Annotated in this window: 50 protein-coding genes, 1 tRNA gene, 1 pseudogene and 1 riboswitch; of the genes and pseudogenes, 19 read left to right on the plus strand and 33 right to left on the minus strand. The window is 58.9% G+C overall.

Annotated elements, in window-relative coordinates; all coding sequences use genetic code 11:
- Positions 1–214 precede the first annotated feature (214 nt).
- Together leuS and ACVWXF_RS06230 are read right to left on the minus strand one after the other, a co-directional pair.
- Positions 215–2,863 carry a leucine--tRNA ligase gene (gene leuS, locus ACVWXF_RS06225; protein WP_457473938.1) on the minus strand — a complete coding sequence of 883 codons (2,649 nt, stop codon included), beginning with the start codon at positions 2,861–2,863 and terminating at the stop codon, positions 215–217.
- Positions 2,864–3,003: 140 nt separating this feature from the next.
- Positions 3,004–3,894, minus strand: a complete 891-nt coding sequence (locus ACVWXF_RS06230; RefSeq protein ID WP_011434421.1) for a ferredoxin reductase domain-containing protein — start codon at positions 3,892–3,894, stop codon at positions 3,004–3,006.
- 351 nt (positions 3,895–4,245) lie between these two features.
- Here ACVWXF_RS06230 and ACVWXF_RS06235 point away from each other — a divergent pair, with 351 nt between their 5' ends.
- Together ACVWXF_RS06235 and pgl are read left to right on the plus strand one after the other, a co-directional pair.
- Complete coding sequence (locus ACVWXF_RS06235; protein WP_414427861.1) at positions 4,246–5,253, plus strand: phosphoribulokinase; 1,008 nt, start codon at positions 4,246–4,248, stop codon at positions 5,251–5,253.
- An 86-nt stretch (positions 5,254–5,339) separates the two neighbouring features.
- The gene (gene pgl, locus ACVWXF_RS06240) at positions 5,340–6,071 is read left to right on the plus strand and encodes a 6-phosphogluconolactonase (RefSeq protein ID WP_457473939.1); all 732 of its coding nucleotides are present in this window, start codon (positions 5,340–5,342) and stop codon (positions 6,069–6,071) included.
- Positions 6,072–6,222: 151 nt separating this feature from the next.
- Here the strand turns inward: pgl and ACVWXF_RS06245 are convergent, their stop codons facing one another.
- The 4 genes from ACVWXF_RS06245 to rplS all read right to left on the minus strand — a co-directional run bounded on the left by ACVWXF_RS06245 (position 6,223) and on the right by rplS (position 8,461).
- Positions 6,223–6,645: a hypothetical protein gene (locus tag ACVWXF_RS06245; RefSeq protein WP_457473940.1), complete on the minus strand. Its 423-nt coding sequence runs from the start codon at positions 6,643–6,645 to the stop codon at positions 6,223–6,225.
- Positions 6,646–7,047: 402 nt separating this feature from the next.
- On the minus strand, positions 7,048–7,872 hold the full coding sequence (locus tag ACVWXF_RS06250) for a tetratricopeptide repeat protein (RefSeq protein WP_457473941.1): 825 nt from the start codon (positions 7,870–7,872) through the stop codon (positions 7,048–7,050).
- A 72-nt stretch (positions 7,873–7,944) separates the two neighbouring features.
- Positions 7,945–8,017, minus strand: a tRNA-Trp gene (locus ACVWXF_RS06255).
- 51 nt (positions 8,018–8,068) lie between these two features.
- A complete protein-coding gene (rplS, locus tag ACVWXF_RS06260; protein ID WP_414515783.1) occupies positions 8,069–8,461 on the minus strand; it encodes a 50S ribosomal protein L19 in 393 nt (130 codons plus the stop codon).
- Between the two features lie 165 nt (positions 8,462–8,626).
- On the opposite strand from rplS, the gene ACVWXF_RS06265 reads away from it, so the two are divergent.
- Entirely contained in the window at positions 8,627–10,000 is a 1,374-nt protein-coding gene (locus tag ACVWXF_RS06265) for an efflux RND transporter periplasmic adaptor subunit (RefSeq protein WP_457473942.1), read from the plus strand.
- Positions 9,997–11,208, plus strand: coding sequence for an ABC transporter permease (locus tag ACVWXF_RS06270; RefSeq protein ID WP_011434429.1), 1,212 nt, complete (start codon positions 9,997–9,999; stop codon positions 11,206–11,208). The genes ACVWXF_RS06265 and ACVWXF_RS06270 overlap by 4 nt, the downstream gene beginning before the upstream one ends.
- Here ACVWXF_RS06270 and ACVWXF_RS06275 read toward each other — a convergent pair.
- Positions 11,205–12,713 carry a UbiD family decarboxylase gene (locus ACVWXF_RS06275; RefSeq protein WP_457473943.1) on the minus strand — a complete coding sequence of 503 codons (1,509 nt, stop codon included), beginning with the start codon at positions 12,711–12,713 and terminating at the stop codon, positions 11,205–11,207. The two genes, ACVWXF_RS06270 and ACVWXF_RS06275, sit on opposite strands and share 4 nt — an antisense overlap.
- A gap of 18 nt (positions 12,714–12,731) precedes the next feature.
- Positions 12,732–13,628, minus strand: coding sequence for a carbohydrate ABC transporter permease (locus ACVWXF_RS06280; protein WP_457473944.1), 897 nt, complete (start codon positions 13,626–13,628; stop codon positions 12,732–12,734).
- Positions 13,629–13,848: 220 nt separating this feature from the next.
- Between ACVWXF_RS06280 and ACVWXF_RS06285 the strand changes: the two genes are divergently transcribed.
- Entirely contained in the window at positions 13,849–14,184 is a 336-nt protein-coding gene (locus ACVWXF_RS06285) for a YbaB/EbfC family nucleoid-associated protein (RefSeq protein ID WP_414344527.1), read from the plus strand.
- Positions 14,185–14,219: 35 nt separating this feature from the next.
- A complete protein-coding gene (recR, locus tag ACVWXF_RS06290; RefSeq protein ID WP_414374697.1) occupies positions 14,220–14,819 on the plus strand; it encodes a recombination mediator RecR in 600 nt (199 codons plus the stop codon).
- 13 nt (positions 14,820–14,832) lie between these two features.
- Here recR and ACVWXF_RS06295 read toward each other — a convergent pair whose 3' ends face one another.
- Positions 14,833–15,411, minus strand: a complete 579-nt coding sequence (locus tag ACVWXF_RS06295) for a hypothetical protein (RefSeq protein ID WP_457473945.1) — start codon at positions 15,409–15,411, stop codon at positions 14,833–14,835.
- Between the two features lie 247 nt (positions 15,412–15,658).
- Between ACVWXF_RS06295 and frr the strand changes: the two genes are divergently transcribed.
- Positions 15,659–16,207, plus strand: a complete 549-nt coding sequence (frr, locus tag ACVWXF_RS06300; protein WP_011429597.1) for a ribosome recycling factor — start codon at positions 15,659–15,661, stop codon at positions 16,205–16,207.
- Positions 16,208–16,442: 235 nt separating this feature from the next.
- A complete protein-coding gene (locus ACVWXF_RS06305; protein WP_457473965.1) occupies positions 16,443–19,148 on the plus strand; it encodes a CBS domain-containing protein in 2,706 nt (901 codons plus the stop codon).
- Positions 19,149–19,157: 9 nt separating this feature from the next.
- Here the strand turns inward: ACVWXF_RS06305 and ACVWXF_RS06310 are convergent, their stop codons facing one another.
- From ACVWXF_RS06310 to ACVWXF_RS06330, 5 genes are all read right to left on the minus strand, one after another.
- Positions 19,158–19,664 (minus strand): hypothetical protein, encoded by a 507-nt coding sequence (locus tag ACVWXF_RS06310; RefSeq protein WP_011434437.1) that lies wholly within the window; start codon positions 19,662–19,664, stop codon positions 19,158–19,160.
- A 92-nt stretch (positions 19,665–19,756) separates the two neighbouring features.
- Positions 19,757–20,698 carry a transglutaminase family protein gene (locus ACVWXF_RS06315; RefSeq protein ID WP_414408675.1) on the minus strand — a complete coding sequence of 314 codons (942 nt, stop codon included), beginning with the start codon at positions 20,696–20,698 and terminating at the stop codon, positions 19,757–19,759.
- Positions 20,699–20,823: 125 nt separating this feature from the next.
- Positions 20,824–21,861, minus strand: a complete 1,038-nt coding sequence (locus ACVWXF_RS06320; RefSeq protein ID WP_041438122.1) for an isopenicillin N synthase family dioxygenase — start codon at positions 21,859–21,861, stop codon at positions 20,824–20,826.
- Between the two features lie 116 nt (positions 21,862–21,977).
- Entirely contained in the window at positions 21,978–22,778 is an 801-nt protein-coding gene (mazG, locus tag ACVWXF_RS06325) for a nucleoside triphosphate pyrophosphohydrolase (RefSeq protein WP_457473966.1), read from the minus strand.
- Between the two features lie 262 nt (positions 22,779–23,040).
- Positions 23,041–23,262, minus strand: coding sequence for a DUF2949 domain-containing protein (locus ACVWXF_RS06330; protein ID WP_414399082.1), 222 nt, complete (start codon positions 23,260–23,262; stop codon positions 23,041–23,043).
- A gap of 510 nt (positions 23,263–23,772) precedes the next feature.
- Between ACVWXF_RS06330 and ACVWXF_RS06335 the strand changes: the two genes are divergently transcribed.
- The 3 genes from ACVWXF_RS06335 to lipA all read left to right on the plus strand — a co-directional run bounded on the left by ACVWXF_RS06335 (position 23,773) and on the right by lipA (position 26,045).
- Positions 23,773–24,009, plus strand: a complete 237-nt coding sequence (locus ACVWXF_RS06335; RefSeq protein WP_011429589.1) for a DUF3148 domain-containing protein — start codon at positions 23,773–23,775, stop codon at positions 24,007–24,009.
- Positions 24,010–24,474: 465 nt separating this feature from the next.
- Positions 24,475–24,969, plus strand: a complete 495-nt coding sequence (locus ACVWXF_RS06340) for a DUF4079 domain-containing protein (protein ID WP_011429588.1) — start codon at positions 24,475–24,477, stop codon at positions 24,967–24,969.
- 221 nt (positions 24,970–25,190) lie between these two features.
- Complete coding sequence (lipA, locus tag ACVWXF_RS06345) at positions 25,191–26,045, plus strand: lipoyl synthase (protein WP_457473946.1); 855 nt, start codon at positions 25,191–25,193, stop codon at positions 26,043–26,045.
- On the opposite strand, the gene ACVWXF_RS06350 is transcribed toward lipA, so the two are convergent.
- Positions 26,042–27,265, minus strand: a complete 1,224-nt coding sequence (locus ACVWXF_RS06350) for an Era-like GTP-binding protein (RefSeq protein WP_457473947.1) — start codon at positions 27,263–27,265, stop codon at positions 26,042–26,044. The genes lipA and ACVWXF_RS06350 overlap by 4 nt on opposite strands.
- A gap of 134 nt (positions 27,266–27,399) precedes the next feature.
- Between ACVWXF_RS06350 and ACVWXF_RS06355 the strand changes: the two genes are divergently transcribed.
- Positions 27,400–27,549 (plus strand): hypothetical protein, encoded by a 150-nt coding sequence (locus tag ACVWXF_RS06355; RefSeq protein WP_011429585.1) that lies wholly within the window; start codon positions 27,400–27,402, stop codon positions 27,547–27,549.
- A gap of 496 nt (positions 27,550–28,045) precedes the next feature.
- Positions 28,046–30,025: an acetate--CoA ligase family protein gene (locus ACVWXF_RS06360; RefSeq protein ID WP_457473948.1), complete on the plus strand. Its 1,980-nt coding sequence runs from the start codon at positions 28,046–28,048 to the stop codon at positions 30,023–30,025.
- On the opposite strand, the gene ACVWXF_RS06365 is transcribed toward ACVWXF_RS06360, so the two are convergent.
- Positions 29,997–31,190 carry an RNA-guided endonuclease InsQ/TnpB family protein gene (locus ACVWXF_RS06365; protein ID WP_457473949.1) on the minus strand — a complete coding sequence of 398 codons (1,194 nt, stop codon included), beginning with the start codon at positions 31,188–31,190 and terminating at the stop codon, positions 29,997–29,999. The two genes, ACVWXF_RS06360 and ACVWXF_RS06365, sit on opposite strands and share 29 nt — an antisense overlap.
- 207 nt (positions 31,191–31,397) lie before the next feature.
- On the opposite strand from ACVWXF_RS06365, the gene ACVWXF_RS06370 reads away from it, so the two are divergent.
- Entirely contained in the window at positions 31,398–32,492 is a 1,095-nt protein-coding gene (locus tag ACVWXF_RS06370) for a hypothetical protein (RefSeq protein ID WP_457473950.1), read from the plus strand.
- 422 nt (positions 32,493–32,914) lie between these two features.
- On the opposite strand, the gene ACVWXF_RS06375 is transcribed toward ACVWXF_RS06370, so the two are convergent.
- The 12 genes from ACVWXF_RS06375 to ACVWXF_RS06430 all read right to left on the minus strand — a co-directional run bounded on the left by ACVWXF_RS06375 (position 32,915) and on the right by ACVWXF_RS06430 (position 46,061).
- Positions 32,915–34,051 (minus strand): aminotransferase class V-fold PLP-dependent enzyme, encoded by a 1,137-nt coding sequence (locus tag ACVWXF_RS06375; RefSeq protein ID WP_457473967.1) that lies wholly within the window; start codon positions 34,049–34,051, stop codon positions 32,915–32,917.
- A 270-nt stretch (positions 34,052–34,321) separates the two neighbouring features.
- On the minus strand, positions 34,322–35,947 hold the full coding sequence (locus ACVWXF_RS06380) for a peptide chain release factor 3 (RefSeq protein ID WP_457406537.1): 1,626 nt from the start codon (positions 35,945–35,947) through the stop codon (positions 34,322–34,324).
- A 303-nt stretch (positions 35,948–36,250) separates the two neighbouring features.
- On the minus strand, positions 36,251–37,096 hold the full coding sequence (locus ACVWXF_RS06385; RefSeq protein ID WP_457473951.1) for a hypothetical protein: 846 nt from the start codon (positions 37,094–37,096) through the stop codon (positions 36,251–36,253).
- Between the two features lies 1 nt (position 37,097).
- Positions 37,098–37,898 carry a ParA family protein gene (locus tag ACVWXF_RS06390; protein WP_414351212.1) on the minus strand — a complete coding sequence of 267 codons (801 nt, stop codon included), beginning with the start codon at positions 37,896–37,898 and terminating at the stop codon, positions 37,098–37,100.
- Between the two features lie 158 nt (positions 37,899–38,056).
- Complete coding sequence (locus ACVWXF_RS06395; protein ID WP_457473952.1) at positions 38,057–39,238, minus strand: pyridoxal phosphate-dependent aminotransferase; 1,182 nt, start codon at positions 39,236–39,238, stop codon at positions 38,057–38,059.
- Between the two features lie 57 nt (positions 39,239–39,295).
- Positions 39,296–39,898, minus strand: coding sequence for a hypothetical protein (locus ACVWXF_RS06400; RefSeq protein ID WP_238376736.1), 603 nt, complete (start codon positions 39,896–39,898; stop codon positions 39,296–39,298).
- 61 nt (positions 39,899–39,959) lie between these two features.
- Positions 39,960–40,871: a cell division protein FtsX gene (locus tag ACVWXF_RS06405; protein WP_414351209.1), complete on the minus strand. Its 912-nt coding sequence runs from the start codon at positions 40,869–40,871 to the stop codon at positions 39,960–39,962.
- A 93-nt stretch (positions 40,872–40,964) separates the two neighbouring features.
- Positions 40,965–41,639 (minus strand): ABC transporter ATP-binding protein, encoded by a 675-nt coding sequence (locus ACVWXF_RS06410; protein ID WP_011433476.1) that lies wholly within the window; start codon positions 41,637–41,639, stop codon positions 40,965–40,967.
- Positions 41,626–42,555: an ABC transporter ATP-binding protein gene (locus tag ACVWXF_RS06415; RefSeq protein WP_457388008.1), complete on the minus strand. Its 930-nt coding sequence runs from the start codon at positions 42,553–42,555 to the stop codon at positions 41,626–41,628. The genes ACVWXF_RS06410 and ACVWXF_RS06415 overlap by 14 nt, the downstream gene beginning before the upstream one ends.
- A gap of 4 nt (positions 42,556–42,559) precedes the next feature.
- Positions 42,560–43,453 carry an ABC transporter permease gene (locus ACVWXF_RS06420; protein ID WP_011429071.1) on the minus strand — a complete coding sequence of 298 codons (894 nt, stop codon included), beginning with the start codon at positions 43,451–43,453 and terminating at the stop codon, positions 42,560–42,562.
- Entirely contained in the window at positions 43,450–44,451 is a 1,002-nt protein-coding gene (locus ACVWXF_RS06425; protein WP_457473953.1) for an ABC transporter permease, read from the minus strand. Before ACVWXF_RS06425 ends, ACVWXF_RS06420 begins: the two co-directional genes overlap by 4 nt.
- A complete protein-coding gene (locus ACVWXF_RS06430) occupies positions 44,436–46,061 on the minus strand; it encodes an ABC transporter substrate-binding protein (protein ID WP_457466966.1) in 1,626 nt (541 codons plus the stop codon). Before ACVWXF_RS06430 ends, ACVWXF_RS06425 begins: the two co-directional genes overlap by 16 nt.
- Before the next feature lie 248 nt (positions 46,062–46,309).
- Positions 46,310–46,514, plus strand: a riboswitch (cobalamin riboswitch).
- Positions 46,515–46,980: 466 nt separating this feature from the next.
- Between ACVWXF_RS06430 and metE the strand changes: the two genes are divergently transcribed.
- A complete protein-coding gene (gene metE / locus ACVWXF_RS06435; protein WP_457473954.1) occupies positions 46,981–49,245 on the plus strand; it encodes a 5-methyltetrahydropteroyltriglutamate--homocysteine S-methyltransferase in 2,265 nt (754 codons plus the stop codon).
- A gap of 176 nt (positions 49,246–49,421) precedes the next feature.
- Here metE and ACVWXF_RS06440 read toward each other — a convergent pair whose 3' ends face one another.
- On the minus strand, positions 49,422–50,108 hold the full coding sequence (locus tag ACVWXF_RS06440) for a cell division ATP-binding protein FtsE (RefSeq protein ID WP_011433482.1): 687 nt from the start codon (positions 50,106–50,108) through the stop codon (positions 49,422–49,424).
- Positions 50,109–50,303: 195 nt separating this feature from the next.
- The gene (locus ACVWXF_RS06445; protein WP_457473955.1) at positions 50,304–51,053 is read right to left on the minus strand and encodes a WecB/TagA/CpsF family glycosyltransferase; all 750 of its coding nucleotides are present in this window, start codon (positions 51,051–51,053) and stop codon (positions 50,304–50,306) included.
- A 136-nt stretch (positions 51,054–51,189) separates the two neighbouring features.
- Between ACVWXF_RS06445 and ACVWXF_RS06450 the strand changes: the two are divergent.
- The 4 genes and pseudogenes from ACVWXF_RS06450 to ACVWXF_RS06465 form a co-directional block, all read left to right on the plus strand.
- Positions 51,190–51,373, plus strand: a pseudogene (locus tag ACVWXF_RS06450) (hypothetical protein); the annotation flags it as partial.
- 206 nt (positions 51,374–51,579) lie between these two features.
- Complete coding sequence (locus tag ACVWXF_RS06455) at positions 51,580–52,245, plus strand: DUF4439 domain-containing protein (protein WP_457473956.1); 666 nt, start codon at positions 51,580–51,582, stop codon at positions 52,243–52,245.
- Positions 52,246–52,479: 234 nt separating this feature from the next.
- A complete protein-coding gene (locus ACVWXF_RS06460) occupies positions 52,480–52,866 on the plus strand; it encodes a plastocyanin/azurin family copper-binding protein (RefSeq protein WP_457473957.1) in 387 nt (128 codons plus the stop codon).
- A gap of 9 nt (positions 52,867–52,875) precedes the next feature.
- Positions 52,876–53,403 carry a hypothetical protein gene (locus ACVWXF_RS06465; protein WP_414399642.1) on the plus strand — a complete coding sequence of 176 codons (528 nt, stop codon included), beginning with the start codon at positions 52,876–52,878 and terminating at the stop codon, positions 53,401–53,403.
- 5 nt (positions 53,404–53,408) lie between these two features.
- On the opposite strand, the gene ACVWXF_RS06470 is transcribed toward ACVWXF_RS06465, so the two are convergent.
- The 3 genes from ACVWXF_RS06470 to ACVWXF_RS06480 form a co-directional block, all read right to left on the minus strand.
- Positions 53,409–53,660: an RNA-binding S4 domain-containing protein gene (locus tag ACVWXF_RS06470; RefSeq protein ID WP_049749586.1), complete on the minus strand. Its 252-nt coding sequence runs from the start codon at positions 53,658–53,660 to the stop codon at positions 53,409–53,411.
- Positions 53,660–55,066, minus strand: coding sequence for an NAD-dependent succinate-semialdehyde dehydrogenase (locus ACVWXF_RS06475; RefSeq protein ID WP_457473958.1), 1,407 nt, complete (start codon positions 55,064–55,066; stop codon positions 53,660–53,662). The genes ACVWXF_RS06470 and ACVWXF_RS06475 overlap by 1 nt, the downstream gene beginning before the upstream one ends.
- 129 nt (positions 55,067–55,195) lie before the next feature.
- Positions 55,196–56,296 (minus strand): serine hydrolase, encoded by a 1,101-nt coding sequence (locus tag ACVWXF_RS06480; protein WP_457473959.1) that lies wholly within the window; start codon positions 56,294–56,296, stop codon positions 55,196–55,198.
- Positions 56,297–56,796: the final 500 nt, after the last annotated feature.

The following is a 56,796-nucleotide window of genomic DNA, read 5'->3' on the forward strand; positions in this document are numbered from 1 at the left end:
TTGTGGGACTATCAGCTTGCAACGTACCGATATAGTCTGGCTCATGGGCTTATTGTAGTTTATCCAGACTTTTGACCAGCAAACCTATATGGAGGAGGGCTTTCCTCCCGACACCAAGCCTGCGGCTATGGTGCGGGCCTCCAGCCCGAAAATTTGGTGAAAGCCCCGATCCCGTTCGTGTCAGCAGTGCGGAACATTTTGGCCAGGCCCGCCGTTAGAGGACAAAGTTAACCAGCTTTTTCGGCACCACCACCACTTTTTTGGGTGTTGCCCCCTCCAGGTATTTCTGCGCTGCTTCTGACCGAAGGGCCAACTGTTCCTGCTCCTCCGGCGTTACCTCGGCAGGGGCCTCAAACGAGCCGCGCAATTTGCCGTTCACCTGAATCACAATGGTCACCGTGTCGGCCACCAGCGCTGCCGGGTCATAGCTGGGCCAAGACTGCCGATGCACCGAGTCTGCGCCCCCCAGCGCCTGCCACAGCTCCTCCGCAATATGGGGGGCAAAAGGCGCCATCAGCAACACCAGCGTGCGGATCCCCTCTGCATAAACCGGCGAATCCAGGATCCCGGCCTCCCCCAGAGCATTGCTCAGCTTCATCAGCTCGGCAATGGCAGTGTTGAATTGATAATCGTTTTCCAGATCTTCGCTGACTTCCTTGATGGCGGTGTGGATGGCCCGGCGCAGATCTTTTTCCGCCTTGGTCAGGGATCCCACCTCGACCTTGGCCGGCAACAGCTCTGAGACCCTGCCCCGCCAGGACTTCGTCCCGCCACCGCGAACGACAAACTCGTACACCTGCCGCCAGACGCGGTTGAGAAAGCGAAATTGCCCTTCCACGTCGGCATCGTCCCACTCCAGATCCTTCTCCGGCGGGGCCTTGAACAAGATAAACATGCGGGCCGTATCTGCCCCGTAGTGGGCCAGCACCTCCTCAGGATCCACGCCGTTGCCCTTGGACTTGGACATGGTAGCGTAGATAACTTGCAGGGGCTCGCCCGTTTCCGGATCCCGCGGGTCGTTGGGATCCTGCACCAGAGCTGCCGGGATCCAGCGATCCTTGCCGGACTTGTTGGGGTTGTAGTAAGTGCGCCCTTGCACCATCCCCTGGGTGAGCAGACGCAGGAACGGCTCGTCAAAATCCAGCAGCCCCCGATCCCGCAACACCTTGGTAAAAAAGCGGGAATAGAGCAGGTGCAGGATGGCGTGCTCGATGCCGCCCACATACTGATCCACCGGCAGCCAGGCGTTCACCCGGTCTTTGCGGAAGATCTCTCGGTCGTTGCGGGCATCGCTGAAGCGCAGGAAGTACCACGACGAGCAGATGAAGGTGTCCATGGTATCGGTTTCCCGGCGAGCCTCCGCGCCACAGGTGGGGCACTTCACCTTCACCCAGTCCTCCAACTGGGCCAACGGGGATCCCCCTCGCCCCGTCAGCTCCACATCCTCCGGCAAGAGCACCGGCAGATCCTTCTCCGGCACCGGCACAATGCCACAGTGGGGACAATGGATCACCGGGATGGGACAACCCCAGTAGCGCTGCCGCGAGATCAGCCAATCCCGCAGGCGGTAGTTGATCTGCTTTTCCCCCAGCCCCTGGGCTTCCAGCCAGGCGATGGCTCTTTCCACGCTTTGCCCTGGGCCTTTGCCCACCGGGATCCCGTCTAGGGGGCCAGAGTTGATCATCACCCCTTCCCCCGTCCAGGCAGCCTGCAGTTCTGAGGACTCCGTCCCGCTGGCGCGATCCGTCGAGGATAAGGAACCCTCCGGCGGCTGCACCACCCGCTTGATGGGCAGGCCGAACTTGCGGGCAAACTCGAAATCCCGCTGGTCGTGGGCGGGCACGGCCATGATGGCCCCCGTCCCGTAGCCCATCAACACATAGTCGGCAATCCAGATGGGGATCCGCTCTTGGTTAACGGGGTTGATGGCGTAGGATCCCGTCCAAACCCCTGTCTTTTCCCGGTCTTCAGCGCTGCGCTCGATCTCGCTGCGGGCAGCGGCCTGGGCTTGATAGGCTCTGACGGCCTGCAGTTGCTCGGCGGTGGTGAGCTTGTCCACCAAGGGGTGCTCCGGCGACATCACCATGAAGGTGGCCCCCCAGAGGGTATCGGGCCGGGTGGTGAACACTGCCAGCTCGTCCCCTGCCTCGGTTTTGAAAATCACCTTAGCCCCCACCGATTGGCCGATCCAGTTCTCCTGCATGGTGCGCACCCGCTCCGGCCAGCCGGAGAGCTTTTCCAGATCCGCCAGCAGTTGGTCGGCATAGGCGGTGATTTTGAAAAACCACTGCTTGAGCATGCGCTTTTCCACCAGGGCGCCGGATCTCCAGGAACGCCCCTCCGCATCCACCTGCTCGTTGGCCAACACCGTCTGATCCACCGGATCCCAGTTCACTGGCGCTTCCTTCTGGTAGGCCAGGCCGGCCTTGAAAAATTGCAGGAAGAGCCACTGCGTCCACTTGTAGTAGTCGGGGGCGCAGGTGGTGATCTCCCGCTCCCAGTCGTAGGACAGGCCCAACCGCTGCAACTGATCCCGCATCTGGGCAATGTTTTGGTAGGTCCACTTGGCCGGTGGGATCCCCCGGTCGATGGCGGCATTCTCCGCCGGCAGGCCAAAGGCATCCCAGCCCATCGGGTGCAACACCGCGTATCCCTGCATTCGTTTGTGGCGGGCAATTACATCGGTGATGGTGTAATTGCGCACATGCCCCATGTGCAGGTTGCCGCTGGGGTAGGGGAACATAGACAGGGCATAAAATTTGCGGCTCCCGTCCTTCAGCTCTGGGGTGCGATCCAGCCCGATTTCACGCCAGTGGGCCTGCCACTTGCTCTCAATGGCCTGGGGATTGTAGCGCGCGTCCACGGTTCGATGCTCCTGGGAAAAAAGCGCTCACGCTGGGAGATAGAAGCATTTTGACATACTCCCCACGCCAGTGCTCTCAAGCAAGGAACGGGATCCCTATTGGCGCTGACAAACCGACAAGCAGGGATCACAAGCAGGGATCAGTAGGTTTCTTCGTGCCACCTGTCTGCTTTCTTCAGTTCCTTCTGGAACTTGCTCCAATCCTGACCGGCTTGTTCCGCCAAAGGCCCCATGACGTTGTTGATCCCGTCCTCCATCCCCTTGAGGCCGCAGATGTAGGTGTAGGTGTTGGGCTGTTGCAGCATCTCCCACAGCTCGGCGCCGTACTCGGCCATGCGGTTTTGCACGTACATTTTCTTGCCATCGGGGGTCTGTTGCTCGCGGCTGATGGCGTAATCGACGCGGAAGCGATCCCCGTACTGGGCTTTCCAAGCCTCCAGATCCCCGTGGTAAAGCAAGGTGGAGGTGGTGGGCACCCCAAAGAACAGCCAGATCTTGCCCTGATAGTTGGGATCCTCCTCAAACAGGTGCTTGATGAAAGCGCGAAAAGGAGCAATGCCGGTGCCGGTGGCGATCAAGATCAGGTTGGCATTCTCATCTTCGGGCAGTAGGAAGGTTTTCCCCGATGGCCCCGTGATCATCACCTCGTCGCCTGCCTTCAAATCGGTGAGGAAGCCGGAGCAGACCCCCACCCCCGGCTGGCCTGTCTCTCTATCGACATATTCGGCCCGCTTCACGCTCAAAGAGACGGTGCGCCCCTCGCCATCATCGCCAAAGCGGGTGGAAGCAATCGAGTAGAGGCGGGGCTTGTGGGGCTTGCCCTTGGCATCTTCGCCAGGAGGGATAATGCCAACGCTTTGCCCTTCTAGGTAGCGGTAGTTGGGATCCGGCAAGCTGAGCACAATGTGCTTGGTCAGTCCGGGTGCCCCTTCGCCGACAATGGAGTAGGTCTCCACGCAGTGGCCGATCAAGGGGGCGTTGGGACGATACAGATTGACGACAACCTCTCGCTTTTCTGCGCTGGCAACCATACCTGCGATCTGCTCCTGGCACTGGGAGGAAATGAGTTTACATATAGCAAAATAGCAAACACCACAGCAGCCCGGCTGCTCAAATGGAACTTGTCAGAGGAGAAGCAGACGACCTTCGCCAGCCCCCCAGGCCGTCCTGAGAGCGGCAACCCCGGAAAAATAATCCCGGCCAAGCTCATCGGCCAAAAATATGGATTTTTTGTTAAATTGTTGCTTGTGGTGCCCACAGCTCTGGCCTGCCAGCGGCTTGTGATGTAACGGCTTTATTTGGTATCATGCAAGACCGTAACAGTTGGTAACTTTCTAGAGCCTTTTTCTCAGTTTTGCCCTGCCCGTCCCCAAGGAGTTCCCATGGCAAGCAGTCCTGATCGTGTTGTGATGATTGGTGTCGCCGGAGATTCTGGCTGTGGCAAGTCCACCTTTTTACGCCGGCTGGGGGATCTATTTGGCCGGGATCTGATTACCACCATCTGTCTGGATGACTATCACTCCTTGGATCGCTACCAGCGCAAAGAGAAGGGCATCACGGCGCTGGATCCCCGCGCCAACAACTTCGACCTGATGTACGAGCAGGCCAAGGCGCTCAAGAACGGCCAAAGCGTGATGAAGCCCATCTACAACCACGAGACGGGGCTGATTGACCCGCCGGAGCTGGTGGAGCCCAACCGCATCATCGTCCTAGAGGGGCTGCATCCCATGTATGACGAGCGGGTGCGCCAGCTGCTGGACTTTAAGGTGTACTTGGATCTGGCGCCGGAGATCAAGATTGCTTGGAAGGTGAAGCGGGACATGGCCGAGCGGGGCCACACCTACGAAGATGTGTTGCGCTCAATCGAGGCTCGCCGCCCGGACTTTGAAGCCTATGTCGATGTGCAGAAGCAGTACGCCGATGCCGTCATTGAGGTTTTGCCTACCCAGTTGTTGCCGGAGCTGGATCCAGAGCACAAAGTACTGCGGGTGCGGCTGATCCAGCGGGAAGGGGTGAAGTACTTCGACCATGTTTATCTCTTTGACGAAGGCTCCACCATTGATTGGATCCCCTGCGGCAAAAAGCTGACTTGTTCCTATCCAGGGATCCGCCTCCACTATGGCCCTTCCACCTACTTCGATCACCCAGTCTCGATTTTGGAGATCGACGGCACCTTCGACAAGCTGGAAGAGGTCATCTACATCGAGAACCACCTGAGCAACTTGTCCACCCGCTACTATGGCGAGCTGACGGAACTGTTGCGCAAGCACCCGGAATACCCAGGATCCCGCAATGGCTCTGGTCTGATTCAGATCATCGTGGGCCTGAAGCTGCGCGCCCTCTACGAGCAAATTCGGGCAGAAGCCAAAGAGCTGGCGGTGGCTTCCTAGTGTTTGCCCCGCTTAGGGGATCCCTTCGGTAAAGTGTTGGTGCAGGTCGGCTGACCCAGCATAGGTCGGCAGTAGGGCTTCGGTGTATGCAGGGATTCCAGTTGGAGATCTTTCCGGAGGGCCCCGTCTTAATCCAACGGGCCATCGAGATTTGGCAAGCTCGGTCAGCCGCTGCCATTCGCGAGCGGGGACGCTTTACGGTGGTCTTGGCCGGGGGAAGCACCCCCAAGAAGCTGTATGCTGCCCTGGCCCAAACCCCAGGGATCCCTTGGCAACAAACCTGGCTGTTCTGGGGGGATGAGCGCTATGTTCCCCCGGATCACCCTGAAAGCAACTACCGCATGGTACGAGAAACCCTGCTGCAGCAGATCGGGATCCCGGCGGCTCAAGTTTTCCCTATGCCCACCCAAGCGGGGGATCCCCTTCGCGATGCTGCCGAATACGAGGCGACCCTGCGGCAGATTTTCGGTACAGAGTGCCCTTCTCTCGACCTGGTATGGCTGGGAGTGGGGGAAGATGGCCACACAGCTTCCTTGTTTCCCGACACAGCCGCTCTGCAGGTGCAGCACCGCTGGGTGACGGTGGGGCAAAAAGGGCAGGAGCCGCGTCTAACCTTGACCTATCCTGTTCTGAACCAAGCAGCCCAGGTGGTGTTCCTGGTAACCGGAGCGAACAAAGCCCCCATCGTGAAAGAGGCGCTGACCACCGAGGCCCACCTACCCTGCCAGCGCGTAAACCCCAGAGGACGGCTGCTGTGGTTGCTGGATGCGGCGGCAGCGGCTCAACTGCCCCTGCCCTGTGTCCCGCTGCTCAGCTAAACAACAGGCGGGCTAACTGCCGATGGGATAGGATCCCCAGGCCCACCGCCCCCAAAATCATCCCAGCCCATTCCAGTGGCCACAGGTTTGATAGCCCCAGCGGCCAACGCACCAGGTTTCATGGGTCGAGAACCGGCGGGGCAGGGATCCCTCAGGGGTTGCCGGGCAAATTCTTCAGTATTGGAATCACCAGCTCTTGGACGGGCAGCGCTACGGGCTGGGCGGAGTCACTGCTCAGGGAGCTGGATGGCGCAGAAGGAGAAGAGCTGGGGATCTCGCCCATGGGCCGCAGTTGCCAGCGGATGATCTGCTCGCCGCGGTAAAAGGTGACCAACAACTGATCCCCTTGCGATTGAATTTGCCAGGTGCCATCACCGCTGGTTACCGAAATATGGCCGCCGGAAAACGGTGCATCCAAGGCCGGCCCCGATTGGCTCCAGATGCGTCCGCCACCCGTTTCCAAAACCAATTGCACCGTAGCCCCTTGCCCCTGGCCGCTCAAAATTTGGCCGGTTCCGCTCCAAACTCGGGTTTCCGTCTGAGCCACGGCGGGTTGCCCAAGCTGCAGAACCATGAGCAACAGCCCTGCCCAGCTCCAGTGATTTCGCAGCCTCCCTCTCCCATCAGGGAAGAAGGAAGAAGAGCGAGAGAAACAAGCCATTGCACTCACGTTGATACCACGCGCCGCGATAGGACTGAAACAGACGAAGAAAAAGGCGAAAAGGTGTCGCAGGAAGCAATCCTTTACACAGTTTTTTTCACAGTCTACCGAGAGGCTCCGGGATCCCTTTGCGCTCTCTTGGCTCTGGGTTGAGCCTGCTGCCGGAATCCTCCCTCGGCTTGATCCCAATCTAGCAATCTCCATACCCCCAGCCAGGATGTAACCTGAGACTCTGGCTGCGGGGATCCCCAGCAACTGTTTCGTCAATGCGCAGAGTCAAGACCCAGAGTGCCTCCGCCGCAATCGTAAGCCTCACTACTTGAGAGAAAGGAAACGCTCCAGAGCTGCCACCATTGCCGGTGGCCAACGGCGGACGGTTTTCACCCATTCCAGGTCGGCGTAGCGGGGATCCAGCCCTTGCACAGCCACCCAATGACTTTCGGCCTCTCCTTGCCGACCCTGCACCCAAAGGATGGCACTGAGAGCAGCCCGCATATCTGGAAACTTCGGGTACTTGCGCACCAGAGCCCGCATCAAGCGCAGGGCAGCTTCTGTTTCGCCCACCTGGTAGAGGCTCAGAGCATAGTTGGCCTGAGCGAAGGCGTAGTCGGGAGCCAGTTCTGTAGCGCGGCGGTAGTCGGCCAAAGCCTGTTGCCATTGGCCCAGCCCTGCTTCCGCATTGCCGCGGTTGTTGTAGGCTGCCGCATCGTTGGGATCCAACTGCAACACTCGTTCGTAGTCTGCAATCGCCTCCTGCCACCGCCCCAACCCCTCCAAAGCAGCCCCTCGGTTGAGATAGGGATCCGGCGCCTCAGGGGCCAAACGAATGGCCTCAGCGTAATCCTCCAGAGCTGCCTGCAGTTGGTGCTGGCTGACACGGGCATTGCCCCGGTTGCTCCACAGGGCCGGGTTGTCCGGCTGGATCTGCAACAGTTGAGTCCACAGGGTTTCCGCCCGGGCAAAATCTCCCCTCTGAGTTGCAGCAAAGGCTTCCTCAAACAGTCGATCGATCTGGCGATCCACCTTGTGGCTCGCCGCCGTTGCCACCACACCCAATCCAGGCCAGACAGGGATCCCTAGCCAAAACAGCAGCCCCAGCAGCAGCGCAGGGAGTAGGTTGGGTACACTGACGGACTTCATGGTTGCAAAAACCACCTTGGATGGGGTGTTTCCACCTTAAGCCATCGCCACAGAAGGGGGTCTGATGGTTAGCGCGTCCTGGAGGACTCGAACCCCCGACATCCGGTTTTGGAGACCGACGTTCTACCAACTGAACTAAGGACGCATTGGCCTAGGGTCACACCCGCCTACCTAGTGTAGCAGGTACACCCACCTTTCAAAGAAGCTGTTCCTTGCTATCCGCACTCTCTGTCTTGGCCTTGATGCGAGTGGCTTTGCCCACCCGATCCCGCAAATAGAACAGCTTGGCCCGACGCACTTTACCCCGCCGCAGCACCTGAATCGACTCGATGCGCGGGGAGTGAATGAGGAAAACCCGCTCCACACCGATCCCTTGGAAAACCTTGCGCACCGTAATGGTGCGGTTGATACCGGAGTGGCGCATGGCAATGACCGTGCCCTCAAAGGCTTGTACCCGCTCCTTGCCCCCCTCTTGAATGCGAACTCCCACCCGTACCTGATCCCCAACCCGAATCTCCGGCAGATCCGGCTTCATCTGGGCAGCTTCAATGGAGCGGATGATCTCCTCAGCGTTGATGCGAACGTTCATGGCCTTCCCGCGCTACCGGCAGTTAACCATGGTAACAATCGTCGCTGTTTTTTGTACAGAGCTGGCCGAATAGACCTCAAGAGGCGGGAAACCGTGTTTACGCTTCCCCCATTTTTCCAATAGGCTAGACAAAGATAAAGCTTTTGTTACAAACGGGAGACTTTTGTGATCCTGCACACCGATGAGCCCAAGACGGGATCCCTGTCTACTCCCAAGCTTGCAGATCAGCCTCTGCCCCAGAGCAAACCCCGCCCCAAGAGATTTCCCTTCGGTTGGATGCTCTTGGGCTTGCTGTTGGCCGGCCTAGGGGGCAGCGGTCTCCTGATCCAGCGTCAGCTGCAGCAGCAGAGGGCAGAACGGCTGGAAAGATTGACGGTACCGGTTCAAGTGGTGGATCTGACCCAACGCCTGCGGGTGAGCGGCCAGGTGCAGCCGCTCCGCCAGGTGAATGTCAGCCCTCGCGAGTCGGGTCGCCTGGCGGAACTGTTGGTGGATCAGGGAGATGAAGTGGTAGCAGGGCAGTTATTGGCCCGGATGGACTACGGCGATCTCGCCAGTGGCATTCGCCAAGCCCAAGCCCGCATTCAAGAGCTGCAAGCCCGTCTAGCGGAGCAACAGGCCGGAGAGCGCCCCCAGGTGATCGCGGCGGCCCAGGCCAGGGTGGATGCTGCCCGGTCGCAGGTGGACTTGGCTCAGAGGGAGTTAGAGCGCATCCAGGCCCTGGTGCAGGCGGGGGTGGTAGCCCGCAGCGAGCTGGATCAACGCTCGGCCCGCCTGGAACAAGCGCAAGCGGATTTGCGAGCTGCTCAACAGGAGTTGGAGCGATTGCAACTGGGGAGCCGCCCGGAAACCCTACAGCAAATTCAAGCCCAAATTGCCCAGGCACAAGCCGAGCTGGCCCAACGGCAATCCCGGTTGGCTGACACCGAAGTCCGCGCCCCCTTTTCCGGTGTGGTGGTGCAGCGCTTTGCCGAGGTGGGATCCTTTGTAGCTCCCACAACAGCAGCTTCCGATGCCACCGCAGCTTCTTCCAGTTCCATTTTGGCGCTGGCTCAGGGAATTAAGGTGCGGGCAGAAGTGCCAGAAGCCCAGATTGCCCAGGTGCGGGTGGGTCAGCCGGTGGAGATCCGCTCCCTGGCCTACCCCGACCGCCTGGTGCAGGGGCGGGTGAAGCGGATTGCACCCGCTACGGTGGTGGTGCGAGAGGTAACCGTCTTTCGGGTCTTCGTTGAACTGGAGCCTGGGGCCGACTTTTTGCGCACCGGCATGACTGTTTCGGTGGATTTCATTGGGGATCCCCAGCCTCAGGCTCTGACGGTGCCCTCAGTGGCTATCCTCCGGGAGGAAAGCCAGGAAGGCGTGCTCCTGCTGGATCCCCAAAGCCGGCAACCTGTCTATCGCCGCGTGGAAACGGGCATCACTCAGGGTGGAGTTACCCAAATCCTCTCTGGTCTGCAGGCAGGGGATCGGGTCTTTACTGCCCTGCCTCCTGGGGTGAACCTAGAGACTTTGATTAAAAGAGCGGAGCAACAGCCATGAGCCTGGCAACGGCGGCCAAAATGGCCTGGCAAATGGTGCGACGGCATCGCCTGCGCACGGGGTTGAGCATGCTCGGGATCCTCATCGGCAATGCGGCGGTGGTGGCCATTGCCGGATTTGGCTACGCCGCCCAAGAGATGGCGGTGGATCAATTTCGCTCTCTGGGCACCAACTTGCTGATCGTCTTTTCGGCCAACTTGGGCCTGGTCGATGCCGGCAACATCCGCCCCCTCACCTTGGAGGATGTGCGAGCCATTGCTGCGGAAGTGCCTGCCGTGTCAGCAGCTGTCCCCAGCCTGGGCACCAATGTGCGCGCTGTGCGAGGTGGAGTGGATCGCCGCTACGAGGCCACCGGCACTTGGCCGGAGTATTTGTCGGTGTTGAACTTAGAGATCGAGGCAGGCCGCTTCCTCTTGCCCTCGGATATCGAGGAACAGCGCCCGGTGGTGGTGCTGGGCAGCGATGCCGCCAGCCAGTTGTTCGGCCTGGACCCTGCCGCTGCTATTGGGGAGACCGTCCTACTGAACAATTTGCCTTTCGAGGTGATCGGCACTTTGCGCTCGAAGCCGACGGTGTTTGGCAACAGCGATGCCGGAGTGTTTCTGCCGGTGGATGTGGTGGCCAATCAGTTGGTCGGGCGACGCTCCCCCTACGGCACAGAGCTGACGGCGATTTTCGTCTCGGCCCGCTCTGAAGCCGATCTGCCTGCTGCCGAGTTCCAAATCCGCAACCTGCTGCGCCAGCGGCACCAATTGGTGGGAGAAGATGACTTCATCATCCGCAACCAGAAAGTGCTCCTGGATGGGTCGGCCAGGATTTTGAGCCTGCTGCGGGTGCTGCTGACGGGCACGGCGGCCCTCTCCCTGCTGGTGGGAGGGGTGGGGATCATGAATGTGATGCTTATCTCGGTTGCGGAACGCACCCATGAAATCGGGCTGCGCAAGGCGATTGGGGCGGATAGCCGGCAGATTTTGCAGCAGTTTGCCGCCGAAGCGATTTTCATTGCCGTGACCGGGGGGGTGCTCGGGATCCTCCTCAGCAGTGGCCTGCTGGTGGCGGTGCAGGTGTTCACCCCCTTGGCCACCCAAGTCGATGGGGTGGCAGTGGGAGTGGCGTTCTCCCTGTCCACTGGGATTGGGCTGGTCTTCGGCATTTTCCCGGCCCGCAAAGCGGCGCAACTGGATCCCATTGAGGCCCTGCGGGCTTAGAGCTCGTATCCAAACAGGCGGGGATCCGCCGGCTGCCAATTGAGATCCGCCAAGCCGTACTCCGCCCAGCGGCGATCCACCAGGCGGGCTACTTCTGGATCCGGAGTGAGGGGATCCCGCCAGGGAGCATCGGTTTCTGGGGGAATTTTGGTGGTGGCATCAATGCCCATCTTGCCCCCCAGACCCCGTTTTTCGGTGGCAAAGTCCAAGGTGTCAAAGGGGTTGTCCGCCAGAATAAACACATCCCGCTGCGGATCCACCCGCGAGCACAGGCACCACAGCACCTGCCGTGGATCCCGGACGTTGATGTCTTTGTCCACCACGATCACAAACTTGGTGTAGCTAAATTGGGGCAGGGCGCTCCAAAAAGCCAAAGCCGCCCGCCGCGCTTGGCCGGGGTAGGCCTTGTCGATGGAGAGGATGGCTGCTTTGTAGCCCAGCGCCTCCATCGGCAAAAAGAAATCTACAATCTCCGGCACCTGCTGCCTGAGGATGGGGGTGTAGATGCGGTTCAGGGCCAGCGCCATCATGTCGTTTTCTTTGGGGGGCTTGCCGCTGAAGGTGGTGAGATAGATGGGATCCCGGCGGTGGGTCAGGCAGTGGAAGCGAATCAGAGGAGCCTGCTCGTTGCGGGGGCCGTAGTAGCCGATGTGATCTCCGGCAGGCCCATCGGGGGCCACTTCCCCAGGGGTGATGGTGCCCTCCAAAACGATCTCAGCATGAGCCGGCACCTGCAGATCCACCGTTTTGCACTGGGCCAGGTGCAACCCTTCTCCGGCGTAGAGACCGGCAAACAGCCACTCGGACAGATCCACCGGCAGAGGTGTGGCCGCCGCCAAAATCACCACCGGATCCACCCCCACCGCCACTGCCACCTCCAGCTTTTGGCCCAGGGCCGCCGCCTTGCGCAGATGCCGAGTTGCCCCCCGCACCGACAGCCATTGCACCGTCATGGTGTTGCGGCTTTGCAACTGCAGGCGGTACACCCCCACGTTGGGGATCCCGTTTTCCGGGTCTTTGGTGACCATCAGGCCCAAGGTCAGCACCCGTCCGGCATCGCCGGGGTAGACCCGCAACAGGGGCAATTGGGTGAGATCCACTTCCTCTCCCCGCAGCACCACCTGCTGACAGGGAGGGATCAGATCCCGGCTGGGTTTAGCTTTGAGTACGCTAAACAAAGCTTGTCCCAACTCCACCGCCTGGGCAAAGGTTTTGGGGGGCCGTGGCTGGTAAAGCAGGGCCAGCTTTTTCCCCAGTTCCTCCAGCTCCTGCGGCTGCTCCATTCCCAAAGCCCAGCAAATGCGCTCCACCGTGCCCAGGGTGTTGATGATCAGCGGCATTGAGGATCCCTTCACCCGCTCAAACAGCAGCGCCGGCCCCCCGCAGGCCAAGAGGCGATCGGCAATCTCGGCAATTTCCAGATCCGGATCCACTTCTGCCGAAATGCGGCGGAGCTGACCACGGGATTCCAGCAGAGCAATAAAACGGCGTAGATCTCTGGGCATGAAAGGGAACCTAAGGGCTTACTTGTCGCGATTGAGGGCTAACCCGCTCATGAAGGGCTTCTGCAGCGCAATAAACACCAGCAGCGGCGGGATACTGGCGATGATCGCCCCCAGCATCATGGGGCCATAGGAGGCCGAGCTATCCAGATTAAGCAGGGATTGCAGCCCCACCTGCACCACTTGTCGCTCTCGGCCTTGCACGATCAAGCGGGGCCACAGGTACATATTCCAAGCGTAAACGAAGTGAATCACCGCCTGCGCCCCGATGGCGTTCCAGCTCAAGGGGATCAGCACCTGGGTGAGAAATTGCAGCGGGTTGGCTCCATCCAGTTGGGCGGCCTCCGCCAGCTCGCGGGGGATGTTGGAAAAATGCTGGCGGAACAAAAACGTGGCCGTGGCGCTGGCCAGAAAGGGCACGATTAAAGCGTAGTAGGTGGATCCCCAGCCCAAGTTGGTGACCAATCGCAGCAGGGCAATAATCAAGATTTCGGTGGGCATCATCAGCGTGATCAGCACAAAGCCGAAGGCCAGCCCTTTGCCGGGAAAGCGGAAGTACACAAAGGCCAGCCCGGCTAGCAGCGACAAAACCGTCTTGCCCACCGTGATTGCCACCGCCACGATGGTGCTGTTGACCATGTAGTGGCCCAAGTGCCGCGCCACCATCACCTGATGCCAGTTGAAGGCAAAAGAGGAGCCAAAGGTCAATTGATAGCGGAACACCTCGGCATTGTTCTGGGTGCTCACGAGCAGGGCGTACAACACCGGAAATCCCAGAACCAAGCAGGCCAGCACCAGGCCCAAATGCACATACCAACGCTCCGGGATCCAGCGCCGCCAACGCCAGGGAGAAGGCTCCACCCGAGTTGAATTGGGCTGGGCCACTTGAGAGCGGGGATCCTGCAACAATTGAGCCATAGCACCTCCAGACGGCGAACACCGACGAGCAGATGGGCTTTTGAGTCGATCTTTGGCTTCTCTTGAGAGGATAATCCGCCAGAGTTAAGGGCAACCTAAGGAAGGCCGGTCGCCTTAGCGGTGCGGAGCACCTCTGCCCAGACTTGCGAGTGCTTTCACCGGCGATGGGGAAACGGGTAGAGTAGAACAGCAGTATCTGGATAACCCAAGAGAGGATCCCATGACTCGAGGCTTTGGCCCCTTCGGCAAAATCCAAGAAGCGCTCAAGAAAGCCCAAGAGGTGCGCGATGGCGCCCAAAGGCTGCAAAAAGAGCTGGAAGAGATGGAGATCGTCGGCGAAGCCGGCAATGGGCTGGTGAAAGTGACGGTCAACGGCAACCAAGAACCCCTTAAGGTCTCTCTGGATCCCCAGATTCTCCAGGAGTCGGTGGATGTGGTAGAGGACTTGCTCCTGACGGCGATGGTGAACGCCTACACCCAATCTGCCGAGACGATGCGCAAACGCATGGAAGAGCTGACCGGAAACATCAGTCTGCCGGGGTTGGGACTGGGTTGAGCCCCACTTGCTTAACCCCGCTTGCTTAACTCTGTATGTACACTCGCCCCTTGGCTCGCCTCATCGAAGAGCTGCAACGGCTGCCCGGCATTGGCTCCAAAACCGCTCAGCGCCTAGCTCTCCACTTGATCAACCGGCCTGCCGGCGAGATCGAGGCCCTGGCCAAAGCCCTGCTGGAAGCCAAGCAAACCGTTCGGCACTGTTCCATCTGCTTCAACTGGTCGGCGGAGGATCCCTGTGAGATTTGCCGTTCGCCGCAGCGGGATCCCTTGCTGTGGTGCGTGGTGGCCGATGTCAAAGATTTGATTGCGATGGAACGCACCCGCGAGTTCAAGGGGCTCTACCACGTTTTGGGCGGCCTCATCTCCCCCATGAACGGGATCGGGGTCGATCAACTGCACATCCGCGAGCTGGTGGCTCGGGTGGCACGGGAAAAACCGCAGGAGCTGATCTTTGCCATCAGCCCCAGCGTAGAGGGGGAAGTAACCATGCACGTGGTCAAGGATTACCTGAAGCCGGTTGCCCCCACCTTGCGCATGACCCGCCTGGCCTTCGGCCTGCCCATGGGATCCGAGCTGGAATATGCCGACGAGGTCACCCTGGCCCGTGCCCTGGAAGCCCGGCAGGAGTTGTGAGCCGCCCAGCCCATCAATCGCAGCCGGTTACCCCCTCCGCGCAGTAGGTGCTCCACCAGGGGTTGAAGTTGGCAGGATCCTCGGGCAGAGTGCTGATGTTCAGAAGTTCCTGGAAGCTGCTGTTGCGGCCTCCGTAGCGCAGGTGCATGTGCACCGGATCCCCGTGGGGTGCCCGCAGAATCACATAGGTGAAGGTCTCGCAACTGGCGTCTGCTCCAGGCTGCAACTGAAACAGATCCCAGATGGAACTGAGGGAACGATCGGGGTAGTAGAAGGGATCCGGCGCAGCCCCCCGATAGGCGTAGCGACAATTTTCCGCCAGGGGCTTTTTCCCCTCCAGATCGGCGTAGAAGGAGAAGAACTCCATCTTCTCAAACTTCACCCGCTTTGGATTGCGCGGATCGTTGGCCGATTGTTCCAGGGACGTATCCAGAGTGAAAACACCATCAATTCCCAGGTAGGGCACTTTATAAGCATTGGGGGACACAATCTGCAGCTCTAAGGCTGCCGCAGCCGCTCCAAAACCCAAGAGACTCAAGCTGCCGATCAGCCAGGTTAGGGCCGTTGAAGAACCAATTTGGCGAGAGAGCATAAAACTTTGTTGTGCCTGTGTTGTGCAGTAAACTGCAGAGCAGTTTAGGGGAAGCTTTGAGCTCGTACCATCCCACTGGGGGGCATCTGGCGAGAAATTCGCCGACTGCAGGTGCAGCTCTGAGGAACGGGATCCCATCTGGATCCCAACAAGGCAGTAAAATTGAGGTCAGGCTCACCGTAGAGATGCCAGGTTTGCTGCCAGAGCCTGATATCTGGAAACTGATTTTGAAAGCGAGGAAAACCCCGTGGAGCTAGCTGAGATTGAGGAGTTGATGAACAAAGCTGTGCAAGCCACACAGCGCTCCTTTAATACGGTGCGCACCGGGCGGGCCAATTCCAGCCTGCTGGATCGCATTCAGGTGGAGTACTACGGCGTGCCCACTCCCCTCAAGGCCCTGGCCAGCCTCACCACGCCAGACTCCAGCACCCTCTTGATCCAGCCCTTTGATCCCTCGACCCTGGCGGCCATTGAGCGGGCCATTGTCGCCTCTGACCTAGGTCTAACCCCCAGCAACGACGGCAAGGTGGTGCGGCTCACCATTCCCCCCCTGACGGAAGAGCGGCGCAAAGAGCTGAGCAAACAGGTGGCCAAGCTGGCCGAAGAGGGGCGAGTCTCGATCCGCAACATCCGGCGGGATGGCATTGACTCGGTGCGCAAGCGAGAGAAAAATGGCGAGCTGTCTGAAGATGAGTCCAAAAGCTTGCAGGATGCCATCCAGAAACTAACTGACCGCTACATTAAGAAGATCGATGAGCTGCTGGCAGAAAAAGAAAAGGAGCTGACGACCCTGTGAAGGCTCCTTGCTGGCATCCTCCCCACTCTACTGGATTGCTTCTGCGCAGCGGTAGGACGGGGTTATGACCCAATTTTTTGATAAAAACCCGGACACCCGTCCTGAAACTTAGCTTCGAGGTTTTCACTTGCCCCTCGGAGTTGAGCAGCCCTTCATTTCTTCTTGTCCGACTCCAACAAGAGGGATCCCGGCTTAGGCCAGGATGGAAGAGCGGAATACGACAACTCTTGCCGCAATGGATCTGATCCTGTGCCATCAATCGGCGGATTTCGACACCCTGGGGGCGGCGGTGGGAGCGGCCTGCCTGTATCCGGGTGCCCGCATCGCCTTGACCGGGGGATCCCTGCCGGGGGTGCAGGAGTTTTTGGCCTTGTACCGAGATGAATTTCCCCTCATCGAGCTGCGCTCTGTGGATCCGGGACAGGTGCAGCGGTGGATTGTTGTGGATTGTCACGATCCGGATCGCTTGGGAAAAGCTGCCGCTTGGTTGAGCGTCCCCGGCACCCAAATCGAGATTTTCGACCATCACCCCAGTCCACTGGATAACTTTTGGCCGCAGCAGCAGGTCAACAGCCATATCGAGGCCGTGGGGGCCACCTGTACCTTGCTGGTGGAGCGGCTGCAGGCTGCTGGGATCCCTCTCAGCCCTTTTGAGCGGCTGGCACTGGCTTTGGGCATCCACATGGATACGGGATCTTTGACCTTCCCGGAGACCACCGCCCGCGATGCTGCTGCCCTGAGCTGGCTGTTGGATCAGGGGGTGAACCTGGTCTTGTTGCGGCGCTTTTTGGGGGATGGCCTCACCCCAGAGATGCGCGAGCTGCTCAGCCAGGGGTTGGCCCAGATGCAGGTGCAGCAGGTGGGGGAGTATCGCCTGGGAGAATGGCTGCTGGAGCTGCCGGAGTTTGTGCCCGGCTTGGCCGGCCTGGTGATGCGGCTGATGGATCTGACGGGAGTGGATGTGCTGCTCTTGGTGGCGCGGCAGGGGGAGCGGCTCAGCCTGATCGGGCGGGCGCGGCAGGAGTTTGCCCAGTTGGGCAGGGTGATGGCCCTCTACGGCGGCGGTGGACACGATTGTGCTGCAGCAGCCACGTTAAAAGCCAGCCCAGAGCAGCCTTTGCCCGACCCGGCCCAAGTCATGGCGGCCCTCAGGCAGGCTGTCCAAGAGCGGATCCCGCCCCCGGTGACGGCCAAAGATTTGATGTCGGCTCCGGTGCGCACCATCCGACCGGAGATCACCATCGACGAGGCCCAGCGGGTGCTGCTGCGCTACGGCCATTCCGGCCTGGTGGTGGTGGACGCTCAAGGTCGCCTGGTGGGGGTGATCTCGCGGCGGGATATCGATATCGCCCTGCATCACGGGTTTGGCCATGCCCCCGTCAAGGGCTACATGACCACCGACGTGAAAACCCTCTCCCCCGACACCCCCTTGGCGGAGATTCAGCGGTTGATGGTGCAGTGGGATATTGGCCGCCTGCCGGTTCTCCAGGATGGACAGTTGGTGGGCATTGTAACTCGCACCGATGTGTTGCGGCACCTACACGAGTTGCCGGCCCTCTCACCGCAGTTGGCTTTGCCCACCCTTTCCTGCCCTTTGGATCTCACCTTCGCGGCCCTGTCGGAGCGGCATCGACAGTTGCTGGAGCAGGCCGCCCACATCGCCGATGAGAAGGGCCTGAGGTTGTATCTGGTGGGGGGAACGGTGCGGGATCTGCTGCTGCACCGGTGGGGACGGCAGCCCTCACCCAACCTGGAGCGGCTGGATCTGGACTTGGTGGTGGATGGGCCCTACTCTCTGGCCCTGGATGGGACGGATCCCCCGGGCTGGGGCTTGATTTTGGGACAAGCGCTCAAACAGCACTTCCCGGAAGCGCGGCTGGAGATCCACGGCAAATTCCAAACGGCGGCCTTGATCTGGCCAGGAGGCTTTTGTGTGGATATCGCCAGCGCCCGCACGGAGTTTTATCCCTACCCGGCCTCTCCCCCCGAAGTGGCCATGGGATCCATTCAGCAAGACCTCTATCGGCGGGATTTTTCCATCAACGCCTTGGCCTTGCGCCTCAACGGCCCCCAGCGAGGACAGGTGCTGGATTTTTTCGGCGGACAAGCGGATCTGCAACAGGGGATCATCCGGGCATTGCACCCCAACAGCTTCATCGAGGATCCCACCCGCATTTATCGGGCGGTGCGCTTTGCGGTGCGCCTGGGCTTCGCCCTGGACTCGACCACAGAAAAGTGGATCCGCGCTGCCGTGGCCAGTGGTCTGCACGATGCCGTCGGCGGGGATCGCCTCAAGCAGGAGCTGGCCTACATTCTCGGATCCCGCGATTGGCCCCAAGCCTTTGAGCGGCTGGCAGAATGGGGAGCTTTGCGCTGTATTCACCCCGACCTGGAGTGGGATCCCTCCCTGTGTCAGCGGTTGCAACGGGTGGGCCGCTGGGCCTATCACTTTCGCCGCCGCTATCCTGAGCTGGGATCCCAGGAGATCTGGCAACTGCGCCTAGAGGCTCTCCTCCTCACCCTACCCCAAGCCCCCCAGGTGGCCAGCCAACTCCACCTTACCCAAGCAGGCATCGAACGCCTCAGCCATTCCTCCTATTACCAAACCCTGTTGGCCCAATTGGATCCCGGCACCCTCTCTCCGGCCCAGGTGGTGCAACTGCTGCAGGGGCTGCGGATCCCGGCGGTGATTTTGTTGGCTGGGATCGCCCCCAAGCCGGCCCGGCGGCTGATCTGGCGCTATTTGCAGGAGTGGTACTGGGTGAAGCCGCTCCTCAACGGCCACGATCTGCGTCGTCTGGGTTACAAGCCAGGTCGCCCCTTCCAAGCCATTTTGGAGCAACTGCGCCATCTCACCCTAAACGGCGAACTCCTCACCCCGGCAGAAGCCGAAGCTTGGCTGCAAGAACACTTCCCCCTGCCACAGGCTGGGCCAAAGTAGAAGGTCGAATCAGTCGAAATAGAAGAGAGTCACCAACTTGTGTTGCTCCTCGGCGTGCTTGCAGGCATCCAGCAGCGTGACGCTGTCGTGGAAGACAAAGCAGATCAACTGCTGGCACTTGCTGATGATCTCCAGGTTGCACAGGCGGCTGGCCTCCGCCAAGGGAAGATGGTCGTTTTCCGGATGCTCCACCAGATGCAGCACCTGCTCCAGGCTGGCCCGCGACTCTGCCGGCTGTCGCTCCAAACTCTGCGGCAAGATCACCGTCAAGGACTTCATGTCCGCCCGCATCGCCCCCCGAATGACGGCCAAGTTGGTGCCAATAGCCCCGGATGTGAGGATCTGATTGCCCGTGAGGGCCAAAGCATAGCTGAGGGTCTCGATCAAATACTGGTGGGTAATGGGCACATGACGACTGCCCAGGATGGCCACTCGCTTCGGCCCAACTTGCTGAATGGCGGCCAACTCCTGCAAAAACGTATCAACGCTGGTGGGGACATCAATAGACTGGGTCAACGGGATCCCTCGGCAGATTCTCTAGATCTTGGCTAGGCTATGCTATCTCAAATTTTCGCTTTGGGATCCGGCCAAGTTGAAGCTCTACGGCTTCAGCCCCAAACTTTTGGTGAAGTGCTAAGGCTGTCTGCAGCAAGCTGGGCTTGGCTTTGCGCAGAAGATCCCGCCTGGATGTGGATGGTGTAGCTCATACTGCTGTGAACGCCCTTGCCCAGCCAATGGCCGTAAATGGGAGCGGCATCTCTGGGGTAAGCGCTGGCCGCCAAAGCCACATGACCGTCGGCCACGGCCAACCCTTGGGTGGGATCAAAGCCCCGCCAACCGGCCCCCGGCAAGTACACCTCCGCCCAAGCGTGCAAATGACGGCGCACAGGCTCTGGGGGTTCTCCACCCCTGCTCTCCCCCGAAGGCCGTGAGGGGCTGACCTGGTAGCCACTGACAAAGCGCGCGGCCAAGCCTACCGTACGGCAGACCTCCATGAACACCAGGGCCAAATCGCGGCAGGCTCCGGTTTTGCGATGCCAGGTCAAGCCGGCAGGCCAGGGATCCCCCTTTTCCCGCAAGATGTGGCGGCATTCTGAATAGATGCGCTGGTTCAGCGCCGGCAGAAAAGCTGTCGTTTCCCCCTGCACGTGATCCCATAGCTCCCAGGCCAAGGCCTGGATGCCGGGATCCGCCTGAGCCGTCAGATAAGGCTGTAGTTGAGCTGCCAGCGTGCTGGGATAGTCGATGGGGAGATGGGTGGCCCAATCGCAGAGGAGATAGTCGAAGGGATTCTCCCGCAGGGTGAGCACCGTGGCCTGAGTTTGAATGCGCAAATGCTCGGTGGGATCCTCAAACCAAAGCCGAACTGCCGCGTTGCCCTCCAGCTCCACCAGCGCCGATTGGCCCACCGGCTGCGGATCCACCTGCAACTCAAAAGCCAGGAGAGTCTGGATCCCGTCGCAGCGCGGTCGCAATCGCACCGTATGGGGCTCCAGTTGGACTGGACGACTGTAGCGATATTCGATGAGATGGCGGATCTGAATTTGCACAGGTTGGCCAAATGACGGGCAAGGAGTTTTATCACAGGCAAAGGAGCACCGAGATCAGGCAACCCAAACTGCTCCCAGATCAAAGCCAAGAAGCGGTTGCATCGTCTGCCCGAGATCTCTAGACTTCAGGGATCCCGAGTTTGAGATCTCCGAGAGCTTTGCCCTGCCTTCCCAATCATCGAAACCTCCAGCTTAGAGCGGATGTACTCCCCAGCCTGTACAGGAGCATAGCGAGGGGGATTTGCTGCATTCTGGCATGTGGGCAGGCATTCGATCCAAGCATCGTCCCGAGGAGCTGTAAAGTAAACCAAAGACAGGCGGCGACTGGAACCGAAAGCCGATCGGGGTGGATTGACCACGCGGTGCAACGTGGAGCGCCAACGGTCATTGGTCCAACGGGATAGCAGATCGCCAACGTTGATGACAAAGGCGTTGGGAACAGCCTGCACATCAATCCACTCTCCTGCTTTGGAGTACACCTGCAGCCCTCCCGGCGCCCCATCCTGTCGCAGAATCGTGAAGCCACCGTAGTCGGAGTGAGCCCCATAGCGTAGCTGTCCCGGGATGGGCTCCACCTCCTGTTCAGGATAATGCACAGCCCGCAGCACTCCCCCTTTCCCCTCCATAAAAGGCAGAAAATAGGTTTCCGGCAGATCCAAAGCCAACGCGCCCATGCGCATCAAGGTTTGGGTGAGCTGAAGCAGAGCCGCATCATAAGCCAGAAGAGCAGCCCGCAGTCCTGCTGGATGGGTGGGCCAAAGGTTGCCCGAATCCGGATCCACCCCTGCTTGGGGCCGTTGTGGATCTTCCCGAAACAGGTCATTGAACACCAGCGCCTCACAGAGATCGTAGGGAACCTCTGCCCCACGGGTAGCGGCTACACTTTCGATGCCAATCGGCAGGTATCCCTGGTTTTTGACGCGATCCGGAGTCACCACCTCCATTTTTTGTTCCAGCGGCAGGTCGAAGAAAGCCCTCGCTCTCTCGTAGGCTGTTTGTATGATGGCCTCCGGGATCCCATGCCCTGTGATCACCACAAACCCCACCTCCTCCAAGGCTGCCCCAAAAGCCTTTGCAACCCCTAGCGGATCCGTGCCCTCCCGAAAGGGGGTCAAATCCAGACAAGGGATCCCAGCTTGCTCAAAGGAAGAAACTGGAGACATAGCCGACGTAGAGACAGGTGCTCAGAACAGCTCCTACCCTACAAAGAGAACTTGCCCCAAGACTGTGTGGGCGGATACCCCCTCAAAGCCAGCGCCAGCTCAACCCCATATCCAAACTAGAGATATTCTTGCTTGGCCTGTTGCCAGAGGACTTCCAGCTCCTGGAGACTGCGCCCTTTCAGAAGGGAGCTTTTGCCACCGCCGGGCAGGGATCCCGCTGGTTCCTGAGCCAGCTCTTCCATGCGCAAAAAACGGCGAGCAAAGCGCAGGTTGGTTTGGGTTAGAGCTTGGGCAGCATCCAAACCATACCAACGGCCCAAGTTGACCAGGGCAAAAGGCAGATCCCCCAGTTCGGCTTCCTGCCGAGTTGGATCGGGGGGATCCCTCTCCAATTCTCGACGCAGCTCGGCTTCTTCCTCGCGGATCTTGGCCCAGATCCCCTCCACCGTTGGCCACTCAAACCCTGCCCCCACCACTTTGCAGGAAATTTTCAGGGCAGCCATTAGGGGAGGCAAACTTTGGGCATAGTGCAGCAGTTTTTGGCCAAGGCTTTGATCCGGTCGCTCCCCTTGCTTGATCTGTTCCCAAGAGCGGTGCAACTCCGGAAGATCTGCCATCACAGCATCCCCAAACACATGGGGGTGACGGCGGATGAGCTTATCGGCAATTCCCGCAGCCACAGCTTCCAGATCAAAGTGGTTCTGCTCGGCAAAGATCTGAGACTGCAACACCACCTGCAACAACAAATCCCCCAGCTCTTCGGCAATTGCTGCCGGATCCCCGGCTCGAATGGCAGCTACCGTCTCATACGCTTCTTCGAGAATGTAGGGGGTCAGAGACTCTGGAGTTTGGGCCCGATCCCAGGGACATCCATCGGGGGCACGCAACCGAGCAACAACAGCCGCCAAACGACTCATGTGTGAGCTAGAGGCGGAACGCTCCAGATAAAGGTGGGCAAAATGCCCCGTTGCTTGGGGATCCCAGCTTTGGAGCGTCAATGGGCCGGCCACCACCTCCAAGTCTTCTGTTAGCAACGTAACAGACTGGACAGGAGAACAGATCTGTTGCAAAACACTGCGCAGCTTCGCCAGATCCTGGCCCCCACAGCTTTTCAGCAGCAGGGATCCCTGCTCAGCAGCGAACCACCGAGCCAGAGCCTGTTGCCAGTTGGGCTGAAGACTATCCAGCGTTTGCAGCATGATCAAAAGGGTAGGCGCGGCCCAAATCCAAAAGGCGGCTGAGCTGCTCCAGATCGATGAAACTCAACTCCAAAAGGATCATCAGCAACGGCCCTTGCTGGCGATGCTGCAGCTTCTTGGCCAGGCTCAGTTGAGAACGGTCGATGATGCCCGTTTGCAAGAGATATTCCTCAAGGGCTGGGGGGGGAATGGGATCTAGCATGGTCGTTTCGCAGCGCTGAAGTAAGGACGACTATGAAAACTGAGAAGATAGCAAACCAATGTAACTATTCTTAACACTTCTACAGAATTTCGGCAAAGATCTGGCTGGTGCGTAGGCCGAAGGCGAGCTTGCTAAGCGCTGCGCCCACAGCTCCAGGACAAGAGAACCCCTAAATTGCCTCGGCAAATGAGGTTTCCGTATCCAAGGACACAAAAAATGGGTACCAAGAGTTCATGGTATGGTAGCAAATTGGCGATCAGTTGGCAGCACCCCGAAAGGCCGACTGCTTTTTCTTTGTGGGAAAAACCAACTCACCTTGCAAGATGTTACCTTTTTATCTCGTTGAATCCTCGTGCTTGATAAAAATCTTACAACAATTCTTCGGGGATCCAATCTGTTCGGCTCCTCTGGGATCTGCCCTAATGCTGTCATCCTGCTCGGGTTCGGTTTTGGGCATACATCGTCCTACGTTCAGCTAAGCTAGAGACACTTGCCACATGGACTCCCGTTATGTCTGAAGCCCAGGGTTTACTGCCAGTGGGGGCAACGGTTCAAGTGGTGGAGATGCCTCCTTACCTAAAAACGGCTGACCCAATGCCGATGTTGCGCCCGGCCCATTTGATCCGCTTGCACGAACAAGGGGTGATCCTGCAGCGGCGGCTGTTGGGCACCTACAGCGTGCAGTTTGCCAATGGCATCTTTCTCATAGACGGAAAATATCTCGCGCCGGTGGGATCCCTGTCCTGACACGCCCATCTCTCCTCCGAGCCAGCTGGATGGGTTTGCCGGCCTTTAGAACCTTTGGGAGCTGGCAGCTTTCTGCAGAAGCGAGCCTTCAACTGGCCGGCGGACTTTCGCGATAGCCTGAACCGCGGCTAGCCGCTTCTGACGCTTCAGCGAGCTCAGTTGCTTATTCCCGTCAGCGGTGTCGAAGTAGCTGACAGACCTGCCCAGCTTTTGGTAGCTGGTTTTGCGATCTGCCACCGCCGCGCTGTAGAGGGCTCAGCACATCCGCCCCCAGTGGTGCAAGAGTTTTTCTTGCTGGCGACTGGGATAAAACTGGGCCGCGGCAGCGTTGCGTAGCCACAAAGTGACGCAGGGGGTTACCCTGCCATAGGGTGCCAGTCCGCTGCGCTGAGACTGGAGACTGCCGCGCATCAGGTTAACTCATGTTAATTTGGGGGCGTCTTCCTCTTTCTTCCCGCGGTCTCTATGAGCATTCAACTTCCTCGCTGGCTAGAACTGGCCTTGCCTTTCTTTCATCCTGTGCTGATGATTTTGGCATTTGCGCTGGCCCTGTATGCCCTTTACCTGGGTCTGCAAGCGCGACGGGTGCGCACTGCCTCAGCAGAAGAACGCAAGGAGCTGATCAAAGGGAAGTTTGGTCAGCGGCATTTCCTCGCCGGATCCCTGTTCTTGGTGTTGATGGTGTTCGGAGCCCTGGGCGGCATGGGGGTTACCTACCTGAACAACGGCAAGCTGTTTGTTGGGCCTCACCTGCTGGCTGGGTTGGGCATTGTGGCCTTGGTGGCCAGCTCTGCGGCTCTAGCACCGCTGATGAAAGACGGGCAAAAGGTCTGGGCGCGTAATGTGCATGTCCTGTTAAACGTGGTGATCCTGGCGATCTTGGGTTGGCAGGCGGTGACCGGCTTTCAGATTGTGCAGCGCATCGTCAACCAAATGCTGACCACACCCCAGGTGGCTTAATCTCCCCGAAAGACCCATGCAACCCTGAACAGGGCTGAGCTTTGGGAGGACTTTGTCCCGCTGGTGCGAGCCGAGAAGTCCGTCGACCCAAAGACTTCGGCCTCCCCTTTTCGGAACCCAGAGCTTCATCATGTCAGAATGGCAGAGCAGGCGCTGCATCCTTCGGCTGTAGAGGGGCGCAGTCTTGTTGCCGATACCCAGTTAACGCAACGGTTCTCCCTATGTCGGTTAGCCCTCTTCCCAGTTGGGTCAAGCGTTCCATCGGCAAAGCCAGCGAGACTTCAGCGGTGCAGCAGGTGATCAAGCAGCGGGGCCTGCACACCATTTGTGAGGAGGGGCGCTGTCCAAATCGAGCCGAGTGCTACAGCCAAAAAACCGCTACATTTCTGCTGATGGGAGGGATCTGTACCCGCGCCTGCTCTTTTTGCCAGGTGGCCAGTGGACGGCCCGCACCGTTGGATCCCACAGAGCCGGAGAAAGTGGCCGAGGCGGTTGAGCTGCTGGGGCTCCGCTATGTGGTACTCACCTCGGTGGCCCGCGACGATCTGCCCGACCAGGGATCCGGTCGCTTTGTGGAGGTCATCGAGGCAATTCGGCGGCGCTGCCCCGGCACCCAGATCGAGGTGCTCACCCCCGACTTTCGCGGGGATCGCGAGTGCATTGCCCGTGTGGTGGCTGCCCAGCCTGTTTGCTACAACCACAACATCGAAACGGTGCGACGGCTCTCCCAGGCAGTACGGCGCAGTTCCGGCTATGACCTGTCCTTGCGGGTTTTGCGAACGGTCAAGGAGCTGAATCCCGGATTACCCACCAAGTCTGGACTGATGTTGGGGCATGGGGAAACCCGCACAGAAGTGCTGGAAACTTTCCGGGATCTGCTGGCGGTGGGATGCGATCGTCTGACTCTGGGGCAATACCTGCAGCCTTCCTTGGCCCATCGCCCTGTGGAACGCTACTGGACTCCGGAAGAGTTTGCCGAGCTGGGCCAGATAGCCCGTCGGATGGGGTTTCGCCAGGTGCGCTCGGGGCCATTGGTGCGCAGCTCCTACCACGCTGCCGAAATGGTTGAGAACTAGGCCAGGGAGCTTGGCAGAGAGGCTGTGCAGTCTGTCATAGCCAACCTTTCCCGTCCGATCAAGGCACGAAGGCCCGCTTCCAGGCCAAACGCTTGTGCTGCAAACCGGCTGAGCACCTGCGGCGCCAGGGATCCCAGGCGGTACAAGCTGATCCCCGCCACCAGACCCGGCAAAAGGCCGTTGCCCCAGTCTCCCCACAGCCAGGAACTCACCCCTTCCGCCAGCAGCAGCAGAGCCCCATTGAGCAGCAGCGGTCGCCACAGCCCCTTCCACAAGACCCTCCGGGGCAGGTGCAGCCGGATCTCCAAGCCCAGCAGCCAAAGACCATCCAGCAGCGGGGCCAACAGCAAATCCAACCCCAGCGGAGCTAAGCCCACCCCCATCCCCTTGCCAAGGGCGAAAATCCTGCCCCATTGCTCCACAAAGGGGGCATGGTGCTGCCACTGTTTTTCCAGAATCTGGGCCTGAACCCGGTCCAGCCGCTTCAACACATTCAAAGCCAGAAGGGATCCCGCCTCGGTTTGCAAAATCTGCAGAATTCGCCCCCGCAAGGCTTCAATTTGGGGTGCAGGCCGTTCCCATTCCAAAGTAATGCGGCCATCCGGCCAGTGGGTGCGGACTTTCAGGGGTTTTGGGCAGGCGGCCACGGTCAAAATCTCCTGTGGCGATACCCAGCCCAGGTGGCGGCTGATCTGGGCACAAATGGCCTGCAACTCCGCTTCGGAGTAGAGATCGCATTTGTTCAACACCAGCAGGATGGGCTTGTATAGAGTGCGCAGCTCCGAGAGAGCTTGGTATTCCAACTGGGTCAGGTCGGTGGCGATGACAAACACGATCAAATCCGCCGAGCGGGCCACATCCCAGGCCAACTGTTCGCGGGCTTCTCCTTCCACTTCGTTCAAACCCGGAGTATCCACCAGCCTCACCCGCCAAGGGATCCCTGGCTCCGGCTGCCACAGCAGGGATTGGGGCTGCTGAGTGACCCCATTGAGGGGGCCCACCTTCAATCGCTCCTCGCCGGTTAGGGCGTTCAGGACGGCCGACTTGCCACGGTTGACCAGCCCAAACACCGCAATGGAAAACAGCCGCGCGGTGAGGCGCTTGCGCAAAGTGGATAGAGCCCTGAACTCCGGTTGTAAATCCCGACGGCTGGCCAGAGATTGCCAATGATCCCAGCACCTTTGCAAAACGGTTTCGGCTTGGGTCAAGGGAGTGGTCATAGACAGGGGCAATGGACTAACCCTCACTCTAGAGGGAATTGCCCCTCAGGGCTAGCCGTTTCTCCCCCCCAGCGTGGGGAATCCAAACCCCACAAAATAGGGCATGATCACCCTAGGGTTCCGCCGAATCTCCTATGCTGTACCGCCTTCCCCAATCTCTGAAATGGCTTCGTGTGGGTGGATCCCATCGTTCTAAGCAAGAGCGCCAGATCGTGCGCAGCCTGCTGGCCTTTGCCGGGGCGCTGCTGGTTATGGATGTTGTGCTTCTGAGCGCCCTTCGCTAGTCCAACTTGGCAAGCCCATCGTTAGGTGATTCCGAACAAGTCTAAGTCTGAGGCATTCCTCTAGCACTGCTACAGGCAAGCACTCCCAGCCCCTTGCCCATTATGAGGAGAGGGGATCTCAAAGTTGGCAAGCAGTTTCACCGCAGCTTGAAATAATAAATCCAGTCATTTCAGGTTGGGGCGAGACGTCTGAGCCATCGAGAAAAGCCTTTTGGCCGTGTGCAGTCAACATTGGGTTGTGGGGCAGTGTCCTGGTTTGAATCGAAATGACCATAGCCCCAACCCGATCAGAGGGTGGGAAGGGTTTTCCAAGTTACCAAGTTGCCTGTCAGGCAACTGTTAATTGACCAGCAAAAGGCTAGCTGGGATCCCTTGTGCTGCGAGGGCAAGCCGCCGGGGATGGGGGCCGGATCGGGAATAATGGAAGCGGCCCCAGCCGGGAGAGCTGGGTTTTCCCCGCGCTGAGGTCGTTGTTTCCCTTCTCTTGAGGCCGGCTATGGTTTTACAGGAGGCGGCGGGCGTGCCCCGCATCAACGCGCGCGAGTCGGATGTTTTCGACATTTTCAACCTGAAGCATTATCTCGGCCCTAACCCCTATCTCAATACAGCCGCTTTCACCTTCGACTTTGCCCTTACCCAGTGCCCACAGCCGCTGCCCATTGATGTCTACCTGTCCAAGGTCTGCTTCCATTTCCCCCAGTTGCAGGAGGGATCTTATCCTTCCTACGCCCACTTGTTTGCCCGGCTGGTGACGGAGGTGAACCGGTTGCAGATGGATCTCCACTTGCAGAAGTGGAGCTGTCACCTGTTTCCAGAGTATGTGCGCATCGCGGTGCAGACCTTGCATGGCCGTACCACTCGTGCCGCGGTTTATTTTGCTTGGGATTGGCTGGAAGCCATCACCCAGGGGCAGCCCTTCGACGTTGAAGGGGAGATGCGCCGCCTGCAGCAATTGTTTCGCGACTCAGTGTACGGTGGGCCAACGGTCTATGCCCTCCTGCGGGCTGCTCACGAACGCGGGATCCCTACCTACTACCTATGGGATGAAGGGGTGATGCAGTATGGCTATGGTCGCAACCAGGTGCGAGGGGTGGCCACCACCTTTCACTGCGACAGCCATCTCGACTCTGACTTCACCACCCGCAAAGACGATTGCAAAGCCTTTCTGGCGGCGCAAGGGTTCCCCGTGCCCCAGGGAGAGGTGGTCGCCTCTTTGGCAGAAGCTTTGCAGCAAGCGCAAGAAATTGGCTATCCGGTGGTGCTCAAGCCGGTGGCCGGCCACAAGGGGATAGGGGTAACAGCAGGCATTCAAACCCCAGAAGAACTGGCCTTTGCCTACGAGGTAGCCGTGGCAGCCCTTCCCCCTGAGGAGCCCATCCGGCTGATCCTGGAAAAGCATCTGCAGGGCACCGATTTTCGCCTGTTGTGTGTGGGAGGCCGCTTTGTGGCGGCCACGGAACGACGCCCCGCCTCAGTGACGGGAGATGGCCAAAGCACCATCGGGCAGCTCATCGAGCAGGCCAACCGGGATCCCGTCCGTTGGGATACCCCCACTTCTCCCCTGGGGCCGATCCAATGGGATGAGGCAATGGAGCGCTTTCTGGCAGAGCAAGGCTTGACGGTGGACAGTGTGCTGGAACCGGGGCGGACGGTCTATCTGCGCAAGGTATCCAATCTCTCGGCGGGAGGAGTGAGCCGCGATGTCACGGCCACCGTCCATCCCGACAACGTGGTTTTGGCCCAAACCATTGCCCAGCAGTTCTCGCTGGTGTGCTTGGGCATCGATGTCATTGCCCCCAGCCTGGAGCGCTCCTGGAAGGAGGGATCCCTGGGGATCATCGAGATCAATGCTGCGCCAGGTGTGCTCATGCACCAAAAACCTGCCATTGGCGCGGGAGTGGATGTGCCGGGGGCAATCCTCGACCATCTGTTTCCCAAGACGGCCCGCATCCCGATTTTGACCTTTAACCGCCTCACCTTGGCGGAGGCGCACACCTTGGTGGAGCATATTTTGTCCCACCGCCCCAACGCATGTGTGGGATCCGTCTGTCGGGAGGGCGTGCTGCTAAACCACAGCTCTAGACCCCTGCAGGGCAGCCTCTTTCGCCAGGTGAAAACCCTGCTGCGCCATCCCCAACTGGATCTGCTTTTGGCGGAAGCCGACGAAGAGACCCTGGAGCGGGAGGGCTTGGCCTACGAAGGCAGCGATCTGGTGGTGCTGCGGGATCCCTCCGATCAAGAGCTGCAAACCCTGAAACGGGATCTCAACCCCGGCGGCGCCCTCTTCCTGCAGCGGGGATCCACCCTAACTTTGACGGTGGCGGGCCAGGCGGAGCGATTTGAATTGCCGGGGACAGACCTTCAGATGGGGATCCTGCTGCGCTCCATGACCCTGCGGATCATCTGCAGAACCATTAGCCAGATGGTAAACTACCCGGCTCCGACCGCTAAGCGGTACGGAGCGGGCTTTCAGTAGCCCTGAGCCTGCTCTGCTCTACCAGAGAACAAAACAAGCCCGGACCTCTAGGCTGGTTTACGACAGCCCCCAAGAGCGCAATCACATTCGCACCATTCAAATCCGCATCCCCTTCCCATCCACAGTGCCCACACTTGAACGACTTGCCACTGCGGTAGGATTGCGCAGGATCGGGATGGATATGCAAACACTTGTGGCAGGTCTGCGACGTGTAGGCGGGCGGCACAAGAATCAGAGAAACCCCTGCAACCCTCGCCTTGTATTCCAGAAACTGGCGTAGTTGGTAGAACGCCCAACTGTTGGTCCTACGCCTTTCGGCTTTGCTGCGGGGTTGTTGATTGACCCTTTCCCGAATCCCTGTCAAGTCTTCCAGAGCAATAGCGCTGTTTGTCGCCTTTGCCCTAGAGACAATAGCTTTGGAGATGCGATGATTGACCCACGCCTGAAAGCGTCTCTCCTTGCCAGACAGCCGTTGCAACAGTTCTCTGCATCTGCGCCGCGAACTGCGTGTGCCCTTACTGGCTTTGCGTTGGAGTACCGCCCTCAACCGGGAGTAGTGGTCTCGGACTTTGTTCAACTGCTGTCCATTCCAGTTGTCCCCCTCTGACGTATGGGCAATATCTGTCCTTCCAAAGTCCACCCCGATCACCTTGTCGGTATCTTGTTGCTTGGGTGGTTTTTTCTCTACGCAAATCTGGATGTAGTAGGCGCCGTCCTTCCGCTGGACTAGGGTGGCCGATTTGGGGTTAGAGCCAGCCAGCATTCCCCTCTGGTAGTTACCAATGGCTAGCTCAAAGCGTTCTCTCCCTTCCACCGTGGTCAGCGACACCGTCCAGTCTTTCTCGCGGAATGAAAAGATACGTGCGTCGTAGGTAACGAACCTACGCTTGAACTCTTTAACCGGACGGTTGCGCTGTCTCGCCACTTTGCGAGCGCCTGCCACCCGTCTGCACACCTGTTGAGCCAAGTTGCTAGACAAGCCGAACCGGGCTCGAATCTCGTAGTAGCAAAGGGATTGCAGTTTGACCGCGTTGACGATCTTCTCCGGCGTGTTCTGGTTGACCCAGTTCAAGGCTTGGCCAAAAGCCTCCATCGTCGCGTCCAATTTGGCGGCTTGCGACTGGGACGCCTTGAGCTTACAGGAGACGGTCAGGACTTGGCTCATAAGTTCATTGTACTTCATCAAAGCGCATTCCTCCCGGCACTGACCCTACGGGTACAGTGCGGGGCTCCTGCGATTTCTAGCTGAACCGAGGCTCACGGTATAGTGGTTCAGGCGAATCCGATGAGTGCAGAGGGATCCCCGCCCATCCTCAACTCAGTCCGGTTGGGTTTAACCCTCGCCAAGGTGTCTGTTGTGGAGAGGAGATGAATGCTGAAGCCAAAGCATGCCTGCCGGCCCCTGCTGCCGACTTGTGGGGGCTCGGATTCCCCCACCGCAAAAGGTTGCCCTGCTGTAGCTTATATAACTTTGGCGCTCTTGGCGCTCAGCTTGGTCGGTTGCGGCGAGGGAACAACTCCCCTGGGCCCACTGGAAAATGTCTTTCTGCGGGCAGATGATTTTGAAATTACAGGGGGATCCCCGGCAGCGGGCGCAGTGGGGCCCTACCTACAGTTCAACATGCGGCGGCAGCGGGATAACCAAATCCTAAATCGCCCCCTTAATGTCTATGTGGACAATGCCGGGCTGGCAGAAAGGCGGAATCCCCTTTTGGATAACCAAAACCGTCCTATTCTCTTACAGCGCTCGGTGGCCTTCTTGGGCAATGGGCTGGATCTGAACAGAGATGGCCAGCCGGATCTGCCCCCCAAAGAACCCCCCAACTTCACCAGTGGCCCGCTGCTGCCCTACACCCCGCCCAATCAGTGGCAAAGCCGGGCTGCCCTTGCCTATGTCCCCGGACAGGCCAATATCCCCGGACGGAGTCCCAGCGACCGCTTTGGCATCTACTTTTCTTCCATCCTGCCCTACACCGGGCAGCTTCGCTTTCGCGCCCGCGACGAGCTGGGCAATGCCTTTGCCCGCACCTTTGAGGTCACCTACCCGCCGGCAGCCAGCCGCGCCACGGTCACGGTTACCTTGGCCAACCTCACCGCCACTGCCCAAGAGCCGGTTCTCATTGCCATTTGTAACCAGTTGGGAGCTGCTGCCGTGGTGGGCCTGCGGAGTGGCACGTTCACCGAGCTGGTGGATCTCCTGCCGGCCCCAGGGCTGCCGGTGGATCCCACCTTGAGCGAGCCCATCCGCTATGTGGCCGAGGCTTATCAATTGAACCGCGATCGAGCCGTCATCCGCGTTTCCCAGAATCCCACGGATCCCAGCCGCATGAGCGTTCCTCTACTGGGATCCGAAGGGGCAACCGGTCGGGCAGATCTGACGCTGGTGAACTCTGTAGGGGATCGGCTTACCTGCTTCAACGATCGGCTTTCGGATCTGCGGGATACGTTTTCTGACTTTTTCAGATAGTCAATTCAAATAGCAATGAGACACTGGCCAGTAGAATAGTCCGACTCGCAAAAGCAGGCCTTGTCACTTCATCAACAGAAGTTCCTCCATCTGCATGCATCCTTGCCCTCTTGAAAGCACTGCGGTCGCTTCAAACTAGATTGAGACGCTCCCCAAGCGTTCCGCGCTGCTTTTACCGACTCCCATACCCTTCCCTTCCGCTGTATGACCGGCTTTGTACGTCTGTGGGTCTGCTCCCTTCCTGGACATGCCCTACGACTCTCTCTCAGGTCAAGGCTTCTTTCTGAGGTCTACTGGCATGCCATCCTACCTGTAACGTCATCTCATCCTCAACTGAATTGACCATAGATCTGGAATCGTTTTACTGGTGTGCGAAGCAACTATACTTGCAATGTCGTGAAAGCGGCTCAACCGACAAAACCTCAGGGCAGATGCTGCAAGGCCAGCGCCAACTGTTCGTACTCTGCCAAACGGTTGTAGACCTGGGCCGAGATGCGTACCCAAAGCTGCCCGGCGAAGGGGATGATCGGAACCTCAATGCGGTACTTGTACCAGAGGTAATCGTGAAGCCGACGGGCGCGCTCCTCAAGAGGAAGCTCAGGGATCCACTGCTGCCAAAATGGCGGCAAGGGTAGGGTGGCCATAAAGCCCAACATCTTTTCGGGGGCGGGCGGGATCCCCTCAAGAGCCTCCAAGAGCAACTGCCGCGCCTGCAGCAGCAGAGTGTGGTTGTGCTGACGGATGTTGTCCAGTCCCACCCCTTGGATAAACGCCAGGGCTGCTGAAATGGCCAACCAAGCGCTGGGATCCCGTGTGCCCACCCAGTCGAACTCCGCTGTGAACCCTTGCCCATAGCCGTGGGAGATCACCGTAGGATGAGTTTGGGCCTGTCGATAGGGGGCCACCCACAAAAAGGCACAGCCTTTCGGGGCAAACAGCCACTTGTGGGCATTGCCGGTGTACCAATCGGCCCCCAGCCTTTCCAACTCCAAGGGGAGAACCCCAGGGGCATGGGCGCCATCCACCAAAACCGGGATCCCGCGCTCCCGACAGAGGCCGATCAGCTCAGGCAGGGGGTAGATCAGAGCCGTAGGCGAGGTGAGGTGATCCAACACCGCCAGGCGAGTTTGGGGAGTGAGGATGGCCTCGAAGGCCGCGATAACCTGCTCTGGCCCCGCAATGGGGAAAGGGATCTGCGCCTCAACTGGGATGGCTCCCCACTGGGCACAGATGTACTGCAATGCCTGACGAACGGCCCCGTAACCGTGATTGGTGCAGGCGATCTGATCCTCTGGCCGGAACCGCAGCGAGCGCAAAACGGCATTGACCCCGCTGGTGGCATTTTCCACAAACACCAAATTTTCGGGTTCGGCCCCGACGAAATGGGCCAGTTCTGCTGCCGCCGCCCGCAAGGCTCGAGGAAGTTCCTCTCCCATAAACTGCACCGGCTGAGCCTCAAGGCGTTCCCGCCATACACTCTGGGCCTGCAACACCTTTTTCGGGGTCGCGCCGTAGGAGCCGTGATTCAAAAAAACGGCTTGCGGATCCAGTCCCCACAAGGAGCGTTCGCAAAGTGGCGCACAAGCACTGAGGGCAGCGCCAAAGTGGGGAGAATCGGATCCCAGGTTGGAGAAGAAAGGCATGGTTCACTCCCTCTGTCCCTGGACGATGCAGGAAAAAGATGGGGGAATTGCTGCGATCTGTGTGAGGGGTTTGCTCAGAAATCCGAAGATATCAACACCTATCAACACCGCTGATGTGGAGACCAATGGCATCTCGACTGAATGTCAGAACCTAAGGCTCTTTGAGACGGATTCTCTTAGGTTGATCTATTGGCCGTCACCCAATTCTGGGCCGAGATCCGAGATAGGGGCAATTTTGCTGAGCTTGATTTTGGGGTTGCTGGCAGCAAATTGCTGTAAAGTCCACTCGTTCTTAAACAGAAGAACGGGCCTGTCTTGAATGTCTTTAACAACTAGGGTGTTAAACAAGCTGGGGATGTTCTCCAGCGCCTTCCAGCCATTCTCGACCCAGCGAGCCAGTGTGTAGGGCAACATCTCCAGTCGGGTTTCGACGTTGTATTCACTTTCAAGGCGATACTGCAAAACCTCAAACTGCAACTGGCCCACCGCTGCCACAATCGGATCCCGTTTGGAATCGTCGATAGAGTACATGATTTGTACAGCCCCTTCTTCCCGCAGTTCCGCTACCCCTTTCTGGAACTGCTTAAATTTGGAAGGATTGGGATTCTTCAAGTAGGCAAACAGCTCAGGAGAAAAGCTAGGGATCCCGGCGTAGCGCAGCTTCGGGCCGGTGTAGATGGTATCCCCAATGGTGAAGATGCCGGGATTATTCAGGCCGATCACATCCCCAGGGTAAGCTTCATCGATGGAGATGCGCTCTTGAGCAAACAACTTCTGGGGATAAGATAGGCGAATGGGACGATTGAGTCGGGCATGGTTGACCACCATATCCTTCTCAAACTTGCCGGAACAGATGCGCACAAAAGCAACGCGATCCCGATGGCGGGGATCCATGTTGGCCTGCAGTTTAAAGACGAAGCCCGTAAACTCAGGATGTTCGGGCGGGATCAGTCCGGCAGTGCTCTCGTGAGGCATTGGCGGTAAGGAATACTCCAAAAATGCATTGAGGAAAAGCTCCACCCCAAAATTGGTCATGGCACTGCCGAAAAAGACCGGGGTTTGTTTGCCAGAATGCACCTGTTTTAGATCCAAGGTGGGCATGAGACCATCCAGCAGTTCCAGCTCTTCCTTGAATTGGTAATACAAGTCCTTGTCGATCAACTCCTCAATTTGCGGATCCCCAAGTTTAATGACGGTATCTTGAACTTTTAGCCGCCCCCCAGATACCCGCTCAAAGAAATGAAACTCCTGAGTCCGACGGTCAAATAGGGCAGTAAACCGCTCGCCTGAGCCAATCGGCCAGTTGACAGGATAGGGCTTGAGGCCCAGTTCCGTCTCAATTTCATCCATCAGCTCCAAGGGATCCCGACTTGGGCGATCCATCTTGTTGATAAAGGTAAAAATCGGCAGCCCCCGCATCTGACACACTTCAAACAGCTTGCGGGTCTGGGTTTCCAACCCTTTGCCGGCATCTTCCAGCATCACGGCATTGTCAGCCGCTGCCAGGGTGCGATAGGTGTCTTCGCTGAAGTCCTGGTGGCCGGGAGTATCCAGCAGATTGAGACGAATGTTGCGGTAATCAAATTGCAGGACGGTAGAGGTGATGGAAATACCCCGCTGCTTTTCCAGTTCCATCCAGTCGGAAGTGGCCCGCTTTTGCGCCCGACGGGCCTTCACAGCTCCCGCTTCTTGAATGGCCCCCCCGTACAACAGCAGCTTTTCGGTGAGGGTGGTCTTCCCCGCATCGGGATGGGAAATAATGGCAAAGGTGCGCCGTTGCTCTACAGCTTTGGCCAAATCAAGTTCTTTCATCAACTGTTGCCGCTCCACTACAACCTGGTCGTTTTAAAGAAGATGACGTTGCAATGCTGTCCCCTAAACGATGGGAGAAATAGGGAGAAGATAGAAAAACAAAAGTGAGAAGTAGGGTGAATAATGCACTTGATGATAATGGGCTTGGGTTGCCGCCAGGTAGCGAGGGGGAGAGAGCACAGGCCGAAAAGCGCGAAAAGCCAACAGAACCATTTTGACCCTAGCACAGGAACAGGGATCCCTGTTGTCTGGCATACTGGCGGAGATCTTGAGGGGGAATTTCCCAGGCCAACCGGCCAGAACTCAAAGCAGATGCTGCTCGTTGTTGTTGCGCAACGCTGACGTGAAGAGCAGTTGCTCAATCGTGGCAATGGTGAAGTTTTGGCTGATCACCAGCCGCTCGACGCGAATGCGGTGGGCTTGCAGGAGGCAATCTTGCTGCAAGGGCTTGGGCAATTGTTCCCAATGATCCAGCAGGACTTCCAGCAAAATCTCGCCCGGTAGCCCGGTGGCGCTTTCCAGGGATCCCAGCTTTTCCACCCTCTCGGCAGACCATTTGAGGGTAAGCTTTTGCAGGCCCAGTTGTGCATCCAGAGCCTCGCGGGGATCCGACTGGGCACCCTGCCCATTGGGGGTGCCATTGCGGCGAACCCCATTGTCGGTGCAAGCAGTAGCAGGGGGCAAAAGCTCGGCTGGCTTTTCAGTTGGCAGCGAAGTATTGGCCCATTTGGCCAGACTGACCTGGGGTGGGGAGACAACCCTTTCCACCTCGACCGGAGCGGGCAACAAGCTGGACAAGGGATCGGCACCAAGATCCCTATCCTGAGAAAGAGCTTCAGGTGGGGAGAGCACACTGGCCAGGAGAGGCATCCGTCCTGCCTCTGGTGGGGTTGTGGCAACCTGGCACAGAGGGGACGAGGCGGCGGCAGATGGATCGGGCTCAACATCTAATGCCGCAGGGTGAGGCAGATCCAGGGAATCCGTCCCCCTGTTGTCCTCTGGACGGTGCGGAGCCTCAACGCCATCGGCAGCCGTAGGTGCAGGTTCCATCGGCTCTGGCTGCTTATTCACCCCCATGCGCGAGAGCAGATCTGCCTTGGTGGGGCCGGTGGGCAATTTTTTTTTGGGAGGCTTCTTGGCAGTAGCCATGTTAGCGGGCCTCCAGCACAGCCTTGAGGATCTCGCGATAAGGTTGGGCCAGGAGATCTTCCCCTGCCTCCGCCAACGACCAGCCCATGCTGTTGGTTTGCTGCACCACTGTACTTTGCCGCACCGGCGTGAAAATGGGGATCCCTTGCATCATTTCCGCCAAGGCTTCCACCGCGGCCCGCGACATTTTGGTGCGGTTGTTGCCCACCCATTGTTCCCGTGTGGGGAGCACCCCCAAAAACTTGGGCACATGAAAATCCAGCTCTTCCAATTCTTTCAACAGCACCAGGGTACTTAGGGCCCCCATCACCCCCTTTTGGGTACATTCCGTCGGCACCACCAGCAGATCGGCGCTGAGAATGCTGTTGTAGGTGAGCAACCCTTTCGAGGGGGGGCTGTCGATGACCAAAAAGTCATACTCCGGCAAAATCGGTCGCAAAGCCCGCTTCAAAAACAGCTCCCGCCCCGGCTCCATCACGATCGCATCCATGGCCCGCGAGAGACTGTAATCGCTGGGGGCCAACCACAGCCGCTCCTGGCGATCCTCATTCAACGGCGGACGGATAATCTCCCGAATGTGAACCCGATCCGCCCCCGGCAAAATCGTCTCGGCAATGGTGGCCGACTCCGACAGATCCGTCCAGCCCATCCACTGGCTCAGGTTGCCCTGTGGGTCAAAGTCAACAGCCAGCGTCTTGCCATGCTCGGCCAGCATGATGGCCAAGTTGAGGGCGGCTGTGGTCTTTCCGGATCCCCCACTCAAACAGGCAACGGTGATGACAAGCGCCGTTCTGCCAGACATGAGTTATCCCCTCGTAGCCCATCCCCTAACACTATAGCTAGGGTTAAGCAATGGTGTTCACACTTCAGATAGGGACCTCGCCGCTGGGAATGGCCTACAGGGATCCAGCCGCTGGGAGCTGAGCTTCCTCAGTTCTTTTCGATCCTCGGATTGAATTCTCAGAGGGAAGACACAAACCGGTGCAGCCGCTGCAGCCCTTTTTCGAGGGTGGTGCGGTCGGCAGCGTAGGAAAGGCGAATGTAGGAATCTGCCCCAAAGGCTACCCCCGGCACAGCAGCCACGTGGTGTTCCTTGAGCAGCTGCCGGCAAAACTCCACCGAACTTAACCCGGTTTGGCCGATGTTGACAAACACATAAAATGCGCCCTCCGGCTCCGGGCAAGTCACCCCCGGCAAGGTGCGGATCCCGTCCAGCATCAGATCTCGCCGCTGCCAGAATTCTTGGCGCATTTTTTCCACAGCCGCTGCCGATAGGGGGCTGGTCAGGGCTTCCAGAGCACCGTACTGGGCGAAGGTGCAGACATTGGAGGTGCTGTGGCTTTGCAGGTTGATGGCCGCCTCAATGATGGGCTTGGGCCCGGCCAAGTAGCCCACCCGCCAGCCGGTCATGGCGTAAGCTTTGGCGAAGCCACTGCTGAGAATCAGGCGCGGCATCAAGTCAGGGCAAAGGGATCCCAGGCTGATGTGGCGGGCTTGTCCGTAGACCAGCTTTTCGTAGATCTCGTCGCAGATCACGTACAGGTTGGGAGCCGAGAGGATCACCTCTGCCAGAGCTGCCAGCTCGTGCCGGTGGTAAACGGCTCCGGTAGGGTTGGCCGGTGAGTTGAGAATCAGCAGCTTGCTGCGGGGGGTGAGGGCCTGTCGCAGTTGGGCGGCGGTGAGCTTGAACCCCTGGGCCTCTTCCGTCTGCACCCGCACAACCTTTGCCCCTGCCAAAGCCGCAATTTCGGGGTAGCTGACCCAGTAGGGAACAGGCAGGATCACTTCATCGCCGGGATCCAGCAGCACCATGGCCAGGTTAAACAGGGTTTGCTTGCCGCCGTTGCTGATCAGGATTTGGTCGTGGCTGAACTCCAGGCCGTTTTCCTGCCGCAGCTTATCGGCCACTGCTTGGCGAAGGGCGGGGATCCCAGCGGTGGGGCCGTAACGGGTTTTGCCCTCTTCCAGAGCACGGATGGCCGCGGCCCGAATGTGGTCAGGCGTATCGAAATCCGGCTCGCCCGCGCTCAAGCTACACACATCCAGCCCCTCTGCCTGCATGGCTTTAGCCAGAGCCGAAATGGACAACGTGGGGGAAGGGGATAGATGGGCGACCCGTTGGGACAAGCCAGCAGACACCATCGGTTGGGAAGCTCTTTGGTTTATTTTAAGGTTCTCAAGCAGGGCCAATCTAGACAGCTAGGCTACTGCGGTCAACAGGCGGGTACCATCCACCAACAGCAGTTTGTTGCCCTCTCGCTCTGCCAACAGATCCCAAAACTCGCCCGCCACAGCTCCGGGCAAGAACCCTTCCAAGCGCAATTGCAGAGGAGCAAATTGCTTGGTTCCCTGGGGCTTGCGCCGCACAGTCACCTCAACAAAGCCATCGTGGGGCTCGACAATGCCGCGGATGTTAAAGCCTTCCTCTGTGTCCTCAGGGGCAGGCAAAAACGGTTCTTCTTCCCACTCTGGGTCTTGCTCCTCTTCCGGCAGGGCCAGGATGCGGATGATGCTCAAGCCCAAAGCCCCCCCTGAACGCGGCTGCGGCTGCACGTAGTACCAGTAGGTATGGCCGCTCTTGATGCAGTGCTCGAAGGGGCCGAGAAGCTCGGCGCGTCCGGGGGTAGCCGGATATTCTGCTCCGTCAGAGGCAACCAAGGTTGCCTGCGCATAAGTCTTGGGGATCGATTTCAGGGATCCCTTAATCAGGCCCAAAGCGCGGAACTGGTAGGGGTGGGCGGGAGGAGGCAATGGGTTCATGGCGGCCAGATCTTGGAAAGCCAGGGAAGTAGAGTCCATCATCTTATCCTATGGCGATCCTCAGATTGGAATATCCAGGGCTTTCCTCAGCATCGCCTCCAGCTCATCGCCCTGCCGACTTGCGCACCGCGATCAAGCTGCTGGTGGTGCCCAGAAAAACCCCCATCCCCAACAACATCGACGGCAAGAGCCAAAACTCCAGTTGGCTGCGATCTGCCTGCATCACCTTGAGGAAGGGCAAGGCAATCAACTGCTCCAGCAGCTCCTGCAGCAACTGCTGGGATCCCAAGATCAATCCCCAAGCTCCCACTGCGCTGATCACCCCAAACAGGCACCCTTGCAAAATAAAGGGCAAGTAAATCCAGGCTGCCGTCGCCCCCACCAATTGCATCACCTCGATCTCCCGCCGCCGCGCCATGACGATGAGGCGAATGGTGGTGGTGATGACCGCCACCGCTGTCAGGGCCAACACGCCGGTAATGGTCAGGGATCCCAGCCGTAGCATGTCCTGGAGCTGGGCCAGTTGCTCCACAATGCGGTCGCCGTAGTACACCTCATCCACCCCTTCCAGTTGGCGAATCTGCTCCGCCACTTCCCCCAAGGCTTCGGTGGAATCCGCCTTAACCCGCAGAGCATCCACCAAGGGGTTCTCCCCCAACTGGGTTTCCATGGCCGCCTCGTCTTGGATCCCCATTTCCAGCAAAAGGTTGCGCCAAGCCTGGTCTTTGGTGATGACCTTCACCTCGGCCACATGAGGCAGTTGGGCGACCTGAGGTTGCAGCTCCACCCCCTGCCGTTCCGGCTCCAGGTAGACGGAGATCTCCAGTTGTCCTCCCAGCGACTGCACCGTGGCATCCAGGCCCCAGGACAGCTCAACGCCGATCCCCACCAAGAACAGCAACACCAGCAGGGTGCTCACAGCGGCCCAGTTCAGCCAGCCCCCCCGCCGCAACCCCAAAAAAGTCTCCTGTAGGAGATAGCGGATTTTATTGAGAAATCGGGAGAGAGATTGCATGCTGTTCTCCATCCAACAATCAATGGGCTCAGACCCTTGCCCCCTGGAGCTCAACAGAGCCTGTGGAGAGCAAAATAGGGATCCCGGCAGCCCTCAGCGCAGATCATACAGGCGCCCTCCCTCCATGCGCACCACCCGGTGGCCGGCCCGCTCCACCAGATAGGGGTCATGGCTGGTCATGATGACGTAGCGGCTGCAGAGCCGTTCCAGGAGAAAGCGATCATGACTGATGACCAAAAGCCCCATCTGATGTGCCCGCCCATAGGCCAAGACAGCTTGCCAGATCAGGGCTTGGGTATTGGCGTCGAGCATGGCTGTCATCTCATCTGCAATCAAATAGCGAGTTTGTGGGTTGAGAACCCGGGCGATGACAACCCGCTGCAATTCTCCCCCGCTTAGCTCATGGGGATAGCGGTTGAGCCAACTGGGGGAAATGCCTAAGGTGTGGAGAACCTCTGGCTGGGGAGGAGGCCCTTCCCGCAAGACCTGAGCTATGCGCCAGTGGGGGTTAACGGCCTGCTCTGGATGTTGAAAGACAAGCTGCACTGGGCAGTACCCTCGCCGAGGCAAAGGCTGCCCTGTCACACTCACCCGACCTTGGCTGGGGGTAAGGTAGCCCGCCAGCAACTTGGCCAGAGTAGTTTTGCCAAAACCAGAGGGAGCCATCAGCCCTACGACTTCCCCAAGTTCTACTTGAAGGGTCTGATCTTGCACCACCCAAGGCAGATGCCGTCCATAGCGAAACCAGAGATGCTCACCCTTGAGCATGGATACACCTCACCCACCCTCCTCCAACCGCCCGCAGGGGCGGACGCTCAGCTCGACAGATTTCACTTGCCCAGGGGCAGCGATCCCCAAACAAACAACCCGCAGGCAGTGCCTCAGGGTCAGGCTGGTTGCCCGGCAGGGGAGCAAACTCATTTTGGGGCAGGGATCGCCACAGAGCTTGAGTGTAGGGGTGGCGCAAGTTTCCCCTTTCGAAATCCTGAGCCGAGGCCAACTCGACTGTAGTGCCCGCATAGAAGACTGCCACTCGATCTGCCACCGACAACGCCGCCTGAATATCGTGTGTAATCAACATAACGCCTCGGCCCTCCTGGGCCAGCTCCCGCAGATGGGCAAGGGTCTCAGCCACCACCTCCGCGTCCAAGCCTGGCGTAGGCTCGTCGGCTATCACCAGCTTGGCTCTGCTAACTGCCGCCGTCGATACCAGCACCCGCCGTGCCATGCCTCCGGAGAGCTGGAAAGGGTAGAGGCCCTCTGTTCCCGGCGGCAAGCTATAGCGGGCAAAGATGCGGCTCACTGCTCTACGGGCCTCGCCTTGGGAGGCACCGCTGAGCCGAGCTACCCGCTGTACCTGGGATCCTACTTGCATGAGGGGATCCAGGTAGTCCACAGACTGGGGGATGAGAGCAATGGCCTTGCCGCGCAGTTGCCTACACCGCTCAGGGGTCAAGGGCTGCCCCTGAAATAGGAGAGTACCGCGCAGGGTAGCGTTCTCTGGCAAAAGACCCAAGAGGGCATGGGCCAGCAAACTTTTGCCCGATCCGCTGGCCCCCACCACTGCCACCACCTCCCCTGCCTTAACCTCCAGATCCAGATCTGTAATCACCTGAAGGTAGCGGCGGCGCAGCCCCCGCTCGTATCGGCTGAACCTAATGTTTAGGCCGGAGACCACCAACATTTCCCTACTCCTGAGCCGTACGCGGATTGAGAAGGGCCTGCAGGTTTTCTCCCAGCCAGTCAAAAGCCTTGACCGACAGCAGCAGCAGCAGTCCAGGCATAACCCCCAGCCACCAGTAGCCGGTGGAGAGGTGGCGCATGGATTCGGCCAGAATAATGCCGATGGCCGGTAGGTGCGGCGAAATACCTACCCCAATGAATGAGAGGGCTGCTTCGTGCAAAATGGCGTGGGGAAACAGCAGAATAAGTCCCACTAGGAGCTGGGGCAAAATGTGAGGCATCATATGGTAGCGGGCAACCCAGAGGGAAGAGCGGCCCAGTCGGTAAGAACTCTGGACATAGTCAGAACTGCTGACCTGTAACACCTCGGCCCGCACCAGGCGCGCTAGGCTGGGCCAGTGGGTGAGGGCAACGGCAACAATGACTCCCCGAACTCCGCCGCCGACAGCAAAAGCTATAAGGATCTGCACCACCAGGTGAGGCAGGCTGAAACATAGGTCAATCATCCAGCAGATCGAGGCATCCACCCAGCCTCCCACCGTGCCACCCACCAAACCCAAAACAGCGGCGATCACCACGCTGACGGCGGCAGCCAGCATGCCTACCCACAGACTAAGGGACATCCCGTGCAAGGATCGGGCCAGCATATCCCGCCCCAGCCAGTCGGTGCCGAAGGGATGGGCCAGGGAAGGAGGCTGATTCCGCTGAGTTAGGTTCGGGCTCAGTCCGGTATCGCCGATAAGCCCAGCGCTGCAGAGGATAGACACCAAAAAAAAAGCACACAGTCCAATTGCCCACAGAGTCTGCCGCCTGCGCTCTCCTTTGACAGAGGACTCTGAGAATTTCATCCCCCCATCGGCATCAGCAGCAGCAACACGAGGCGATGCAAAAGGGATCATCCTATCCTCCCGCCAAGGCGAATGCGTGGATTGACAATCTGGTAGGACAGGTCAGCTAGGGTATTGCCGGCATAGACAAACAAGGCGCTGAAAAACACAATGCCCACCAACAGAGGCACATCACTGCGCAAAGCTGCCTGTACCGTTGCTTGTCCCAGTCCTGGATAAGCAAACACCTGTTCCACTAACACTGAGCCACCAAACAGTTCCCCAAAGGAGGCAAATTGCAGCGTCAGCGCAGGCAGCAAGATATTCCGCAAGCCGTGGTACCACAGGATCCCAGCCAGGCTTTCCCCCTGGGCACGAGCAAACAGCACATAGTTGCTGTGCAACACGTCAATGAGCTTCTGACGAGTGTGCAAGGTGATGTTGGCAACGCCGATGAAAGTTAGGGTGAAAGCAGGCAAGAGCAAGTGGTGTAAGCGCTGCCAAAAAGTCACCTCCTCCGCCAACGCGCCAGGTGGCGCGGCGCAACAGATAGGTGTTAGACCCAGCTCTACCGAAAACGCGATCAAGAGTAGCAGCGCCACCCAGAAAGGGGGAGAAGAGGCGAGGGTGTAGGCGTAAAGACGAATACCGCGGTCAACCCAAGTGCCCTGAAACGCTGCGGCCAAAACCCCCAACCCCACTCCCAGGAAACCGGAAAGCAGCCAGGCAATTGCCAGTAAGGGCAGCGATAGCTCAAACCGCTGTTGAATGACCTGCACCACTGGCTGATTGAACACCATTGAGGTGCCCCAGTTGCCTTGAACCATCTGCCCAAGCCAGTTCCCAAAGCGAAGCAGCATGGGCTGATCCAGCCCCCAACGCTGGGCAATCAGGTCTCGTTGGGCTGGGCTGATCTGCAGCATGTCGGCCCCTACATAGGCTTGTACGGGATCAACAGGGGAGAAGCTGAGCAGGGCAAACGTCAGGACTGCCACAGCCGCCAGCAGCAACCCCAGCCGAGTCAGCTTATAAGCCAGAAACAGCAGAACTGACCTCAGTTGCACGTCCATTTCCAACGGGTGATGTTGGCTGTGATTGGCCAACCATGGCCATGAGGCTGTACCTGCGGCTGGCCTATATCCAAGCACTCGTGGACAAAGTAGGTATGATCCAGGTTTACCAACCAAGCCCAGGCTGCATCTCCTTTGGCAGTAAAGCCTTGCTTTCCATCCCACTGGGCTGCCCGCCAGAAGGGGATAGCTTCAGCTTCAGAGGGGGCCTCCATAGCCAGATCCAGCATTCGATCCACAAACGGGTTGGCATAGTAGCCGGCATTGAAAAATCCCCCCTGGGCCGCTTTGCTGTGGTAGAGGTTGTACACCTCAGTTGGGTCATGGCTGCCCCAGCCAAACAGCACCACGTTGCTGTGCATGAGCGGAGTGATGTCATCCCAACTTTTGCCCTCGACATTGACTCGGATGCCCACAGGCCGCAGCATTTCTGCAACAGCTAGGGCCAGGGCTTGGCGAATACTGTCGTTGGCCGGGTAGAGCACGGTGAACTCAGCCCGCAGCCCGTTTTTTTCCACTACCCCATCCCCATCTTTATCGCTCCAGCCTCCCTCAGCTAGAATCTGACGGGCCAGGTCTGGATTGTTGTCCTCAATCTTGGCGGTCGGCTCTTCCCAGGGCAAACCGCTGACTGGGCCATAGGCAGGGGATCCGTAGCCTTCTAGGACTCCATCCACCAGCGCCTGTCGGTCAATGGCGAAGTTGACCGCCTTGCGAATCGCCAAGTCAGAAGTCACATCGTTGCCGATGGGGTATCCCTTTGGGGTTGTCGCACCGGTTTTAGGGGGAAAGGGGAACATCAGCCCTCGGTTATCCACACTGGGAATGGCGTGAAGCTTCATGCCCTTAACAGTTTGCTTAGCCAAAGACTGAGGCACGCTAACCACGTGTACCTGTCCGGCTCGGGCTGCTGCAAAGGCTGCATCCTCCTCCAGGAAAAGGAAAACCAGCCGCCGAATGCCAGGAGTCTGGCCGTAATATAAGGGATTTGCCTCCACAATCAGTTGTTGCCCCTCATCCCACTGCACCAGTCGGTAGGGGCCAGAGCCAATGGGTTTGCGAGCATAATCAGGCCCGTGGGCATGTTGAGGCACGATACCCAAGGTGATGAGGCGGTTGACAAAAGTACTTTGGGGTTTTTGCAGCCGCAGCTCCACCGTATGAGTGTCGATAGCTACTGCTTCCTTTAGGGCGGTTAGGTCGACCAGACCACCACTCCGAGCTGCTTGGTTAAAGGTGTAAGCCACGTCCGCTGCTGTGACAGGTTTTCCATCGGAGAAGACTGCATCCTTTCGTAGGGTTACCGTCCAGGTTAGGCCATCTTGGCTGACAGTGTAGCCAGTCGCCAGGTCGTTTACAATCTCAAGGTTCTCGTCCCGCCGCAGCAGAGTGCTTTGGAACAAAGGCGAACCGTAACGTCCCCAGCCCAGGGTGGGATCAAATCCTTCTTCCCTTTCCCCTCCAATGGCCAGCACGATTTGATCGCTGGATCCTGCTAGCTTTGGATCGAAAGCTGTCCGCTCAGCAGCATTCTGAGCGCATCCAGCCCACATCTGGCTCAGCAAGAAGAGGCCCACAGACCACACAGTTACTTTTAAGCTTGATGCCATAGAAACCCCGATCTGTCGCTTTTTCAGCAAAGCAAAAAGGAGCAAACCCCCTTGCCTCCTGGACAAGACTTATGGCAGCTAAGCTACCACTGCCTTATCTTGAGAGCAATGCAGGGGGGGAGGATGCTTAGAGGATTCCGATGACTTCCTGCAAGACCGCTGGGTGAAAGGTGAGGTCTGGTAGCTCCAAAGGCTGCTGGCTTGGTGATGATTGAAGCACTCTACTCCCGTCTCTGAACTCCGTGATACGATGTAGCTCAGCTATCGGTTCTGACGGGGATCAGCCGCCAGAGGAAACGGGGAAAGAGCAGTGAGAATCTGCCGCTGTCCCGCAGCTGTGATCCGGTTTAGGAGAAGTCCTGCAGCAAATCTCTAGAGTCATTCGCTGCCGATCCAGGTCTTGTCCCCCAAAACCGTGTCAGTCAGAATGCCCGCCGATGGTTTTTCTAAACTTCACAACATCTGCGAGGTACAGATGGTAACTGTCTTGGCTTTAGCTCGTTTCTGCTTTCGTTATCCTGAGCATTTTCCCGGCGTTGCTCCCACAAGCTTTCGGTACTCCTCAGCAGTAGAAATAAGTCCAAGAACCCAAGCAAGACTCTGAGCCAGTTGGCCGGGAGAGAGTAAATTTTGGGTGCTGTTGCACCAAGATCTATCAAGATCTATCAAGATCTACAGCCCGCCTACGCGAAGGAAAGAGTGAGATGTCAGGCTTCCTGACTTCAATTGGTGGCTGGCAAGTAGCCACTGCGATCGCTGGCTGCGTTGAGTATCTTTTTTGCGCAAAAGGCAGTGTTTTGTTGGGGTTCCAGAGGCAAGAGAGGAACAGCCGGTTTCTTCCTTGGCGGGCGGGATCCCAGTTGAGGGCGAATTGAACGCAGGAAAATTAGAAAACTCAGTATTTGGGATGGCACACAACATGACTGCACAAACCATGACATTGGGGTATGCCCGCATGGGCAAGCGCCGCGAGCTCAAAAAAGCTTTGGAAGGCTTTTGGAGTGGTGCCCTAGGGTCAGAGGCTCTGCTGGCTACCTTTTGGGATTTGGAGACTCAAGCCTGGCAGACTCAGCTACAAGCTGGGATTGATCACATTGCGGTAGGGGATCAGACTCTCTACGACCATGTACTGGACTGGGCCACCTGGCTGGGGCTGATCCCCTCTCGGTTCCGAGATCTGTCGGGTTTAGACCGCTACTTTGCCATGGCGCGGGGGCGGGAGGGCCTGCCGGCTTTGGAAATGACCAAGTGGTTTGACACCAACTACCACTACTTGGTACCCGAAATTGAGCCGGAAGCCGATCCCAGTCCTAACTTTGGGGATTTTTTGGAAAGAGTTCGGCGGGCCCAAGGGATCCTAGGGGAGCGCACCAGCCCCGTTGTCCTCAGTCCAGTGACTTTGCTCTGCCTTAGCCAGCGATCTGGGGATCTGCGGGCGGACTTGGAAAAGCTCCTTCCTCTGTACCGGGATCTCCTCCAGGAGTTAAAACAGCTGGGGATCCCAGAAGTCCAGATTCACGATCCCATTTTGGTTACCAGCCAGGGAAGTGGCCTGCGGGAAGCTGTGGAAATGAGCTACCGCCAGTTGGCAACCGCCGGGATCCCTGTCCACTTGGTCACCTACTTCGATGACCTGGGGGAGACTTACCCCTGGGTGGTGCAACTGCCGGTGGCCGGCATTAGCCTTGACTTTACCCGTGGCCACACCCTGGATCTGGTAAGAACCTATGGCTTTCCGGCTGACCGGATCCTAGGTGCTGGCGTAGTGGACGCTCGGAATGTCTGGAAGGTTCAGCCTGAGACCGTCTTGGCCAGCCTGCGGGAGCTGCAGGGGGTAGCTCCCAACCTACGGGTGCAGCCTTCCGCTTCGTTGCAATTTGTGCCCCACGACGCTGCTCTGGAAGCCCAGTTGCCGGAACCCCTCAGAAATGTCCTCAGCTTTGCCGAACAGAAGCTGGCCGAAGTAGCTCTCCTGGCGCGAGCCCTCAACGGCGAAGACACTGCTGCCCAGCAGGCGGAAATCCAGCAGCAATGGCAGAGCTTTGCGCAGTTTAGCCCCCCCAACCCCCAAGTGCGCCAGGCTTTGGCCAACCTCAAGCCCCAGGACTTCGAGCGATTCCTGCCCTACGAGCAGCGCCTAAGTCGGCAGGTTCAGCTACCACCTTTGCCCACCACCACCATTGGCTCCTTCCCCCAAACTCCAGAGGTGCGGCAGTGGCGAGCTAAGTACAAAAGAGGGGAGGTTTCGCAGGCGGAGTACGAAGCAGCCATTGACGCTGAGATTGCCAAGTGCATCCGCATTCAAGAAGAGATTGGCCTGGATGTGTTGGTGCATGGGGAATTTGAGCGCACCGACATGGTGGAGTACTTTGCCCAGAAGCTGGAAGGCTTTGCCTTCACTGAACACGGCTGGGTGCAGAGTTACGGCAGCCGCTGCGTGCGCCCTCCCATTCTCTACGGCGACGTGGTTCGCCCCCAACCCATGACAGTGCGGGAATTCCAAGTAGCCCAGTCCCACACCCAAAAGCCGGTGAAAGGCATGCTCACGGGGCCAGTGACTATGCTCAACTGGTCCTTTCCCCGTGTTGATATTCCCCGGCGGGAGCAGGCTTTGCAGATTGCCCTGGCCTTGAGAGCCGAAGTGGCAGATCTGGAAGCGGCTGGAGCGGTGATGGTGCAAGTGGATGAGCCGGCACTGCGGGAGGGGCTACCTCTGAAAAAAGAACGCTGGCCAGAATACCTCAGCTGGGCAGTGGATGCCTTTCGCCTAGCTACCGGCGGGGCCAAGCCGGAAACCCAGATTCACACCCACATGTGCTACTCAGAGTTTGGGGACATCATCGAGCACATTGAGCGGCTGGATGCCGACGTGCTTTCCATTGAAAACAGCCGCAGCAACAACAAAACCCTGCTGCAAATTGCCCAGGCTGGGTATCGTCACCAGGTGGGCAACGGCGTTTACGATGTCCACAGCCCTGCGGTGCCGAGCGTTGAGCAAATCCTGCAGCAGCTGCGCACAGGACTGGCCCACTTGCCTGTGGAGCAAACTTGGGTTAATCCCGATTGTGGCCTCAAGACCCGCCGCTGGGAGGAGGTGATCCCCGCACTGAAAAATATGGTGGCTGCCGCTCATCAGCTAGGGGAGGAGCTTCTGGAAACCCAACCTGAGGGTCTGCGCGAGTAAGGCCCACGACCCGCTGATGTAACTGGTCGGGCTGGCTTGACAAGTCGCCGCGGGCGGTGCCGCTGTTGTGCTGATGCGGCTGGCTTAGGGCCTACGGTCTGCTGATGCAACCGGCAAAGCTGCTCTCCGGGATCTCAAAAAGCTTGTGAAGAGCAAAGTAGGGATCCCGGCAGCCCTCAGCGCAGATCATACAGGCGCCCTCCCTCCATGCGCACCACCCGGTGGCCGGCCCGCTCCACCAGATAGGGGTCATGGCTGGTCATGATGACGGTCACCCCAAAGGAATTGAGCCGCTCCAAAATCTGGAGAACCAAGAGCGAGTTTTCCGGATCTAGGTTTCCTGTTGGCTCGTCCGCCAGCAGCAGCACCGGCATGTTGACAATGGCCCGGGCCAGGCTAAGGCGCTGCTGTTCCCCCCCCGAAAGCTCATGGGGAAAGTGATCTCGCTTTTCGGTCAGCCCCACCATCTTTAGGGTCGGCCCGATGCGACGGCGGATTTCTGCGGGGGACAGCCCTTGGGCGCGCAGCACGAAGGCCACATTTTCTGCCAGGGTGCGGTTGGCCAGAAGGCGATAATCTTGGAAAACCACCCCCAAGCGCCGCCGCAACATGGCCAGCGGACGCGGTGGGATGCGGTAGGGTCGCCGCCGCCCTTCAGAAGAAAAGAGACAGACTTGATCGACGATGACCGTGCCCTCGGTGGCCTGTTCCGCCCCGTAGAGTAGCCGCAGCAGGGTGGACTTGCCCGCCCCGGAGACCCCAGTTACGAACACAAACTCGCCGCGGCGCACCTCCAAGTTCACATCCTGAAAAATTAAGTTGCCGTTGGGAAAGACTTTGCTCACGCCCCGCAAGGACACCATGCTGGCCGGGGTTTCCAGGGATCCGGATTGGGTGCTGCTGTAAAAGCCCAGGGTGGCCTCTGGATTGGCCGGGGCAGGGAGATGAGGAGTCGGAGCCGTACCGGCCCAACGGTGTAAGCGAGGAGGATAGCCGATGTGCTGACCGATCATCATGGCAAGCGCCTACAGAGAGAAGAACGAGGGAGCGCCGGCAGACTAGGAGCGCAAACGAGAAGGGGGATCCCACAGCACTCGCCAGACAAAGCTGGGCAGAGCTAACATGCGTCGCCAGCGCCAGGGTTCCTGATAGAGACGATACAACCATTCCAGGTGATGGTCACGCCACCAACGGGGCGCTCGCCGTTTTTGGCCGGCCCAAATGTCCAAGCTGCCCCCCACCCCCATCCAGATGGCTTGGGGCAAAAGGGGACGCCACTTTTGGATCCACAGCTCCTGCCGCGGGGATCCCAGCCCCACCCACACCAGTTGCGGTCGAAATTCCTGGAGAGCTTGCAGAAGCTCTTTTTCTTCCTCGCTAGAGAAGTAGCCGTGGTAGCCCCAGAGGGCCAAAGCAGGACACTGGGCTTGCCAATATCGAATTGCTGCCCGGTTGACTTCCGGCCTTCCCCCCACCAGGGCCAAGCGCCACCCCCGTTCTGCCGCCAACGGGATCAGGGTTTCTGCCAGCTCGATCCCCGGCACCCGCTGGACGCGGATCCCCTGCCGCCGCAGGGCCCACACCACCCCAATGCCGTCGGGGATCACCAGCTCTGCTGCTTGCAGCACCTGGGCAAAGGCCAGATCCCGCTGCGCCTGCATGATCATTTCCGGGTTGCAGGTGACCACTTGAGCGCCCTGCCCCTCCCGGATACGCGCCTCAATCCAGGTGGCGTAGCTCTGTAGGCTGGCCTCCGGCAGAGCAATGTGTAAGTTCACGCCCAGAATCGCATGGATGGATAACGACACTACCGACCGAATGCTGGCCCCCACTGGAGCCGTTGGACACGCTTTTAAGATAGCCCGGACCTTCTCCCAGAGGGAGAGGGGAGCATGACTCTAGTCAATAATAAGCTCAACTATACTGAAAATAATGTATAATATGTTCAGTACGGATTACTACCAGTTGATCTTTCTGTTTACTTTCGAGTCTGCCAACATGGTAGCCAAAGCAAAGCAGAAAATTGGTAGTAAGACGACACGGAAACTGCGCTTTGGGTATTCTACTCAAAGCTTTGCGGGATACCGCCATTCTGGTTGGAAACAAACAGAATGCTATCGCTGCATAGTTGAACAGTGATGTTCAGCAGTGTTCAGCGTAAATGTATCAGTTCGAGGAGGCATTTCATGGCTATTTGACCACGAAAATCTCTTCCCTCAGGCATCCGCGGCGGCATCCACAGCGTATCTCCATCAGACCAGGCCAGAGGGAATTGCCCGACCCAGAGCAAGCCCCTGAAGGTTGGTTGCCATCTTTCGAGACAGGAGACTTGAGATGAAAACTTCGAAGACTCCCTTCGCTCTGCCTCAATTGGCCGCCGAATGGGATCCCAGCCCTGCAACCTCCCGCCGCAGCTTGTTGTTGGCTGGTTTGCTGGCGGGCGTAGGTGGAGCAATTGGATTGCGCACCCTGCCCGGTGCCGCCCAGTCCAACACTGCCGACATCGCCATCCTCAACGCGGCCATTGACTTGGAACAGCAGGCAATCTGGGCCTACAAAACCGCTGCCGGCAAGTTGAGCAATACTGAGGTGGGCAAGATCGTGTTGGAAGTGGCCACCAAGAACCTGAAGGATCACGAACAGCACCGGGATCTGCTGGCGGGCGCCGTGCGGCAACTGGGGGGGATCCCCTCTCGGGCCCGGGATAGCTACGACCTTTCCACCTACATCGACAACAAAGAAGGCAATCTCGACTCCGATGCCAACATTGCCAAGCTGGCCCTGGCTCTGGAGTTTGATGCAGCCTTGGCTTACAACGACGCGTTTACCCAGCTTTCCAACAAAGACCTGGTGGCTGCTGCCAGCACCATTGGCCCCAACGAAGTTGCCCATGCCACTGCAATCCGGGCCGTGTTCCACAGCCTTGATCCCAGCATTCTGGTGGTGCCTGCCCCCTTTGTCAGCGCCGAGACTCGGGAGCGCTGGATCCTGAAGGTGTAAAGCCCCTGCCGGCGATGACTTCCAGCTAAAGCCGCCAACCCCCGGCGACAGCAAGGTGTAGAACCCCCACCGGCGCTGATCTCCAAAGCCTTCCAACGTCCTCTGTAGGATCTTGGGGTTTGGAGATCTTTGGAGGTTCTTTGGAGGTCAAGGTGTTCCACACCGCTGTCGCAATCGCCTTCTTCTGAACGCCTCAGCTTTTTTTCGCTTCCTAACCTGTGTGGAGAAAGCCCTATGCCGATGACGCGGCGGTTGCTGTTGCTCAGTGGACTGGGATCCCTGCTCAATGTGGGGGCTATCTTGGCTGTGGATCGGTGGCGACAAGCCAGCTCTGTTGCGGGGCGAGATCCTGTCGAGGCAACGGCGGCAGCAGAGGTGATCATTCGCGGGTTTCAATACCTGCCCCCGGAGATCATCCTCAAGCGGGGCGGCAAGGTGACCTTCACCAACCTGGATTCCACCCCCCACACGGCTACTCCCATAGAGGGAGCGCAATTCCAAGGAACGGGACGGCTGAGGCGCAACGAGAGCAAAGCAGTGGCTTTCGAAGTGGCCGGCATCCAGGACTATTTCTGCGATATCCACCCCAGCATGGTGGGCCGCATTGTCGTCGTCGATTAGGTGAAGGCCATGCAAATGGAACCCCTGGGATCCCCTCTTCCCTTCTGGAACATTTGTCGGCGGGTGTACCTGGTTTGGGCCGTCCTTTTGGGGATTGGGTTTGCTGCCACCCAGTTTCACCAAGAGGCCAACATCAACTGGCTGTGGCTGGTGATTTCCCTGATTGGGTTGGGCTACATGGTGCGGCAGACTAGCTTGCCGGAGTTTCGAACAGCCGGACTGGCCCACCTCTACTTTGTGGGTTTGGTGTGGACGTTGGTGATCGCCCAGGGCATGATCCTCTCGGTGCTGCCCTTTGTCGGGCGTACCCCTTTGGCAGCTTTGAGCCCATACCTGGGGGTGTTTTGGCTGTGGCAAATGGGGCTGGGCCACTGGCTCAACGGCTTGGTGGATCCGCCGCGCCTCCCCTACTGGATCACCGGTGGGATCCAGATCCTGGCCGGAGTTGCCTGCCTGCTGTGGGGGCTGGAATGGCAGTTTGCGGTGGCAGGGGGAATCGGGGCCTTGGCCATGCTTCTTTTGATCCGGTTGCACTGACCCGTTCACTGATCTGACTTTGGGGTCTTATCCAGGCGCACTCGCCAAACTCCACCTCCCACGGCCACCTCATCTCCTGAGCGCAGCTTGCGTCCCCGCCGGGTTTCCACCTCGCCATTCACCCGCACTTGCCCCGCTTGGATGAGCTGCTTGGCCTGCCCACCGGTGGGAGCAACCCCCGCCAGCTTGAGGAACTGATCCAGCTTGATCACGGGATCCGTCGCCGGCTGGGGATCCCTTTGAGGAGTCTCCGCCATCACTTCACCCAAATGGTTTTGACATTTACAAATTCCAGGATCCCTTCCCGACTCAGTTCCCGTCCATACCCTGAGCGTTTGATGCCACCGAAGGGAAGGCGCGGGTCGGACTTGACCATGCCATTGATGAATACGGATCCCGCCTCCAGCTCCTCCAGCAGGCGCTCTTGTTCCTCTGGATCGGTTGTCCAGGCGCTGGCACCCAGGCCAAAGGGCGTGTTGTTGGCCAGCTCAATGGCTGCCGACACATCCGGGACGGTGAACAGCAGCGCCACCGGCCCGAACACCTCCTGGTGGGCCACCGGATGATCCGGGGGGATGTCGCTCAGGATCGTGGGCGGGTAAAAATTCCCTCCCCAGGGGGAGCCACCGATGTGAACTTTGGCCCCCGCCTGCACCAAAGCCTGCACCTGTCCATCCACCTCTTGCAGAATGCTGGCAGTAGCCAGAGGCCCCACATCGGTTTGCGGATCCAAGGGATCCCCCACCTTGAGCTGGCGAAATCGCTCCGTCATGGCAGCCGTGAAAGGTTCGGCGATAGCCCTGTGTAGGATAAATCGTTTGGCGGCAATGCAGGATTGGCCGTTGTTGATCAGACGGGCCGTGACCGCTGTGGCGACTGCTGCCTCCAGATCGGCGCTGGGCAGCACGATGAAGGGATCGCTCCCTCCCAGTTCCAACACCGTTTTTTTCAGATATTGACCGGCCAAACGGGCCAGGCTGGAGCCGGCGGCTTCGCTCCCGGTGAGGGCGGCCCCCCGCACCCGTTCATCCGCCACCACCTCTGCCACCTGGGCTGCTGTGATCAGCAGGGTTTGAAAGACCCCTGGCGGAAATCCCGCCTCCTGAAAGATCCGCTCCAGGGTCAAAGCCGATTGGGGCACGTTGGAAGCATGTTTCAGCAAGAGGGTGTTGCCCGCCATCAGGGCTGGGGCGGCACAGCGAAACACCTGCCAAAAGGGAAAGTTCCAGGGCATCACCGCCAAAATCACCCCCAGCGGCTGGTAGCGGATCCCGCTGCGGCTGGCATCGCTGGCGTTCGCGTAAGCGTTGCGTAGCAATATGGAGCGCTCGGCCAAGAATCCCTCTGCCTCCTCGGCATAGTAGCGACAAACCCAAGCGGATTTTTCCACTTCCGCAACGGCAGAGGCCAAGGTTTTGCCCATCTCCAGGCTGATTAGGCGGCCAAACTCCGCTTTGCGCTCCTCCAGGATCCCTGCCACCCGCTTCAGCCAGGCGGATCGTTGAGCAAACGGGATCCGACGATAGCTCTGAAACCGCTCGTGGGCTTGGGCGATACAGCTTTGGATCTGCCCAGCGTCGAAAACGGGGTAGCGAGCCAATTCCTCTCCGGTGGCGGGGTTGATGCTGACCAGGTGCCCCTTCGCGTAAGCGTTGCGTAGCAATATCGTTTTCCCTCAACGCCTGTTTCTCCACTCTGGCATTTGCGCTCTGCCTGGAATAGTGCTCCGCACTGCTACTGCGTTCGCGTAAGCGTTGCGTAGCAATATGGAAAGATTTGTGGAGTGGGGGACTCAGGGTTGCGGGCTGCCGGTGGTGTCTGTTCGGGATGGCGGGGCGGATCCAGGAGCAGACCAGAACTCGTAGGCTGCTTGCGACAGGCTGGCGATCAGCTCTTCAGCTCTGGGGTCGTTGGGGGTTTCTCGCTTCACCCACACCGCCGCCACATAGCGCCGCCCGTTGGGCAAATCCAGGATCCCGGCATCCCCCACCACGGAGCTCAAGGTTCCCGTTTTGTGGGCAATGCGCACCTCTTGACCCAAGTTGGGCCGGAAATAGGAGGGCCGTTGGGTGCGCCAGAGAATGTCCAGAAAACGGTCGCGGCTGCGGCGGCTGAGCATGCGCCCCTGTTCCACCTGGCTGAGCAGCCAAACCATGTCGCGCGGGCTGCTGGTGTTGGTGCCCTCCAGATCCGGTAGCCACCATGAAATTTGCGTGTGTTGTAGCCCCCACTGGCGAAACTTTTGGTTGAGAGCCTCCTGCCCACCCAGGCGATCGATGATCAGATTGGTGGCAAAGTTGTCGCTGAGGGTGATCATCAGGGTGGCCGCTTCCAAAGCAGAAACCTGGGATCCCAGCGGGCGGGTTTGCAGCACGCCTGCCCCCCCTCCCTTGAGATCTTCCCGCAGGGTGAGCCTCTCATCCAGCCGCACCTGCCCGGTTTCCACAGCCTGGAAAAAAGCCAAGAGAATGGGGATCTTAATCACACTGGCGGCAGGAAAAGCCTGATCCGGCCTAACCCCGGCAAAGGCGCCAGTTTCCACCTCCCAGAACAGAGCCCCTGCCGTCAAGCCCGGTTGGTCGGCCAAAGCGGCCAAGCGCTCCTGCAAAGCCGGGATCGCTTCTCCCCGCAGAATGTTACTCGGGAATGCCGACGGGGGAGGATCCCCAAGCTGCGTCGTGGACTGTTCTGTCCGGCCAGCGGTGGTCGATTGCAGCAGTTGCGAGAGGCCCGCCATCGTCAGGCCCAGGATGAGACTTAAGCTCAGTCCCCTGAGCAACACTTGCCCGAGAGATGGAGAACGTCTCAAGCGGCGGGGCTGGGCAGCCCGTTGGCGCAGACGAGCAATGGCTTTCTGGCGAGCAAGACGCAGCGGTTGAGGAGGGGAAACCAATAGGGATCCCCTGGGGGCAGGAAGCAGGCGACCAGATCCCGTTCGCAGCTTTGACCCCTCTGGAGGCGGGACGGCGTTCTTGGCAGGTTGTGGAGGGCGGCGGGGATCCCGCGACTTCTCTGGCAAAGGCCTACGGCCCGCTAGCGCGGATGGATCGGTGCCTTTCCTCTCCCTTGCTCTGGTCATAAGAACGATTGCCTTAACACCATACTTCTGACAGACACTGCTGGCAGTTTCACCGACTCCACTCCGGTGAGCTTGGCTTAATTAAACCCACATTAAACCCACAAATTGGCCAACCTGCCCTGACCTAGATTGCAAAACGCCCATCAAACCGTCCTCGCGACACGAAGCCTAGCAACAACCCCGCCAAAGGCAGGATGAGTCCCTGTTGCCAGAGCATCCACTCGGAGTCGTTTTAAAAACTTAGGTTGATCCGTGACCCCCCTTTCCCTCTGGAAGAGGGGCTGGGAATAGTCGCGGAAGCGGCGCGGAGCGCT

Source organism: Thermostichus sp. MS-CIW-40 (assembly GCF_054058315.1).

Bases quoted from the DNA above. Each gene is read 5' to 3' on its own strand.
- ACVWXF_RS06230 (WP_011434421.1), bottom strand. From the start codon at position 3,894: ATGGTTGCCAGCGCAGAAAAGCGAGAGGTTGTCGTCAATCTGTATCGT.
- ACVWXF_RS06235 (WP_414427861.1), top strand. From the start codon at position 4,246: ATGGCAAGCAGTCCTGATCGTGTTGTGATGATTGGTGTCGCCGGAGAT.
- pgl (WP_457473939.1), top strand. From the start codon at position 5,340: ATGCAGGGATTCCAGTTGGAGATCTTTCCGGAGGGCCCCGTCTTAATC.
- ACVWXF_RS06245 (WP_457473940.1), bottom strand. From the start codon at position 6,645: ATGGTTCTGCAGCTTGGGCAACCCGCCGTGGCTCAGACGGAAACCCGA.
- ACVWXF_RS06250 (WP_457473941.1), bottom strand. From the start codon at position 7,872: ATGAAGTCCGTCAGTGTACCCAACCTACTCCCTGCGCTGCTGCTGGGG.
- rplS (WP_414515783.1), bottom strand. From the start codon at position 8,461: ATGAACGTTCGCATCAACGCTGAGGAGATCATCCGCTCCATTGAAGCT.
- ACVWXF_RS06270 (WP_011434429.1), top strand. From the start codon at position 9,997: ATGAGCCTGGCAACGGCGGCCAAAATGGCCTGGCAAATGGTGCGACGG.
- ACVWXF_RS06275 (WP_457473943.1), bottom strand. From the start codon at position 12,713: ATGCCCAGAGATCTACGCCGTTTTATTGCTCTGCTGGAATCCCGTGGT.
- ACVWXF_RS06280 (WP_457473944.1), bottom strand. From the start codon at position 13,628: ATGGCTCAATTGTTGCAGGATCCCCGCTCTCAAGTGGCCCAGCCCAAT.
- ACVWXF_RS06285 (WP_414344527.1), top strand. From the start codon at position 13,849: ATGACTCGAGGCTTTGGCCCCTTCGGCAAAATCCAAGAAGCGCTCAAG.
- recR (WP_414374697.1), top strand. From the start codon at position 14,220: ATGTACACTCGCCCCTTGGCTCGCCTCATCGAAGAGCTGCAACGGCTG.
- ACVWXF_RS06295 (WP_457473945.1), bottom strand. From the start codon at position 15,411: ATGCTCTCTCGCCAAATTGGTTCTTCAACGGCCCTAACCTGGCTGATC.
- ACVWXF_RS06305 (WP_457473965.1), top strand. From the start codon at position 16,443: ATGGATCTGATCCTGTGCCATCAATCGGCGGATTTCGACACCCTGGGG.
- ACVWXF_RS06320 (WP_041438122.1), bottom strand. From the start codon at position 21,861: ATGTCTCCAGTTTCTTCCTTTGAGCAAGCTGGGATCCCTTGTCTGGAT.
- mazG (WP_457473966.1), bottom strand. From the start codon at position 22,778: ATGAGTCGTTTGGCGGCTGTTGTTGCTCGGTTGCGTGCCCCCGATGGA.
- ACVWXF_RS06330 (WP_414399082.1), bottom strand. From the start codon at position 23,262: ATGCTAGATCCCATTCCCCCCCCAGCCCTTGAGGAATATCTCTTGCAA.
- ACVWXF_RS06335 (WP_011429589.1), top strand. From the start codon at position 23,773: ATGTCTGAAGCCCAGGGTTTACTGCCAGTGGGGGCAACGGTTCAAGTG.
- ACVWXF_RS06340 (WP_011429588.1), top strand. From the start codon at position 24,475: ATGAGCATTCAACTTCCTCGCTGGCTAGAACTGGCCTTGCCTTTCTTT.
- lipA (WP_457473946.1), top strand. From the start codon at position 25,191: ATGTCGGTTAGCCCTCTTCCCAGTTGGGTCAAGCGTTCCATCGGCAAA.
- ACVWXF_RS06350 (WP_457473947.1), bottom strand. From the start codon at position 27,265: ATGACCACTCCCTTGACCCAAGCCGAAACCGTTTTGCAAAGGTGCTGG.
- ACVWXF_RS06355 (WP_011429585.1), top strand. From the start codon at position 27,400: ATGCTGTACCGCCTTCCCCAATCTCTGAAATGGCTTCGTGTGGGTGGA.
- ACVWXF_RS06360 (WP_457473948.1), top strand. From the start codon at position 28,046: ATGGTTTTACAGGAGGCGGCGGGCGTGCCCCGCATCAACGCGCGCGAG.
- ACVWXF_RS06365 (WP_457473949.1), bottom strand. From the start codon at position 31,190: ATGAGCCAAGTCCTGACCGTCTCCTGTAAGCTCAAGGCGTCCCAGTCG.
- ACVWXF_RS06370 (WP_457473950.1), top strand. From the start codon at position 31,398: ATGCTGAAGCCAAAGCATGCCTGCCGGCCCCTGCTGCCGACTTGTGGG.
- ACVWXF_RS06380 (WP_457406537.1), bottom strand. From the start codon at position 35,947: ATGAAAGAACTTGATTTGGCCAAAGCTGTAGAGCAACGGCGCACCTTT.
- ACVWXF_RS06385 (WP_457473951.1), bottom strand. From the start codon at position 37,096: ATGGCTACTGCCAAGAAGCCTCCCAAAAAAAAATTGCCCACCGGCCCC.
- ACVWXF_RS06390 (WP_414351212.1), bottom strand. From the start codon at position 37,898: ATGTCTGGCAGAACGGCGCTTGTCATCACCGTTGCCTGTTTGAGTGGG.
- ACVWXF_RS06395 (WP_457473952.1), bottom strand. From the start codon at position 39,238: ATGGTGTCTGCTGGCTTGTCCCAACGGGTCGCCCATCTATCCCCTTCC.
- ACVWXF_RS06400 (WP_238376736.1), bottom strand. From the start codon at position 39,898: ATGATGGACTCTACTTCCCTGGCTTTCCAAGATCTGGCCGCCATGAAC.
- ACVWXF_RS06405 (WP_414351209.1), bottom strand. From the start codon at position 40,871: ATGCAATCTCTCTCCCGATTTCTCAATAAAATCCGCTATCTCCTACAG.
- ACVWXF_RS06410 (WP_011433476.1), bottom strand. From the start codon at position 41,639: ATGCTCAAGGGTGAGCATCTCTGGTTTCGCTATGGACGGCATCTGCCT.
- ACVWXF_RS06415 (WP_457388008.1), bottom strand. From the start codon at position 42,555: ATGTTGGTGGTCTCCGGCCTAAACATTAGGTTCAGCCGATACGAGCGG.
- ACVWXF_RS06420 (WP_011429071.1), bottom strand. From the start codon at position 43,453: ATGATCCCTTTTGCATCGCCTCGTGTTGCTGCTGCTGATGCCGATGGG.
- ACVWXF_RS06425 (WP_457473953.1), bottom strand. From the start codon at position 44,451: ATGGACGTGCAACTGAGGTCAGTTCTGCTGTTTCTGGCTTATAAGCTG.
- ACVWXF_RS06430 (WP_457466966.1), bottom strand. From the start codon at position 46,061: ATGGCATCAAGCTTAAAAGTAACTGTGTGGTCTGTGGGCCTCTTCTTG.
- metE (WP_457473954.1), top strand. From the start codon at position 46,981: ATGACTGCACAAACCATGACATTGGGGTATGCCCGCATGGGCAAGCGC.
- ACVWXF_RS06440 (WP_011433482.1), bottom strand. From the start codon at position 50,108: ATGGTGTCCTTGCGGGGCGTGAGCAAAGTCTTTCCCAACGGCAACTTA.
- ACVWXF_RS06455 (WP_457473956.1), top strand. From the start codon at position 51,580: ATGAAAACTTCGAAGACTCCCTTCGCTCTGCCTCAATTGGCCGCCGAA.
- ACVWXF_RS06460 (WP_457473957.1), top strand. From the start codon at position 52,480: ATGCCGATGACGCGGCGGTTGCTGTTGCTCAGTGGACTGGGATCCCTG.
- ACVWXF_RS06465 (WP_414399642.1), top strand. From the start codon at position 52,876: ATGCAAATGGAACCCCTGGGATCCCCTCTTCCCTTCTGGAACATTTGT.
- ACVWXF_RS06470 (WP_049749586.1), bottom strand. From the start codon at position 53,660: ATGGCGGAGACTCCTCAAAGGGATCCCCAGCCGGCGACGGATCCCGTG.